Origin of the sequence: Bacillus sp. JFL15 (genome assembly GCF_001184225.1) — a bacterium.
Classification (GTDB): domain Bacteria; phylum Bacillota; class Bacilli; order Bacillales; family Bacillaceae; genus Bacillus; species Bacillus siamensis.
Genome location: NZ_KQ236689.1, coordinates 1,832,960 through 1,890,630 on the forward strand (window position 1 = coordinate 1,832,960; position 57,671 = coordinate 1,890,630).

57 protein-coding genes and 1 pseudogene (2 of these 58 running past the window's edge) are annotated in these 57,671 nt (G+C 47.9%); 46 read left to right on the forward strand and 12 right to left on the reverse strand.

The features are described from left to right. From AD710_RS09280 to AD710_RS09295, 4 genes are all read left to right on the forward strand, one after another. A protein-coding gene (locus tag AD710_RS09280; protein WP_016936864.1) for a nitroreductase family protein crosses the window boundary here: on the forward strand, positions 1–601 show its 3' portion. It extends 20 nt beyond the left edge of the window; 601 of the gene's 621 nt are visible here — the last part of the coding sequence; the start codon falls outside the window, past its left edge; its stop codon occupies positions 599–601. A gap of 24 nt (positions 602–625) precedes the next feature. Next, positions 626–1,564 (forward strand): ring-cleaving dioxygenase, encoded by a 939-nt coding sequence (locus AD710_RS09285; protein WP_016936863.1) that lies wholly within the window; start codon positions 626–628, stop codon positions 1,562–1,564. Positions 1,565–1,694: 130 nt separating this feature from the next. After that, positions 1,695–2,084 (forward strand): DoxX family protein, encoded by a 390-nt coding sequence (locus AD710_RS09290; protein WP_007609195.1) that lies wholly within the window; start codon positions 1,695–1,697, stop codon positions 2,082–2,084. Between the two features lie 179 nt (positions 2,085–2,263). After that, positions 2,264–2,602 carry a thioredoxin family protein gene (locus AD710_RS09295; protein WP_045926308.1) on the forward strand — a complete coding sequence of 113 codons (339 nt, stop codon included), beginning with the start codon at positions 2,264–2,266 and terminating at the stop codon, positions 2,600–2,602. 64 nt (positions 2,603–2,666) lie between these two features. Here the strand turns inward: AD710_RS09295 and AD710_RS09300 are convergent, their stop codons facing one another. Further along, complete coding sequence (locus tag AD710_RS09300; RefSeq protein ID WP_045926307.1) at positions 2,667–3,050, reverse strand: YndM family protein; 384 nt, start codon at positions 3,048–3,050, stop codon at positions 2,667–2,669. Positions 3,051–3,201: 151 nt separating this feature from the next. On the opposite strand from AD710_RS09300, the gene AD710_RS09305 reads away from it, so the two are divergent. The 4 genes from AD710_RS09305 to tatC all read left to right on the forward strand — a co-directional run bounded on the left by AD710_RS09305 (position 3,202) and on the right by tatC (position 6,643). After that, on the forward strand, positions 3,202–3,630 hold the full coding sequence (locus AD710_RS09305; RefSeq protein ID WP_029575244.1) for a cell wall hydrolase: 429 nt from the start codon (positions 3,202–3,204) through the stop codon (positions 3,628–3,630). Positions 3,631–3,891: 261 nt separating this feature from the next. Further along, positions 3,892–5,643, forward strand: coding sequence for an alkaline phosphatase D family protein (locus AD710_RS09310; protein WP_049627832.1), 1,752 nt, complete (start codon positions 3,892–3,894; stop codon positions 5,641–5,643). Positions 5,644–5,655: 12 nt separating this feature from the next. Then, a complete protein-coding gene (locus AD710_RS09315; RefSeq protein WP_003156681.1) occupies positions 5,656–5,853 on the forward strand; it encodes a twin-arginine translocase TatA/TatE family subunit in 198 nt (65 codons plus the stop codon). 61 nt (positions 5,854–5,914) lie between these two features. Continuing rightward, the gene (tatC, locus tag AD710_RS09320) at positions 5,915–6,643 is read left to right on the forward strand and encodes a twin-arginine translocase subunit TatC (RefSeq protein ID WP_049627833.1); all 729 of its coding nucleotides are present in this window, start codon (positions 5,915–5,917) and stop codon (positions 6,641–6,643) included. Here the strand turns inward: tatC and pcp are convergent. Continuing rightward, on the reverse strand, positions 6,640–7,287 hold the full coding sequence (pcp, locus tag AD710_RS09325; RefSeq protein WP_049627834.1) for a pyroglutamyl-peptidase I: 648 nt from the start codon (positions 7,285–7,287) through the stop codon (positions 6,640–6,642). The genes tatC and pcp overlap by 4 nt on opposite strands. Before the next feature lie 71 nt (positions 7,288–7,358). On the opposite strand from pcp, the pseudogene AD710_RS09330 reads away from it, so the two are divergent. Beyond that, positions 7,359–8,481, forward strand: a pseudogene (locus AD710_RS09330) (aminotransferase class V-fold PLP-dependent enzyme). 34 nt (positions 8,482–8,515) lie between these two features. Here AD710_RS09330 and lmr(B) read toward each other — a convergent pair. Beyond that, complete coding sequence (gene lmr(B) / locus AD710_RS09335; protein ID WP_032864767.1) at positions 8,516–9,955, reverse strand: lincomycin efflux MFS transporter Lmr(B); 1,440 nt, start codon at positions 9,953–9,955, stop codon at positions 8,516–8,518. A 37-nt stretch (positions 9,956–9,992) separates the two neighbouring features. Further along, the gene (locus AD710_RS09340; RefSeq protein WP_016936853.1) at positions 9,993–10,559 is read right to left on the reverse strand and encodes a transcriptional regulator LmrA; all 567 of its coding nucleotides are present in this window, start codon (positions 10,557–10,559) and stop codon (positions 9,993–9,995) included. Positions 10,560–10,735: 176 nt separating this feature from the next. On the opposite strand from AD710_RS09340, the gene AD710_RS09345 reads away from it, so the two are divergent. The 4 genes from AD710_RS09345 (at position 10,736) to AD710_RS09360 (ending at position 14,960) form a co-directional block, all read left to right on the forward strand. After that, complete coding sequence (locus AD710_RS09345; protein ID WP_049627835.1) at positions 10,736–11,851, forward strand: type II asparaginase; 1,116 nt, start codon at positions 10,736–10,738, stop codon at positions 11,849–11,851. 195 nt (positions 11,852–12,046) lie between these two features. Next, complete coding sequence (locus AD710_RS09350; RefSeq protein WP_016936851.1) at positions 12,047–12,691, forward strand: lipase EstA; 645 nt, start codon at positions 12,047–12,049, stop codon at positions 12,689–12,691. A 136-nt stretch (positions 12,692–12,827) separates the two neighbouring features. Further along, positions 12,828–13,898, forward strand: a complete 1,071-nt coding sequence (locus tag AD710_RS09355) for a helix-turn-helix domain-containing protein (RefSeq protein ID WP_016936850.1) — start codon at positions 12,828–12,830, stop codon at positions 13,896–13,898. 129 nt (positions 13,899–14,027) lie between these two features. Beyond that, a complete protein-coding gene (locus AD710_RS09360; RefSeq protein ID WP_049627836.1) occupies positions 14,028–14,960 on the forward strand; it encodes an aldo/keto reductase in 933 nt (310 codons plus the stop codon). 43 nt (positions 14,961–15,003) lie between these two features. On the opposite strand, the gene AD710_RS09365 is transcribed toward AD710_RS09360, so the two are convergent. Continuing rightward, complete coding sequence (locus AD710_RS09365) at positions 15,004–15,999, reverse strand: DUF5105 domain-containing protein (RefSeq protein ID WP_049627837.1); 996 nt, start codon at positions 15,997–15,999, stop codon at positions 15,004–15,006. A gap of 128 nt (positions 16,000–16,127) precedes the next feature. Here AD710_RS09365 and AD710_RS09370 point away from each other — a divergent pair, with 128 nt between their 5' ends. After that, on the forward strand, positions 16,128–17,528 hold the full coding sequence (locus tag AD710_RS09370; RefSeq protein ID WP_049627838.1) for a YcdB/YcdC domain-containing protein: 1,401 nt from the start codon (positions 16,128–16,130) through the stop codon (positions 17,526–17,528). A gap of 200 nt (positions 17,529–17,728) precedes the next feature. Beyond that, complete coding sequence (locus AD710_RS09375) at positions 17,729–19,087, forward strand: YcdB/YcdC domain-containing protein (protein WP_049627839.1); 1,359 nt, start codon at positions 17,729–17,731, stop codon at positions 19,085–19,087. Here the strand turns inward: AD710_RS09375 and AD710_RS09380 are convergent. After that, positions 19,084–19,587: a peptidoglycan L-alanyl-D-glutamate endopeptidase CwlK gene (locus AD710_RS09380; RefSeq protein ID WP_049627840.1), complete on the reverse strand. Its 504-nt coding sequence runs from the start codon at positions 19,585–19,587 to the stop codon at positions 19,084–19,086. The two genes, AD710_RS09375 and AD710_RS09380, sit on opposite strands and share 4 nt — an antisense overlap. Before the next feature lie 110 nt (positions 19,588–19,697). Here AD710_RS09380 and AD710_RS09385 point away from each other — a divergent pair, with 110 nt between their 5' ends. From AD710_RS09385 to AD710_RS09410, 6 genes are all read left to right on the forward strand, one after another. After that, the gene (locus AD710_RS09385) at positions 19,698–20,819 is read left to right on the forward strand and encodes a response regulator aspartate phosphatase (protein ID WP_016936844.1); all 1,122 of its coding nucleotides are present in this window, start codon (positions 19,698–19,700) and stop codon (positions 20,817–20,819) included. A 113-nt stretch (positions 20,820–20,932) separates the two neighbouring features. Beyond that, the gene (locus tag AD710_RS09390) at positions 20,933–21,712 is read left to right on the forward strand and encodes a glucose 1-dehydrogenase (RefSeq protein ID WP_049627841.1); all 780 of its coding nucleotides are present in this window, start codon (positions 20,933–20,935) and stop codon (positions 21,710–21,712) included. Between the two features lie 82 nt (positions 21,713–21,794). Further along, positions 21,795–23,477, forward strand: coding sequence for a glycoside hydrolase family 13 protein (locus AD710_RS09395; RefSeq protein ID WP_049627842.1), 1,683 nt, complete (start codon positions 21,795–21,797; stop codon positions 23,475–23,477). Between the two features lie 180 nt (positions 23,478–23,657). Next, positions 23,658–24,611, forward strand: coding sequence for a metal ABC transporter substrate-binding protein (locus tag AD710_RS09400; RefSeq protein WP_049627843.1), 954 nt, complete (start codon positions 23,658–23,660; stop codon positions 24,609–24,611). Between the two features lie 54 nt (positions 24,612–24,665). Next, entirely contained in the window at positions 24,666–25,361 is a 696-nt protein-coding gene (locus tag AD710_RS09405; protein WP_045926293.1) for a metal ABC transporter ATP-binding protein, read from the forward strand. Continuing rightward, positions 25,319–26,158, forward strand: a complete 840-nt coding sequence (locus AD710_RS09410) for a metal ABC transporter permease (protein ID WP_016936837.1) — start codon at positions 25,319–25,321, stop codon at positions 26,156–26,158. Before AD710_RS09405 ends, AD710_RS09410 begins: the two co-directional genes overlap by 43 nt. A gap of 43 nt (positions 26,159–26,201) precedes the next feature. Here the strand turns inward: AD710_RS09410 and AD710_RS09415 are convergent, their stop codons facing one another. Beyond that, on the reverse strand, positions 26,202–27,197 hold the full coding sequence (locus AD710_RS09415) for an LLM class flavin-dependent oxidoreductase (protein WP_049627844.1): 996 nt from the start codon (positions 27,195–27,197) through the stop codon (positions 26,202–26,204). Between the two features lie 275 nt (positions 27,198–27,472). Between AD710_RS09415 and AD710_RS09420 the strand changes: the two genes are divergently transcribed. The 10 genes from AD710_RS09420 to AD710_RS09465 all read left to right on the forward strand — a co-directional run bounded on the left by AD710_RS09420 (position 27,473) and on the right by AD710_RS09465 (position 37,558). Continuing rightward, positions 27,473–28,069 carry a TerD family protein gene (locus tag AD710_RS09420; RefSeq protein ID WP_003156649.1) on the forward strand — a complete coding sequence of 199 codons (597 nt, stop codon included), beginning with the start codon at positions 27,473–27,475 and terminating at the stop codon, positions 28,067–28,069. 23 nt (positions 28,070–28,092) lie between these two features. After that, positions 28,093–28,674 carry a TerD family protein gene (locus AD710_RS09425; RefSeq protein WP_016936834.1) on the forward strand — a complete coding sequence of 194 codons (582 nt, stop codon included), beginning with the start codon at positions 28,093–28,095 and terminating at the stop codon, positions 28,672–28,674. 32 nt (positions 28,675–28,706) lie between these two features. Continuing rightward, complete coding sequence (locus AD710_RS09430) at positions 28,707–29,285, forward strand: TerD family protein (RefSeq protein ID WP_003156645.1); 579 nt, start codon at positions 28,707–28,709, stop codon at positions 29,283–29,285. Positions 29,286–29,323: 38 nt separating this feature from the next. After that, on the forward strand, positions 29,324–30,097 hold the full coding sequence (locus tag AD710_RS09435; RefSeq protein ID WP_003156644.1) for a TerC family protein: 774 nt from the start codon (positions 29,324–29,326) through the stop codon (positions 30,095–30,097). Between the two features lie 73 nt (positions 30,098–30,170). Further along, positions 30,171–31,793 carry a YceG family protein gene (locus tag AD710_RS09440; protein WP_049627845.1) on the forward strand — a complete coding sequence of 541 codons (1,623 nt, stop codon included), beginning with the start codon at positions 30,171–30,173 and terminating at the stop codon, positions 31,791–31,793. A gap of 6 nt (positions 31,794–31,799) precedes the next feature. Then, on the forward strand, positions 31,800–32,888 hold the full coding sequence (locus AD710_RS09445; protein WP_049627846.1) for a toxic anion resistance protein: 1,089 nt from the start codon (positions 31,800–31,802) through the stop codon (positions 32,886–32,888). A gap of 114 nt (positions 32,889–33,002) precedes the next feature. Then, positions 33,003–34,205 carry an MFS transporter gene (locus AD710_RS09450; RefSeq protein ID WP_049627847.1) on the forward strand — a complete coding sequence of 401 codons (1,203 nt, stop codon included), beginning with the start codon at positions 33,003–33,005 and terminating at the stop codon, positions 34,203–34,205. Positions 34,206–34,571: 366 nt separating this feature from the next. Further along, the gene (gene opuAA, locus AD710_RS09455) at positions 34,572–35,828 is read left to right on the forward strand and encodes a glycine/proline betaine ABC transporter ATP-binding protein OpuAA (protein WP_049627848.1); all 1,257 of its coding nucleotides are present in this window, start codon (positions 34,572–34,574) and stop codon (positions 35,826–35,828) included. Next, positions 35,829–36,677, forward strand: a complete 849-nt coding sequence (gene opuAB, locus AD710_RS09460) for a glycine/proline betaine ABC transporter permease subunit OpuAB (protein ID WP_003156639.1) — start codon at positions 35,829–35,831, stop codon at positions 36,675–36,677. It begins immediately after the preceding gene. Beyond that, on the forward strand, positions 36,677–37,558 hold the full coding sequence (locus AD710_RS09465; protein WP_049627849.1) for a glycine betaine ABC transporter substrate-binding protein: 882 nt from the start codon (positions 36,677–36,679) through the stop codon (positions 37,556–37,558). Before opuAB ends, AD710_RS09465 begins: the two co-directional genes overlap by 1 nt. Positions 37,559–37,592: 34 nt before the next feature. Here the strand turns inward: AD710_RS09465 and AD710_RS09470 are convergent, their stop codons facing one another. Beyond that, complete coding sequence (locus AD710_RS09470) at positions 37,593–38,714, reverse strand: M20 peptidase aminoacylase family protein (protein WP_049627850.1); 1,122 nt, start codon at positions 38,712–38,714, stop codon at positions 37,593–37,595. A gap of 132 nt (positions 38,715–38,846) precedes the next feature. Between AD710_RS09470 and AD710_RS09475 the strand changes: the two genes are divergently transcribed. The 4 genes from AD710_RS09475 to AD710_RS09490 all read left to right on the forward strand — a co-directional run bounded on the left by AD710_RS09475 (position 38,847) and on the right by AD710_RS09490 (position 44,248). Next, a complete protein-coding gene (locus AD710_RS09475; protein WP_049627851.1) occupies positions 38,847–40,280 on the forward strand; it encodes a YfcC family protein in 1,434 nt (477 codons plus the stop codon). 92 nt (positions 40,281–40,372) lie between these two features. After that, positions 40,373–40,861: a DUF6773 family protein gene (locus AD710_RS09480; RefSeq protein ID WP_016936826.1), complete on the forward strand. Its 489-nt coding sequence runs from the start codon at positions 40,373–40,375 to the stop codon at positions 40,859–40,861. A 215-nt stretch (positions 40,862–41,076) separates the two neighbouring features. After that, positions 41,077–43,056, forward strand: a complete 1,980-nt coding sequence (gene amyE, locus AD710_RS09485; protein ID WP_049627852.1) for an alpha-amylase — start codon at positions 41,077–41,079, stop codon at positions 43,054–43,056. Between the two features lie 238 nt (positions 43,057–43,294). Continuing rightward, positions 43,295–44,248, forward strand: coding sequence for an L-lactate dehydrogenase (locus tag AD710_RS09490; protein ID WP_049627853.1), 954 nt, complete (start codon positions 43,295–43,297; stop codon positions 44,246–44,248). 41 nt (positions 44,249–44,289) lie between these two features. Here AD710_RS09490 and AD710_RS09495 read toward each other — a convergent pair whose 3' ends face one another. After that, the gene (locus AD710_RS09495) at positions 44,290–45,822 is read right to left on the reverse strand and encodes an MDR family MFS transporter (RefSeq protein ID WP_049627854.1); all 1,533 of its coding nucleotides are present in this window, start codon (positions 45,820–45,822) and stop codon (positions 44,290–44,292) included. Positions 45,823–45,935: 113 nt separating this feature from the next. Here AD710_RS09495 and AD710_RS09500 point away from each other — a divergent pair, with 113 nt between their 5' ends. The 3 genes from AD710_RS09500 to AD710_RS09510 all read left to right on the forward strand — a co-directional run bounded on the left by AD710_RS09500 (position 45,936) and on the right by AD710_RS09510 (position 47,913). Beyond that, a complete protein-coding gene (locus AD710_RS09500; protein ID WP_016936822.1) occupies positions 45,936–46,397 on the forward strand; it encodes a MarR family transcriptional regulator in 462 nt (153 codons plus the stop codon). A gap of 63 nt (positions 46,398–46,460) precedes the next feature. Then, positions 46,461–47,090 carry a LysE family translocator gene (locus tag AD710_RS09505; RefSeq protein ID WP_014469715.1) on the forward strand — a complete coding sequence of 210 codons (630 nt, stop codon included), beginning with the start codon at positions 46,461–46,463 and terminating at the stop codon, positions 47,088–47,090. Between the two features lie 67 nt (positions 47,091–47,157). Further along, a complete protein-coding gene (locus AD710_RS09510; RefSeq protein WP_049627855.1) occupies positions 47,158–47,913 on the forward strand; it encodes a YqcI/YcgG family protein in 756 nt (251 codons plus the stop codon). Here AD710_RS09510 and AD710_RS09515 read toward each other — a convergent pair. Continuing rightward, complete coding sequence (locus tag AD710_RS09515) at positions 47,908–49,236, reverse strand: amino acid permease (protein ID WP_049627856.1); 1,329 nt, start codon at positions 49,234–49,236, stop codon at positions 47,908–47,910. The genes AD710_RS09510 and AD710_RS09515 overlap by 6 nt on opposite strands. Before the next feature lie 123 nt (positions 49,237–49,359). On the opposite strand from AD710_RS09515, the gene AD710_RS09520 reads away from it, so the two are divergent. Together AD710_RS09520 and nadE are read left to right on the forward strand one after the other, a co-directional pair. Then, entirely contained in the window at positions 49,360–49,956 is a 597-nt protein-coding gene (locus AD710_RS09520) for a DUF1989 domain-containing protein (RefSeq protein ID WP_045926281.1), read from the forward strand. 134 nt (positions 49,957–50,090) lie between these two features. Next, positions 50,091–50,909, forward strand: a complete 819-nt coding sequence (gene nadE, locus AD710_RS09525) for an ammonia-dependent NAD(+) synthetase (RefSeq protein ID WP_016936819.1) — start codon at positions 50,091–50,093, stop codon at positions 50,907–50,909. A 49-nt stretch (positions 50,910–50,958) separates the two neighbouring features. Here the strand turns inward: nadE and AD710_RS09530 are convergent, their stop codons facing one another. After that, positions 50,959–51,243 (reverse strand): antimicrobial peptide LCI, encoded by a 285-nt coding sequence (locus tag AD710_RS09530; RefSeq protein WP_045926280.1) that lies wholly within the window; start codon positions 51,241–51,243, stop codon positions 50,959–50,961. A gap of 131 nt (positions 51,244–51,374) precedes the next feature. Further along, entirely contained in the window at positions 51,375–52,163 is a 789-nt protein-coding gene (locus AD710_RS09535) for a sugar phosphate isomerase/epimerase family protein (protein WP_049627857.1), read from the reverse strand. Positions 52,164–52,377: 214 nt separating this feature from the next. Between AD710_RS09535 and AD710_RS09540 the strand changes: the two genes are divergently transcribed. The 6 genes from AD710_RS09540 to pruA all read left to right on the forward strand — a co-directional run. Further along, positions 52,378–53,688: an MFS transporter gene (locus AD710_RS09540; protein WP_047476170.1), complete on the forward strand. Its 1,311-nt coding sequence runs from the start codon at positions 52,378–52,380 to the stop codon at positions 53,686–53,688. 94 nt (positions 53,689–53,782) lie between these two features. Beyond that, on the forward strand, positions 53,783–54,343 hold the full coding sequence (locus AD710_RS09545) for a shikimate kinase (RefSeq protein ID WP_003156609.1): 561 nt from the start codon (positions 53,783–53,785) through the stop codon (positions 54,341–54,343). Positions 54,344–54,520: 177 nt separating this feature from the next. After that, positions 54,521–55,477: a cephalosporin C deacetylase gene (cah, locus tag AD710_RS09550; protein ID WP_016936815.1), complete on the forward strand. Its 957-nt coding sequence runs from the start codon at positions 54,521–54,523 to the stop codon at positions 55,475–55,477. A 65-nt stretch (positions 55,478–55,542) separates the two neighbouring features. Beyond that, positions 55,543–56,328: a nucleotidyltransferase domain-containing protein gene (locus AD710_RS09555; protein ID WP_049627858.1), complete on the forward strand. Its 786-nt coding sequence runs from the start codon at positions 55,543–55,545 to the stop codon at positions 56,326–56,328. Positions 56,329–56,515: 187 nt separating this feature from the next. Continuing rightward, entirely contained in the window at positions 56,516–57,427 is a 912-nt protein-coding gene (locus AD710_RS09560) for a proline dehydrogenase family protein (protein ID WP_099744976.1), read from the forward strand. Between the two features lie 17 nt (positions 57,428–57,444). After that, positions 57,445–57,671, forward strand: partial view of an L-glutamate gamma-semialdehyde dehydrogenase gene (gene pruA / locus AD710_RS09565; RefSeq protein WP_016936812.1) — the start only. 1,321 nt of this gene lie beyond the right edge of the window; the window shows 227 of its 1,548 coding nt (coding positions 1–227); its start codon is at positions 57,445–57,447; its stop codon lies beyond the right edge, outside the window.

The following is a 57,671-nucleotide window of genomic DNA, read 5'->3' on the forward strand; positions in this document are numbered from 1 at the left end:
AGTGAATGAAAGAAGATCTGCAAGCAACTTTCTTCCAGATCATCCAATCACAAGAGATGAACTCAACGAAATGTTTGAATTGGTTGCGTTGGCTCCATCAGCTTTTAATTTGCAGCATACAAAATATGTGACAGTTCTTAACCCGGATGTAAAAGAAAAGCTGAAGCAGGCCGCAAACGGACAATATAAAGTGTTTAGCTCATCAGCGGTTCTTTTGGTTTTAGGGGATAAGCAGGCATATCAGCAAGCGGCTGACATCTATGAAGGGTTGAAGATGCTGGGGGTATTAAATAAACAAGAGTATGATCACATGGTTCAAGACACCGTATCGTTTTATGAAAACAGGGGAGAACCATTTAAGAGAGATGAGGCGATAAGAAATGCTTCACTTTCTGCGATGATGTTTATGCTGAGTGCTAAGGAAAAAGGCTGGGACACCTGTCCGATGATAGGGTTTGATGCTGAAGCCGTGAAAGAGATTTTGAATATAGATGATCAATTTGAGGTTGTCATGATGATTACAATCGGGAAAGAAAAAACAGAAAGCAGAAGGCCGCGCGGCTACCGAAAGCCTGTGAATGAGTTTGTGGAGTATATTTAACTATTTGTAAAGGGGCGGATAAAAATGGCTAAAAAAACGATGGGAATCCATCATATTACAGCAATTGTCGGTCATCCTCAAGAGAATGCTGATTTCTACGCTGGAGTGCTGGGGCTGCGATTGGTCAAGCAAACGGTCAATTTTGATGATCCGGCAACGTATCACCTTTATTTTGGGGATGAAGGCGGGAAGCCGGGAACAATCATCACCTTCTTTCCGTGGGCGGGCGCCCGCCAAGGCATCATTGGAGACGGACAGGTCGGCGTGACATCTTACGTTGTGCCGAGGGGTGCTATGGCATTTTGGGAAAAGAGACTTGAAAAGTTCAACGTGCCATACACCAAAATCGAGCGTTTTGGAGAACAATATATAGAATTTGATGACCCGCATGGCCTGCATTTAGAAATCGTGGAAAGAGAAGCAGGGGACGCCAATACGTGGACTTTCGGAGATGTAACCCCGGATGTTGCCATTAAAGGCTTTGGCGGTGCAACCCTGTTATCAGCACAGCCTGAAAAAACAGGTGAATTGTTAGAAAACATCATGGGGCTTGAGCGAGTCGGCAAAGAAGGAGACTTCGTTCGTTATCGTTCTGCCGGTGATATCGGAAATGTGATTGATCTGAAATTAACGCCTATCGGCCGCGGACAAATGGGTGTCGGCACGGTCCATCACATCGCTTGGCGGGCTCAGGATGATGAAGATCAATTAGATTGGCAAAGATTCATTGCTGCGCACGGATATGGTGTGACTCCTGTTCAGGATAGAAACTATTTTAATGCGGTTTACTTCAGAGAACATGGGGAAATCTTATTTGAGATCGCCACTGATCCGCCGGGCTTTGCCCATGATGAGTCACAAGAAACAATGGGCGGGAAATTGATGCTCCCTGAGCAGTATGAACCGCACCGGGCACAAATTGAACAAGGGCTGCTGCCGTTTGAAGTGAGAGAACTAGATTGATTTATAGATGAACGTGAAGCATGAAGAAAAATAAAAAGACATACATTTAACAGATGTTTGCTGGAAGCGGCTGTTGGTAAACAGCTGTCTTGCAGACATCATATAATATGAAAAATAAGGAGAGATAAAAATGGAAGATGCAGGACTATTACTTATTCGAATCATGATTGGTGTGGTGTTTCTGTTTTATGGATCACAAAAATTATTCGGCTGGTTTGGCGGATACGGGATTAAAGGAACCGGACAATGGTTCGAGTCAATTGGAGTTAAACCAGGTAATGCCGCGGCCGCTTTATCAGGTCTCGGGGAACTCGCAAGCGGAATTTTATTTATTTTAGGTGTATTCCTCCCGCTTGGAGCTGCTATCATAACGATTATTATGTTAGGTGCCATTGTAAAAGTTCATGGAGCGAAAGGGTTTGCGAACGGTGCCGGCGGCTTTGAATATAACTTGGTGCTGATTGCAGTTTCCATCGGAGTTGCACTCATCGGTTCAGGAGCTTACGCTTTGCATTTTTAATATAAGGATCTAAGAACAGTTACTGAAAAGCGGTAACTGTTCTTTTATTTTTCAAGCACAACGTTAAGGTGCTCTGAATAGCAAAAAAGCGGATATGTTCAATATAAATGTGTATAGTGAATGTACGAGTATTGATGGGCTTGGTCATGAAAGACGAGCCGATTTGAAGGAGGGTTTTGATGAAAGAGCTGACAGACTTACATTCATTAGATTCTATCGAGAATTTTATTAAACAACATCAATTCAGTTTTATCTACATTTCAAGACCCGCCTGTACAGTATGTCACGCTGTTCTGCCGCAGCTCAGAAAGGTATTGGATCAGTTTCCGAATATCAAATTGGGGCATATCAATGCTGACGAGGCAGAAGAGGTTGCCGGCAGATTTTCAGTCTTCACTGTCCCCGTGCTTCTTTTGTTCATTGATGGGACTGAGTTTCTGAGAGAAGCCCGCTTTGTTCATTTTGAACAGCTCGAAGAAAGGCTGAAAAGGGTTTATCAGTTATATCAAGATGTATAAAGCGTTTATACCTTTACAAATAAAAAGCCCCCTTTAAGGGGGCCGTTATCCGGCCTTTTTTGCGTTATTCGGACCGAGGCTCTAAAAATCGGGACCCGCCCAAGTCTTTTCTCATCAGATAAATATGGAAAAAATATTCTCCGACAGCGATGATGACGGCGGAAATAAGAGCGGCAAACGCCAGTCTTCCTCCTGAAATGCCCATGGACAGCGGCATTCCCATCAGCCAGACAACAAGAAACGCAATTCCGAAATCAGCGGACGCCGCCGTGATATTATTCCATCTCGGCAGCACGTACAGATCGCCCGTAAAGTAGGAAACAGCTCCCAACACAATGGTCATCAGCAGCACGTCGCCGAATGTAAAGCGAAAACCTAAGCCGAGTACGAGATACAGAATGATGATGGTCATGATGCCTTTAATGGCAAGCGCTTTAATATGTTCCATGCGAATTCCTCCTTATGGAAATCATGTTAGTATGTTTCCTCATCACGTGAAATATAAACCTTTTTTTGTGAACATTTGTTTTCTGGCTTTTGGCTGTCATCACTGGGCCGCGGCTGAATATGATGAAGGGAGAAAAACGGGAGGTGTCATGATGGCAGTCGTAAAAGCGTCGAGCGCCGATGTCGATCTAATGGCAAGGCTGCTCAGGGCGGAAGCGGAAGGCGAAGGAAAGCAGGGAATGCTTTTGGTCGGCAATGTGGGAATCAATCGGGTGCGGGCGAATTGTTCTGATTTTAAAGGCCTGCGCACCATCAGACAGATGGTGTTTCAGCCGCACGCGTTTGAAGCGGTGACTCACGGATATTTTTACCAAAGGCCGCGCGAATCTGAGCGGAGGCTTGCCCGCCGGAATATTAGCGGAGAACGGTTTTGGCCGGCTAAATTCAGCCTGTGGTATTTTAAGCCGCCGGGAAACTGCCCGCCGACATGGTACAATCAGCCGTTTGTCGCCAGATTCAAATCCCACTGCTTCTATCAGCCGACAGGGGAAACGTGCGAAAACGTGTACAATACATTTTAATCCCGGAGCACCGTTCTTAGAATGAACGGTGTTTTTTAATTTCTTGTGAAGAAAAATAGGAACAAAGTGCGCTTGACGGATGAAAAGCCAAACAGAAACAGAGGGGGTTTTCTCCCGGACGGGAAAGATTTGTCGAAACAATGTGAAAAATGTCTCCCGCCGATCACTTTCCGCCCTTACAAATCCTTCACACTTCTTCATAACGGTTTAACATTTCTTTTCTATAATGGGGGCGATCAATGAGACGAAAGGGGAACTGACATGACACATGACGGCCGTTTAGATGAATGGATCAAGGAATTGGAGAACAAAAGCTTTCAAAACAATACGTTTGACCGCCGCGCATTTATACAGGGCGCCGGGAAAATCGCAGGCCTTTCCCTCGGGCTGGCGATCGCGCAATCCATCGGCGCGTTTGAAGTGAATGCCGCTCCGAAGTTTTCAAACTATCCGTTCACCCTCGGCGTAGCCTCCGGTGATCCGCTGTCTGACAGCGTCATTCTCTGGACACGTCTTGCCCCGGACCCGCTCAATGGGGGAGGAATGCCGAATCAGGCTGTTCCGGTTAAATGGGAAATCGCCACTGATGAACATTTCCGCCATGTCGTCAAACGCGGAACGGAAATGGCTAAACCGAATCTCGGACACTCCGTCCATGTTGAAGCGGACGGGCTTAAGCCCAATAAAGTGTACTATTACCGGTTTAAAAGCGGGCATGAGCTCAGCCCCGTCGGCCGGACGAAAACGCTGCCCGCTCCCGGTGCTGACGTATCCGCCATGACGTTTGCGTTTGCCTCTTGCCAGCAGTATGAACACGGCTATTATACGGCGTATAAACATATGGCGAAGGAAGAGCTTGATCTCGTATTCCATCTCGGAGATTACATTTATGAATACGGGCCGAACGAATATGTGGCAAAGACGGGGAATGTCAGAACGCACAGCAGCGCCGAAGTGTACACGCTTTCAGATTACCGCAACCGTCACGCCCAATACCGCTCAGATGCCAATCTGAAAGCCGCCCACGCCGCATTTCCGTGGGTCGTGACTTGGGACGATCATGAGGTGGAGAACAATTATGCCAATGTCATTCCCGAAAAAGGCCAATCGGTTGAAGCGTTTGTGCTCAGAAGGGCTGCGGCTTATCAGGCTTATTATGAACATATGCCGCTCAGGCGCATGTCGCTCCCGAACGGCCCTGATATGCGGCTGTACAGGCAATTTTCTTATGGCAATTTAGCGTCGTTCAATGTGCTTGATACAAGACAGTACAGAGATGATCAGGCCAACGGCGACGGGAATAAACCGCCTTCTGATGAGTGGAGAGATCCGAAGCGCACATTGATGGGGACAGAGCAGGAGCAATGGCTCTTCGACAACTTAGCCGCTTCAAAAGCGAAGTGGAATGTGCTGGCCCAGCAAATCTTTTTCGCGCAATGGAATTTCGGAACAACTGACAAGCCGATTTTCAGCATGGATTCATGGGACGGCTACCCGGCGCAGCGGGAGCGGGTCATCAATTTTATAAAAAGCAAAAACCTGAACAATGTCATCGTGCTGACGGGTGATGTTCATGCAAGCTGGGCGTCAAACCTGCATACCGATTTTAATCAAACGAATTCAAAGATCTTCGGAGCCGAATTCGTCGGGACTTCCATCACATCGGGAGGAAACGGGGCGGATAAACGGGCCGATACGGATCAAATCTTAAAACAAAACCCGCATATTAAGTTTTTCAACGATTACCGCGGCTATGTCCGCTGTACGGTGACGCCTGCCCAATGGAGGGCGGATTACAGAGTGGTGCCTTATGTGACGGAGCCGGGGGCTGAGGTTTCCACGCGGGCTTCATTCATTTATCAAAAAGACCAGACGGGGATTCGGAAGGTCTCACAGGCAGCGGTTGCAGGCGGCTTAAAGCAGTCAAATGAGGTGGAAGAGGATCGTTTCTTCGCTCATAACAGTGCGCATGAAAAGCAAATGAGAAAGAAACGGGCCAAAATTTCACAATAAGGGGGCATACTTATGTTTTCAAATATCGGCATTCCCGGGTTAATCTTGATTTTTGTCATCGCTCTGATCATTTTCGGGCCTTCAAAGCTTCCGGAAATCGGCCGTGCCGCCGGCCGCACGCTGCTTGAATTTAAAAGCGCCGCAAAAACACTGGTCTCAAATGAAGAGCCGGACAAGCAGACGGCTGAGAAAGACAAAACGGCAGGCTGAATCCTGACACGGGGGCAGAGATCCGTTTCTGCCCCTTCTTTGATATAAGGAGGATGTACGATTGGATAAAAAAGAAACCCACTTGATCGGGCATTTAGAGGAAGTCCGGCAGCGTCTCATTAAAACCGTTATCGCCTTTCTCGTGTTTTTTATCGGCGCATGCTGGTTTGTGCAGGATATTTATGACTGGCTGATCAAGGATTTGCATGGAAGGCTGGCCGTTTTAGGGCCGAGCGAGATTTTATGGGTGTATATGATGATTGCGGGAATATGCGCCATTACGGCAGCGATTCCGGTTGCGGCCTTTCAGCTCTGGCGTTTTACGGCGCCGGCTTTGACCCCGTTTGAACGCCGCGCCGCTTTGCTTTACATTCCGGGGCTTTCGGTTTTGTTTATTATCGGAATTTCCTTCGGGTATTTTGTGCTGTTTCCGATTGTGCTCGGATTTTTAACACAATTATCCGCCGGCCATTTTGACATAGTATTTACGGCGGACAAGTATTTTACTTTTATGCTTAACATGACATTGCCGTTCGGGTTTTTGTTTGAAATGCCTCTGGCCGTCATGTTTCTGACGCGGATCGGGATTGTGAACCCATCCCGGCTGGCAAAGGCGAGGAAGCTTTCGTATTTCGTGCTGATCGTCGTCTCGGTGCTGATTACGCCGCCGGATTTTATGTCTGACTTTCTCGTCATGATTCCGCTGCTCGTCCTCTATGAAATCAGTGTGACGCTGTCCCGTATCGTTTACCGAAAGAAGAAATGGGCCGAGGCGGCGTCTGCCGCTTAGTGAAGCTCGCCTCCGCCGGTTTCAATATCGTCCTCATGCGCCGCGGCGGTCACCGCGGCGATTTTGAGCGCTTTAGTGATGTGATCCAGGCTGAGGCTCGGCGCGGACTTCTGCAAGGTTTGCTCCGGAATGTACGGGATGTGAATAAACCCGCCCCGGATGTGCGGATGATGGCGGCTGATTTCATCCATCAGCCCGTAAAAGAGATGATTGCATACAAACGTCCCCGCCGTGTAGGATACAGCCGCGGGAATGCCTTCCTTTTTTATTTCTTCAACGATCCGTTTGATCGGAAGGCCGGTCCAGTAGGCCGCGGGACCGCTTTGAGAAATGTCTTCCCCGACAGGCTGATTCCCTTCGTTATCCGGTATGTGCGCCTCATTCAGGTTGATCGCGACCCGTTCCGGCGTGATCTGCATTCTGCCGCCTGCCTGTCCGGCACAGATGATAATGTCGGGCTGATGTTTCTTGATTGCCTCCCGAAGCACGGCAAGGGACTTATAAAAAACGGTCGGCACTTGTTCAGATACGATAACAGCGGGGCCTTCAGCGGCACCGTCCAGCCGTTTGACCGCTTCCCATGAAGGATTGACCGTTTCCCCGCCGAAGGGGTCAAAGCCTGTCAGCAATACTTTTTTCTCCATCCAAAACCCTCCTTTTCTTTTTACCATACTCTATAATGGACATATATTCCTGCCGAAGGGGGAAACATGCCTTGAATTCGTCTTTGGTGCCATACCGATCTTTATTTCCGGCGCTCCGCACACATACGATGCTCGCCAGCTGCTCCCAAAGCGCTCTTGCCCGGCCGGTTTCAAAAGCGATCAATGACTACCAGGAAAGCCTGCTTCAGAACGGCGGAAACTGGGATGAAGCCATGGGCGGAGCAGGCAAGGTGTGAATTTGCGAAATTAATCGGCGCTAAGCCTGAAGAAATCGCCATTTTACCTTCAGTAACGGCTGCCGCCTCTGCCGTCGTCTCAGCTTTACCGGATTGCCGAAAGAAGCAGGCGGTGTATACGGAATTGGATTTTCCGGCAATCGCCCACATTCTGAAGGCGCAGACTGGGATGGAGCTTTCAGTCATCCCGTCTGAAGAAGGAATGATCCCGTTAGAACGTTATGAGACATATATCACGGAGCAGACGCGTATCACCTGTGTTCCGCATGTGTCCTATACATCCGGTTTTGTCCAGGATATGAAGCGCATTGCCGAGATATCCGCAAAGAAGGGATCGCTTCTTTTTGTCGATGCTTATCAATCGGCGGGGCACATCCCGATTGATGTAAAAGAATGGGGAGTTGATATGCTCGCTGCGGGCGCGAGAAAGTATATGCTCGGCATACCGGGAACGGCGTTTCTTTATGTCAGAAAGGAACTTGCCGAACGGCTGAAGCCGAAAGTCACCGGGTGGTTCGGACAGCAGCGGGAGTCGATGCTGGATTTGACCCGTTTTTCTTATGCGGACGGAGCCAAACGCTTTGAGACCGGAACCCCGGCATTTATCAGCATATATGTGGCACAGGCGGCTTTATCCCTTTTAAACGATGTCGGCACAGACCGCATTCATCGGGAAGTAAAAAAACTCAGCGCATTTGCGTATGAATACGCTTCTGAAAAAGGACTGACTCTCACAGGCCCCCCGTCTGCCGATGACAGACCCGGCATGATTTCCATACGGGATGAAAAAGCGGCGGAGACCGCTGCGCTTTTGAAGCGGAAAAACATCGTATGCGCACCCAGCGGACAACTCATCCGGCTGGCGCCTCATTTCTATAACACGGCAGATGACCTTATCTTTGCGATTGATGAATTGGCTGAAGCGCTCATGATATAAAAAACAGCAGACCCGCGGGGAGTCTGCTGTTTTCTTATGAGTGATTCACTTTGACCCGTTTCATAAAGAAAGCGCTGATCAGACCGATAACGGCGACAATCATCGCGAAGATAAAGGCGTGCTGGACGCCCGCAATCAGCGCGTGAGAGTATGCGGAAGGATCATTCGGGTTTTTCGCGGTGCTCATATAATTCTTCTGGCCGGCAGCCATGATGCTGACCGCCACCGCAGTGCCGATTGCGCCGGCCATCTGCTGGAGCGTATTCATAATGGCTGTTCCGTCCGGATAAAATTCCGGCGGCAGCTGATTTAAGCCGTTCGTTTGCGCCGGCATCATGATCATGGAAATTCCGATCATCAGGCATGTATGAAGCGCGACAATCAGAAGCGCCGTTGAAGCGCCGTTAATGTTTGAGAAAAACGAAAGCACGGTTGCCGTGATGACAAACCCGGGAATGACAAGCCACTTCGGTCCGTATTTATCAAACAGACGTCCCGTTATCGGAGACATAAATCCGTTTAAAATACCGCCCGGAAGCAGGATGAGCCCGGACGTAAATGCCGTCAGCAGCAATCCGCTTTGTAAATACATAGGCAAGAGAAGCATTGTTGATAAGATAACCATCATACAGATAAATACAATCACGACACCGAGAATAAACATCGGATAGCGGAAAGCGCGCAGATTCATCATCGGCTGCTTCATTTTCAGCTGCCTGATGGAGAATAAAATGAGCGCGATCGCACCGACAGTAAGCGAACCGATAACCGTCGGGCTTGACCAGCCGCCTGATCCTTCGCCCGCATTGCTGAAACCGAAGACGATGCCGCCGAATCCGATCGTAGACAGAATAATGGAAAGCACGTCAATTTTCGGCTTTGTAATGTCGGATACGTTCTGCATGTAGGCGATGCCGAATAAAAGAGCCAAGACAAGAAACGGCAGGGAAATCCAGAAAATCCAATGCCAGTTCAAATGCTCTAACACAAGCCCTGAAAACGTCGGACCGATTGCAGGAGCAAACATGATGACAAGCCCGATCGTCCCCATCGCCGCTCCGCGCTTATGCGGCGGGAAGATGACGAGGATCGTATTAAACATCAGCGGCAGCAGCAGTCCGGTTCCTAAAGCCTGCACGATTCTTGCCGCCAAAAGAAACGGAAAGCTCGGTGCAAGCGCTGCAATCAGCGTGCCGATAATGGAAAAAGCGAGTGAAACGATAAACAGCTGTCTCGTCGTAAACCATTGCAAAAGCAGACCTGAAACCGGGACAAGAATACCGAGAACGAGCAGATAGCCTGTCGTCAGCCACTGGACGGTCGCGGGAGTGATATGCAGCTCCTTCATCAGGTCGGTCAGGGCAATATTCAGCGCCGTTTCACTGAACATGCCGATAAATCCTGCCATCAGCAAAGAAATCATGATCGGCATAACTTTATATTGTTTGGAAGGCTGAGCGTTTTCCAAAAACATTCTCCTCTCTTTCTATACGTAACATGTCTCTTGTATTTTATGTCTTCAGCAGGTTGGGGATTTGTTTGGAAATATGGATGATCGGCATTTTGTCTTTTTTTGCTAAAGACAAAATGATGCCGCCTTCTATCATGGCATTTAAAACAGTGCTGATTTCCGCCGCTTTCTCATCGGAAAACCCGGCTGATCTCAATTTGCCGGCGAACAGATTCTCCCATTCCTGATAAGCGCATTGACAGGCCTGCTGGAGCTTTTCGCTCGTTAAAGCCGTCTCAGCAGCCAGTAAACCGACAGGAAATCCTTCAAAATTCTCCGGACATGTGAATTGGCTTGATAAGTCCTGTAAAAACGCTTGAATGCTTTCCGCAGGGTCGGGATAGGCATCAAGGCTTTCTTTTATTTTCATACGGATATAATGGCTCATTTCTTTGACAGCCTCAATGGCGAGCTGCTCTTTGCCGTCCGGAAAATGATAGTAAAGAGAACCTTTCGGCGCGCCGCTTTCTTTAATAATCTGATTCAGTCCCGTGCCGTAATACCCCTGAAGCTGAAACAGCCTGGTTGCCGCAGCGAGGATTTTTTCACGAGAATCTCCATAACTCATAATGTTCCCACCTTACTGATTGATGACAAATTTAAAATATAGTGACTGGTCTATTATCTTGATTTCCCATGACGGTGTCAAGGGTTTTTACAGTTATTTTCTTCGGAAGATTGCCTGACAAGCGCGTTGACCGATGAGAGGGAAATCTTCATAAATAAAGAAAAGGAGAGAAAAGAATGAAAAAACAATTCATGCCATTCATTACATTTATCACGGCTCTATTCTTCATAGCGGCCGGCTGCTCCCAATCTCCTCAGGCGAAAGAAACACCGCACCAGATGGCAGCCGCAGCCTCAGCAAAAAAAGACGGACTGCCGAATATTAAAATTCTTGCCACCGGCGGCACAATTGCAGGCGCTGCTCCTTCAAAGACGTCCGCCACGGAGTACACCGCAGGGGCAATCGGAGTTGATGCCCTGATTCAGGCAGTCCCGGAGATGAAGGAGATCGCGCATGTCAGCGGAGAACAGATTGTGAATATCGGCAGCCAGAATATGAATAACGAGACCCTGCTGAAACTTTCAAAACGGGTAAACAAGCTGCTCAAGTCTGATGATACAGACGGCATTGTCATTACACATGGAACAGACACACTTGAGGAAACCGCCTATTTTCTCAATCTGACGGTCAAAAGTGACAAACCCGTCGTGGTCGCCGGGTCAATGAGGCCGTCCACGGCGATCGGGGCTGACGGGACGTCCAACTTATATAACGCGGTAAAAACCGCGGCTGCGCCTGATGCGAAAGGCAAGGGGACGCTTGTCGTATTAAATGACAGAATCGCTTCGGCGCGATATGTGACAAAAACCAATACAACCGCGACGGACACATTCAAATCGGAAGAAATGGGTTATATCGGTACGATTGCTGATGACATCTATTTTAATAACATCATGACCCGAAAGCATACGAAAGATACAGATTTCCAGATCGATAAACTTGATAAACTGCCGCAGGTCGATATTATATACGGCTATCAAAATGACGGAAGCTATCTCTTTGAAGCAGCCGCAAAATCAGGAGCGCAAGGCATTATTTTTGCAGGCCCGGGAAACGGCTCAATGTCTGATGCGGCGCAAAAAGGCGCCGTAAAGTCGGTCAAAAGCGGGCTGGCGGTCGTCCGCTCCACAAGGACGGGAAACGGGGCGGTAACACCTAATCGAGAGTATGAAAAAGACCATCTGACAGCTTCAAACTCTCTCAACCCTCAAAAAGCGCGGATTCTGCTGATGCTCGCGCTGACAAAAACGCATGACCCTAAGCGGATTCAAACCTATTTCAATGAGTACTAGGAGAAGAGAACCAGGTGTTCTCTCCTTTTTTTGTTTGCCGTATTAAAGTATAAGTGTGCTTTCGGGAAAGGGGCGTCTTCCTCATTTTTCCGCCTCTTTTTCAATTGTTGAAAACAGGAAAAAATACTCTATTTTTTCCTTTTCTTCTCTAATAGAATGAAAATTGCAAAAAATTACATAACAGGAGGAAAGTTCATGAAACAAATCAAAAGCAAAATCCTAGCGATTCTTACAGTCTGCATGCTGTCCGTCATTTCCGTATTTGCCTTCCAGCCGACCGTATCGAAAGCCTCCTCAGAGCATAACCCGGTTGTCATGGTCCACGGAATCGGCGGGGCGTCCTTTAATTTCGCGGGAATCAAAACGTACTTGGCATCCCAAGGCTGGTCAAGAAATGAGATGTACGCCATTGATTTTCTGGACAAAACCGGAAACAACAGACACAATGCACCGAGACTGTCAAATTACGTGAAAAAAGTGCTCAGCGAAACGGGCGCGAAAAAAGTCGATATCGTCGCGCACAGCATGGGCGGCGCCAACACGCTCTATTACATTAAAAATCTTGACGGCGGAGACAAAATCGCAAACGTCGTCACACTCGGCGGAGCGAACGGTCTTGTGACCAACAGAGCGCTTCCGGGAACTGATCCGAACCAAAAGATTTTGTATACATCGATTTACAGCTCAGCGGACTTAATCGTCATGAACCCGCTGTCACGGCTGATCGGCGGGAAAAACGTGCAGATTCACGGTGTCGGGCACATCGGACTTTTAATGAACAGCCAAGTAAACGGGCTGATTAAAGAAGGTCTGAACGGCGGCGGACAAAATACAAATTAACCGTTTCAAAGCCCCGGAGAAAGAGAATCTCCCGGGGCCTTTTTTTCTTCCAAATTCTTTTTTAGCCGTAAACCAAGCCCTCTGAAGTTATTTTTGTTAAAATAATAAAGTTATATCAGAATTCGGAGGGTTTATTGTGGGAAAAGTGAAAAGAAATGCCCCTTGCCCATGCGGCAGCGGGAAGAAATATAAAAAATGCTGCGGAAGTAAAGCAGCTGCCATTCCGGCAGACATCGCGGCAAAAGAAGCGAAACAGATTCAGGAAAGCCTAATGGAGTACGCCTTTACAGCACATAGAGACGGCATATCATCATTTATTAACCAGCACGAGTTCATTGCGGAGCTGGACAGACAGACAAAAGACATCGGAGTCTTCAACCTCGGCATCTGGGGCATTTTCTTCCGACCGCTGGCAGGCGGCAAGACGATTTTTGAAGAATACCTTCAGAAAAAAGCCGGCGGCATCAACCGTCCGAAAACACGAGAAATCGTTGAATCATGGAAAAGCATGACACCAGCGGTTATGGTGCTTGAAGATGTGAAAGAAGGAATGATTCACTTTGAAGATGTGATGACGAAAAAACAATTCAAAGTGGAAATGGACGTCAGCCAGCAGGATCTTCCGCCGGAGGGAAGCCTGATTCTCGGCTATCCGATCCACGAAGCGGAAAAAGCGGAGTTCTTCATGCAATTTACGATCTTCCCTGTGAAGCGGACCGAAGCTTTGATCAGCAAAGTGAAAAAAGCGGCGGCCCCGGCCCTTGCAGAAGGAAAATCGCCTGAGCGCTTTATGGAGGAAAACTTCGACACTGTGCTGGCCGCTCTTTTAGGAACTGCGGAAGAGCCTGAGCAGGCTGCTGAAGAAAAACAGACAGAGTGGGCCAACGACATGGAGAAGGAAACGGCAGACGCCATTGAAAAAGGCCTGAGCGGGGATGAATACCCGGCTGAGCTGGTTCCGGCCGTTATTGATCTGTGGAAAACGTTCTGTGTCAAAAAAGCACCGACGATCAGAAAGCCGGAAGCTTTCGCGGCTGCGGTCGAATATTATGTGAACAGCATTTCTCTTAACGGCGCGTCCGTTTCTCAAGCGAAGCTGGCGAAGAAGTACGGCGTCAGCGCCTCAACGATTTCCAGCCGCTATAAGGAAATCGAGGGTGCTCTCACGGATGAAGCCGAACGCTTCGCCGCAGCTCTGACATCTTAATACACGGCAAAAAAACCTTGAAGGGCAAACGCTTTTCAAGGTTTTTTCTGTAGATAGGCTCTCAGGCAGGATAATTCTTACCGTCTATCTAATACTAAACAGAGGTATAAAAGGAAGGGGACTTGAGCCATGGAGGACACACGTACGCTGGGCAGGACGGATTTACGGGTAAAGCGTATCGGTTTTGGCGCAAATGCGGTCGGAGGACATAATCTGTTTCCCAATCTCAATGATGAAACGGGAAAAGAACTCATCCGCACAGCATTGGATGGCGGCGTCAATTTTATTGATACGGCGTTTATATACGGTTTGGGGCGTTCAGAAGAGTTAATCGGTGAAGTTGTCGCAGAGCGCGGCGTGCGGGACAGCCTCGTCATTGCTTCAAAGGGTGCGCACAAAGAAGTCAACGGGCAGATCGAACTGGACAACAGCCGTGAATTTCTTCGGAGTGAGGCGGAAAAAAGCCTGAAGCGGCTGAAAACAGATGTGATTGATCTGTACTACGTTCACTTCCCTGACGGAAAAACACCGCTGTCCGAGGTGGCGGGTACGTTAAAAGAACTGAAGGACGAAGGGAAAATCAGAGCAATCGGCGCGTCCAATCTCAGCTTCGGACAACTGCAGGAGTTTAACGCGGACGGCTATTTAGAGGTTTTTCAGTCGGAATATTCACTGATTCAGCGTGAGGCGGAGCGCGATCTGCTGCCTTACTGTGAAAAGAACGGCATTTCCTTTATTCCTTATTTCCCGCTTGCTTCCGGCTTGCTGACGGGAAAGTTTACAAAAGACACAGTCTTTGAGGACAGCCGAAAGAACAGGCCGCCGTTTCAGGGAGAAGCTTTTCACCAAAACCTGGAGAGAGTGGATAAGATGCGGGCCGTTGCTGAAGAAAAAGGCGTGCAGACAGCGCATATCGCACTCGCGTGGCTTCTGTCGCAGCCTGCGGTGGATGCGATCATTCCCGGAGCCAAACGCCCCGACCAGCTGAAACACAATCTGGACGCGCTTGATGTGCAGTTGACCGAGGACGAAGTTCAATATATCAGTGACATCTTTAAGTGAAAATAAAAAAAGGAAATAGCCTGCGCTATTTCCTTTCTTGTTGTCAGGACGTTTTCAAAAACGCTTCCGTCAATCCTTCCAGATCGGCATCTGTATCCAGATACCACTGGCCGCGGGAGTTTTTCTTCATTTCAATTTCTTTTGTCACTGAAGAAGAAGCCGGTTTCAGGCGCATAAACTCTTCTGGGTAGACAGAAAGCAGGTGGCTGACAATTTCGTTTTCATCAGCATCGGGGTGCTTTCCGGCATAGTCTTGCACGCGGTCTTGCAGCCGGCCCGCAAGCGGAGACATATCAAGCGGCGTCACATTGGCTTCAAGGACGGCTTTTTTGCCTGACATGGATTTGGTATGCACCTTGAGCTCTGTGTTATCCCGCAGGGCTGATGACATGGCGTCAATAATAGCGGAAATGGCTTTTGAATCGGCCTGTTCCTGTGAAATGCCTGCTGAAGCGATAAAGCTGGCTTTCGCCGATTCCTGATATGCGGCGGCCGTCATTTTTTCATTTACACCGGTCAGGCGGGTGAAATCTTTATTGTGCTTGCCGTACAGCATCACATCAATGTATGCGGATAATGCGTCCGCCGGTTCAGGTTTTGCTTTTGAGGCTGTGCCTTTGACTTTCAGTTTATAAGATAAAGGCTTCGCGTCTTTTGCCTGCGGCTGATAGACCAATTCATATGACTTGCCTTCGTCAGCCGTGAAGTACAGATTGCCCGTCACTGTCTTGCCCGCATGAAGCGTGCCGCTCTGCATCTGGTCTTCCTTATCGGCCGCCGCTGTTTTCGCGTCATCCTGGTAAAGCGAGAAGTCGCTGCTTTTGACGGTAAGCGGGTCTTTGCCCGTATTTTTGACAGTGACCGTTACTTTAAGCGCGGCCGGATGTTCGGTATCGTCTGAAGCGGCCCACGCCGTATCTTTTATATTCACTTTTGCCGTGCCGCTTTCCTGGCCGCTGCTCGTTTCGCTGCTGCATGCGGCAGTAAATGCCGTGAGAAGCAAAATGAAAAACACGGCGCTCATTTTTTTGATGGACATCTGGTTAACCCCCTGTTGTTGTAATGGTTGATTCAATAGTCATGAAGAAAGGCAGGTTAATTATACTAGATTTGTTTAAAAGAGTCTTGGTAATCATTAATCTTTTTGGAAGAAAAGGAAGTGTTATGATGAAAAAAGAAGAATTGAAACAGCTGGCTCTCAGAATCGGAAACGTACCTGCAGGCTACGAGAGTAAGGTGGAAGAATACCAGGAAGATGAGGTTCTGTTTTGGTGGGAAGACAAGAATGATCCGGAAGCCGGCATCATGGTCGAATTGGACGGGGACGGAAAACTGAAATCCTTATCCCGTCCGGCTTTTCGGACTGATCTGCCGCCTCTTTCGGAATCGGACATAGAAGAACGGATGCGGGCGTTTGCAGAAACCCACCGTCCGGGGGCATTGGCTGAGTTCGAATGGGAGAAAAAAAGCTCCGTAAATGATGGTGATGTGAGATATTCCTATGTTCAGATGGCTGACGGTCTGCCGCTTCCGATGACCGGGTTTTACGTTGACCTGGCTGTGACAGGGGAAGTAACCTGCTTTTCTTATCATGGGAGGGCGGATGAGATGTTAAGACCCGGGACAATTGCGGACAAGCGGGATGCATTGGCTCACTTTGTCAAACAAATAGAAGCAGAGCTATTGTTCACCGTACTGCATCAGTCCGTCTATGTGCAGGGGGATGACAAGCCCCATCTCGTCTATGCAATCGTGTCTCCGACGCGGCCGATATCGGCTGACCTGAAGGAAGAGAATAAAGAAATAGAAGAGTATGAAGAGCTGGAGGAGGACACGCGGCCGTATGTCCCGATTTCACGCCCTGCACCTGAAGCGGAAAAGATGAGCATCAATGACATGATCGGGCTGCATGACGGTTTTTATAAAGAGAGGGAAACGGATCTTGGAGACGGCCGCATCGGCATAGCGTGGCGCCCTGAAAAAACAAAATCCGTACGGGAAGATAAAAGCTTTGAAAGTCTGTTAAAAGAGCGGAATGAACATGTATTGAAAACAAGGTATGATAAAGAATCGGGCCGGCTCACCGGGGTAATGTCATTTATACAAAGTGAAGGCGAACCGGAGTTTTCCGAGGAAGAATGCCATCACATGGCCATCCGCTTTTTATTCGCCATGTTTCCGGAAGCGGATCAGTATTTCCGGGTTCAATATGATGAACCGGATGATGAAGGAGAAAACGTGGGACTTACATATAAGGCTTGTTCGGGCGGCGTTGATTTGCGATTCGGAGAAGGGAGAATCTGCGTCAGCAAAAAGACCGGTCTTGTCACTGTATATATGCCGCCGGAAATTGATCCGAAAGAGCTTGATCATATCGATCCCGTTCCTTCATTGACAATGGAAGAGGCGAAGGACGCGATCCGCCGGAATATCAAAGCCGAGCTCGCTTGGGATCGCTGTTACGATGACGACAGCGGCAGAAATGTGTACCGGCTCGTATACAAGCCGGTTTTCCCGCGGTTTATTGAGGCTCATACGGGAGAAGCGATTATGAGTTTAATAGGCTGAAGGTCATAGGCGTTCGTCCCGGTGCTTTCGCGGGAAGCGTGACATTTGTATGAAAAACAGCCGCTTTGAATACGGCTGTTTTCCCTCTTTGCTAAAAATAGACACATAAAAGGCACTTTCTTCCCTTTAAAAGGATAAGGACGTTTTTATATAATAAAAAACAGTTCTTTTTTATACACTCTTCTGAAAGGATGACCCCATTGCTGAAAGAACATCTGAGAAAAAAAGCGCTGGAGATCGGGAACATACCGCCGCACTATGAGCTTGAAATAGAAGATTTTGATGAAAAACAAAAAACGAGAGCCTATTATATATGGAAAGATCGCAACCATCCGGACAAAACGGTAACGATTGAGCTGGGCGGCGACGGATCTTTGCTTGCATATTCGCGCAATGACCGTCCGGATTCAGACATTCAGCTGTCAGATGCCGAATTAAAGCTGACGGCTCTTCGGTTTGCGGCCAGACACCGCCCGCTAACTTTTATGAACTTCACTTTTCAGGCGAGGGAAGAACGCAATGGGTGCATCCGTTTTAACTATACAAAAAAAGTGTTCGGCAGGCCGCTTCCCGCTTCGGGTTTTTTCGTTGATGTAACCGAGAGCGGCTTCGTCGTGCAGTTTATCTATTATGGGGATAAGGGTGAAGCGCCCGTCCCGGAAACATTCGTCGATCAGGAGAAAGTGATCTCGCATTATATGAGCGGGCTGTCCTTCAGTCTCGTCTATGACGTTGTCAATTTTGAGAAAACGCCGCGTCTCGTCTATGAACCGATCCTGCCGGCCTACAGCTATCCTGCCGGAGAAGATGAAATCGTTCCGGATCAGCCGCTTTGCGAAGACAGAAACGAACCGGCAAAAACGCTTCCCGCGCTTAAACATAAAGGGGAAGCCAGCATCTATGAATTGATGGGGTTTACCGCGGATATGATTCAGACGCGCCGCCGCGGCCTCGGTGATGAGATCGGAACGACATGGCGGAAAGGGTCAGTTCCGGAACGGAAAGATTTGAGTATAGAAAGCTATTTTGAAAGCAGCAACAAAAATACAATGAAGATGAAAACAGACAAAAAGACAGGGAAAATGACGGCCTTTAAATCTTTTATTGAGCATGCGGGCCCGGCCGTTTATTCAGCAGAAGAGTGTGAGGAGGTCGCACTTCAGTTTTTATACAAGCTTTATCCGAGAGCGGACGAGTTTTTTAAAATGAACCCGCTGAAGACGGACGGCAGGGGCCGGTTCCGCTTCCATTTTTCCGTATGGTATCGGGATATTCCGCTCCGTTTCGGCGCTGCGAGGATCATTGTCAGTCCCGTAACCGGGCTTGTGGAAGCTTACATGGCGCCTGATATTGATCCGGAGCAGCTGGAGCGGATCAATCCGGTGCCGGCCGTTTCCCTTGAAGAAGCAAAGGCCGCTTTTTTATCTGATTTCCATCTGCAGCTGGAATGGCAGCGCGATTTTACGCCGTCCGGCAGTGAAGGGTATAAGCTTGTGTACAGGCCTGTATATCCTCCGTATATTGATGCGCAAAAGCGAAAAAAGAAAAGGTTTTATTAGCCAGGGATCATTTGTAAATGAGGATAATCTTTAAAGCCTCTCCAATCGCCTCCCCAATCAAAACCGATCGTTTTGGCAATCGATACGACCTCAAGCCAATCGGGCGTGCCGTTTCGGTTTCCGTCGTACGTCATATCCCAAATCAGGCTGCCATCCTTTTTCTGCAGGGCGAAGTCGATGGCAAGGCCGTAATTGTGGTATGATTCTCCGCCTTTTGCGTAGGTGACGATGTTTCCTTTTTTTGAACGTCCTTGACGGTACAATTCGTTTTGTTCCTCAATTGATCTGAAACCCTCTGTGATAACGACGGTGATGCCTTTTTTCAGTGCGGCCGTCTGCAATAACTGCGCATTCTGTTTAACGAGCGGATGAAGATCGCTTGGTATATCTCTTTCCTGTAATGCCGTTTGCGGCCTCAGTTCTTTCTGCACATAGGAAAAACATAGGTCTGCGGAAAAGAAGAGGATGAAAATCAGCGCTATTCTGGCTGGTAATCTCATGGCGGAATACTCTCTTTCTTTAATTGGTTAAAATCTTTGTTTGCTCACTGTTATAAATTTGCTATGATAAAATATAACATAATTAGTAGCCGGAGGAAGGAGGCAAATCTATGAAATCCAAGATTCCATCTGAAGAAGTAGCCGTAAAGATGAATGAATGGTATAAGCTGATCCGCGCGTTTGAAGCCGATAAAGCTGAAGCGCTGAAGCGGGAGATTCAATATGAACTCGAAGATATGGAAGAGAACCAGGACTTATTATTGTATTTTTCATTGATGGAATTTCGGCACCGCATCATGCTGGATAAATTAAAACCCATGAAAGACTGCGACGGCCGGCCTCCGTTCTCTGAAATGCTCACTGAGATTGAGATGAACCAGCAAAAGCTGACCGGTTTACTGGAATACTATTTTTACTATTTCAGAGGAATGTATGAATTTAAGCAGAAAAACTTCATCTCAGCGATTTCTCATTACAAACGGGCTGAGGAAAAGCTTGAATATGTGGAAGATGACATAGAGAAAGCCGAGTTTTTGTATAAAATTTCTGAAGTGTACTATCATATCAAGCAGACTTTCTTTTCGATGAATTACGCGGGACAGGCGCTTGATATTTACAAGAAATATGAATTATACGGAATGAGAAGGGTGCAGTGCAAGTTTATCATTGCCGGAAATTTGATGGACGCCCAGCAGCATAAAAAAGCGCTGGAATACCTTGAATGCGCCTTGGAGCACGCGGAGCGGCTTGATGATCAGTATATGATTGCTGCGGCCTATTATAATATCGGGCACTGTATGTACAGTCTGGGTGACTTTTGCAAGGCGGCGGATGACTTTGAACGTGCGGCTGCCGGCTTTGAAGCGCACAGCTTCCAACAGGTCATTCAGGCTGTTTTTTCACTCACACATATATACTTTAAAATGGAAAAATACAGTGAAGCCGCCGCCAGCTGCGCACGGGGCATGAAAAGCGCGGCGGAGTGGGAAGATGAGATCTATATGACAAAATTCCGTCTGATTAAAGAGCTTTATCAGGGGGAAGGCGGGCAGGACTCGCTCAAAGAGTATTTTGATATTCTGGAATCTAAGGAACTGTTGGCTGACACGGAGGAGCTGCTTCAGGATGCGGCCCATTTCTTCCATAAACGGGGGAACTACAAAGCGGCATCTTATTTTTTCAGCCGGCTTGTCGGCGTGCAAAAAAGGCTGCAGATGAACAACTACGCATAATGAAAATGAACGGTGGAGCTTCGGTCTCATCGTTCTTTTTATGATTCCTTCTGTTTTCAGCCGATCAAAACCGGGTACATGCCCTGTATCAACATCAGGGAGGAAAAGAGACAATGTATCAGGATTTACAGGAAAAAACGGCGATTGTAACAGGTTCTTCGAAAGGAATCGGAAAAGCCATTGCCGAACGCTTCGGCAAGGAGCGGATGAATGTGGTTGTAAACTACCTCGGTGATGCTGCCGGAGCAGATGAAACGGCGGCCCTGATTGAGAAAGCGGGAGGCAGAGCCGTCACCGTAAAAGCCGATGTATCCTCAGAGAAAGAGATTCAGGCGCTGTTTGATGCCGCACAGGAGCATTTCGGCGGAGTGGACGTGATGGTCAACAATTCCGGCTTTAACGGTGCCGAAGCGATGCCCCATGAAATGAGCCTGGAGGATTGGCAAAAGGTCATCGACGTCAACGTGACCGGCACCTTTTTGGGGGCGAAAGCGGCCCTTAAACATATGCTCGATCGCGGGAAAAAAGGAACGGTCTTAAACATATCGAGCGTCCATCAGCAAATATCCCGCCCTGAAAACGTGCAGTACTCAGCATCCAAAGGCGGGATCAAAATGATGACGGAAACGATGGCGCTCAATTACGCAGACAAAGGCATCCGGGTCAATGCCATCGCTCCCGGAACGATCGCCACGGAGTCTAATAAGGATCTGGAAGATGAAACACATAAACAGGCCCAGCTGAAAAAAATTCCGATGAACGCCTTCGGAAAACCGGAAGAAGTCGCAGCCGCCGCCGCTTGGATGGTGTCTGAGGAAGCAAGTTACGTGACCGGAACGACACTTTTCGTCGACGGAGGCATGACGCTTTATCCGTCTCAGCTGGAAAGATAAAAGAGGAGGGGAAACCTTCTCTTTTTTGTTTAGGTAAGGATCATAAAGGAAATGGTTCTCTAAAAAACAGGAGGACTCCAAGATGCCGAATGACTGGTGGAAAGACGCCGTTGTCTACCAAATCTACCCGCGGAGCTTTCAAGACACGAACGGTGACGGCATAGGCGACTTGCGGGGAATTATCGCGCGTCTCGATTATATAAAAGAGCTTGGCGCCGATGTGATATGGATCTGCCCGATTTACCCGTCGCCAAACGTTGACAACGGCTACGATGTGACAGATCACCAAGCGATTATGGAATCATACGGAACGATGGAGGATTTTCACGATCTATTGAGGGAATGCCGCAGCCGAGGATTAAAGCTTGTGATGGACTTCGTCTTAAATCATACATCCACAGAGCATCCTTGGTTCAAAGAGGCGGAAATGAATCCCGACAGCAAATACCGCGATTATTATATTTGGCGGCCGGGCACCGCGGACGGCCCGCCGACCGATTGGGTGTCGGCTTACGGACAATCCGTCTGGCAGTACGAAGAACATACGGGCGAATATTATCTGCATATGAACGCCGTCAAACAAGCCGATCTGAATTGGGAAAATCCCGAAATGCGGCAATCCGTGTACGAGATGATGAGATTCTGGCTCGATAAAGGCGTGGACGGCTTGCGTATAGACCAGCTCCATTTTCTGTCCAAAAAAGAATACTTGCCGCCGTATGAAGATTATATCGCTCGCCGGGCCGATCCGAAGCCTTTCCGGCCAAACGGAGCACGGATACATGATTATTTAAAAGAAATGACGAAAGAGGTATTTTCCAAATATGACGTGATGTCGGTCGGCGAGGCCGGATCAGTGACGCCTGAGGAGGGGCTCGTTTATACGGGAACCGATGAGCATGAGCTGAATATGATTTTTCATTTTCAGCATATGGAGCTTGATCAGAAGCCGGGCCAAGAGCATTGGGATGTAAAGCCGCTTGAGCTGACCGATTTGAAGAAAGTGCTCACAGACTGGCAGAAAACACTTGAACATCAGGGCTGGAATACGCTGTATTGGTGCAATCATGACCAGCCCCGGATCGTATCCCGCTTCGGAGACGAAGGCAAATACCGAAAGGCATCAGCCAAAATGCTTGCCGCCCTTCTTTATTTCATGAAAGGCACGCCATACATTTATCAGGGAGAAGAACTCGGCATGACAAACGCCCCGTTTGACAGAATTGAGGATTATCAGGATATTCAGACCGTCAATATGTATCACAAAAGGGTATTTGAAATGGGCTGTGACAGAGAAGAAGTCATGGCGTCCATTATGGCGAAAAGCCGTGACCATGCCCGTACACCGATGCAGTGGGACGGCAGCAAGAATGCCGGGTTTACAAAGGGAGAACCGTGGCTGAAGGTCAATCCCAATTACAAAACCGTCAATGCAGCCGAGGCTCAGGATGATCCCGATTCTGTATTGAACTTTTACAAAAAACTGATCCGCCTGCGAAAACAGTATGCTGATGTCATAAAAGGCAGCTACACGCTGCTGCTTCCTGATGACCCGCAGCTGTTTGTGTATGAAAGACAGGCAAACGGACAAAAACTCATCTCCATCAGCAACGTATCGAAAGAAGAAGCCGTTTTTTATTGGCCGGATGGCTCCAAACCTGAAAGCGCCGAGCTTCTTCTCAGCAACTATGAAAATGGCGGCGGCGCGGAATCCCGCATCACATTCCGCCCTTATGAAACAAGAGTCTATCTGCTGGCCTGCTAAGAGTTAGACCCCCCTGTCCTTACCTGACGGGGGCTTTATAGGTAAATCGGATATCAATTTAGAAAAAATATCTTGCAAAACGTAATTACTTCGTTTTATTATGGTAAAGGTAACAAATGAGCGAGAAAGTACGATTCGGAAATCGTCATCATTCTGATTTGCAGAACAGGGGGAAACGGCTTGTTTAAAAAATGGAGCGGAATCATCGTCATTGCGGCATGTTTTTTAATTGCGGCGGGCTGCGGCAATTCATCTTCAAAAGGTTCGTCAGGTTCTTCGAAAAACGGCAAACTGCACGTCGTGACGACCTTTTATCCTATGTACGAATTCACAAAACAAATTGTAAAAGACAAAGGCGATGTAGACATTCTCATCCCGTCTTCGGTCGAACCCCATGATTGGGAGCCGACGCCGAAGGATATCGCCGGCATTCAAAACGCCGATCTTTTCGTATACAACAGCGAATATATGGAGACATGGGTTCCGTCAGCGGAAAAAAGCATGAGTTCTGATCATGCGAAGTTTGTAAAGGCGTCAAAAGGAATTGACCTGCTCAAAGGCTCGGATGAAGAGGAAGAAGAGCATGAACACGGCGGTCATGACCGCAGCATGGACCCTCACGTCTGGCTGAGCCCGGTTCTTGCGCAAAAAGAGGTCAAAACCATTACGGAGCAGATCGTAAAACAGGACCCGAAGAATAAGGCATACTATGAGAAAAATAGTAAAGAATATATTGCAAAACTGAAGGATCTTGATAAACTATACCGTACAACATTAAATAAAGCGGCGAAAAAAGAATTGATCACACAGCATGCGGCGTTCAGCTATCTCGCTAAAGAGTACGGCTTGAAACAGGTCGCGATTGCAGGCCTTTCTCCTGAAGAAGAGCCGAGTGCGGCCAAACTGGCAGATCTCAAAACGTTTGCCAAACAGCATGATGTGAAGATCATCTACTTTGAAGAAGTCGCATCGCCTAAAGTTGCAGATACACTTGCCGGTGAAATCGGCGCGAAAACGGAAGTGCTCAATACACTGGAAGGTTTAAGCCAAAAAGAACGGGATAAAGGCATCGGATATATCGACATTATGGAGAAAAACCTCGATGCACTGAAAGATTCACTATTGGTTAAATAACATAGTGTGCGCCGCAGGGTGCACACTATTTCTATGCGGGAAAGGAAGGTCAGCATGAATCTCGTTACATTAAAAGATATCGTTTTTGGTTATTCGCATACACCGGTGCTTGACGGCGTGTCGCTGGAAATCAAAAGCGGCGAATTCGTCGGCATTACAGGGCCGAACGGCGCGTCAAAATCGACGCTCATGAAAGTCATGCTCGGCATGCTCAGACCTTGGGAAGGAACGGCCGAGATCAGTAAAAAAAACGCAGCCGGAAACCGCCTGACAATCGGCTATGTTCCGCAGCAGATTTCTTCATTTAACGCGGGGTTCCCGAGCACGGTTCTTGAGCTTGTGCAATCCGGCCGTTATACGAAGGGAAAATGGTTTAAACGATTGAACGAAACGGATCATCACGAAGTAGAAAACGCGCTGAAGATGGTGGAGATGTGGGATTTCCGCAATCGGAAAATCGGCGACTTATCCGGCGGACAGAAGCAGAAAATCTGCATTGCGAGAATGCTTGCGAGCAATCCGGATCTGCTGATGCTTGATGAGCCGACAACAGCGGTTGACTATGAAAGCAGACAGGGCTTCTACGAATTTATGCACCATCAGGTGAAAAATCACAACCGCACCGTCGTCATGGTGACACACGAACAAAACGAAGTACAGCAGTATTTGGATAAAGTCATACGGCTTGAGAGGGGGGAAAAAGGCGGATGGAAATGTTTGACTTGGAATTCATGCGACGAGCTTTTCTAGCGGGAAGCATGATCGGAATTATGGCGCCGATATTAGGCGTATATCTCGTGCTGAGAAGACAGGCGCTGATGGCGGATACGCTGTCTCATATTTCATTGTCGGGCGTCGCCATCGGTTTTTTTCTCAGTACCAATATTACGGCGGCGAGCATCGTTGTCGTCACGATCGGGGCCATCGGCATCGAATATATGCGGCGGGCATACCGTACATATTCTGAGGTATCCATCGCAATCTTAATGGCGGCCGGGCTGTCGTTTGCGATGTTTCTGATCAGCCTGTCAAAAGGCGGCGCGTCGATGAGCATCGATCAATATTTATTTGGATCGCTTGTGACGGTCAGCCAGCAGCAAGTCTATATTATCGGCGGAATTACCCTGCTGATCCTGCTTTATTTCATTATTTTAAACAGACCGCTCTATCTGCTTACCTTTGATGAAGCGACGGCGAAGACATCCGGCATTAATACCAATCTTCTGTCAATGTCTTTCAGCATCGTGACGGGGCTTGCGATTTCGGTCATTATTCCGATTATCGGCGTGCTGCTTGTTTCCGCGCTCCTCGTATTGCCCGCGGCTTTTGCGATCCGTATCGCCAAAGGATTTAAATGGGTGTTTACGGCCGCCATTGCCATATCTCTGTTCAGTGTGTTCACGGGGCTGACGTCTTCATACCAGCTCGGAACGCCTCCGGGGCCTTCAATCACTTTACTGTTAATCATTCTGCTTCTGCTTGGCTTTACGCTGCAGGGGATTTGGAATGCGTTTAAAAAAGGAAAAGAACGAAAAAACCGCCGTTAAGCGGGGCAGCAGGTTCATCTGCTGCTCCGTTTGACGGCTTTTTTTACAGAAATAAATCAGCGAGACGTTCATATGACTCTTTTTTTGCTTCGAAATCAAAGACGTTGCACAGCACCATCATCTCTTTTGTCTGATAACGTTCGGAAAGTTCAAGCAGACGGCGTTTGACTGCGGCAGGAGAGCCGATCACCATCCGCTTCCTGTTTTCTTCAATCTGCTTACGGTCCTCCGGCGAATACGGGTAAGCCTTTGCTTCTTCCACACTCGGCACGCGGCTGTCGGCACCTTTCCCGACACGAAGCAGCCATAAATCCTGGCTTAACGCGAGTTCTTCCGCTTTCTCATCCGTAGCCGCGCATATGACGAAAATGGCACAGAGCGAGGCGGGAGCGGAGAAATGGGCGGAGGCCCGGAAATGGTCCCGATAGATCTGAAAAGCTTTTTCCCCGCGTTCCGGATTAATGAAATGGCCGAAGACATAACCCGCACCCTGAAGAGCGGCGCGCCTGGCGCTGTTTTCCCCGAGGCCGAGCACCCAAAGCTGCGGGGCTGTTTCAATCAAAGGCGCTGTTTTTATTCCGGCATAAGCATGGTCCGAGGGAACGGAATCTGTCAAAAAGGATGACAAATTCTGAAGCTGCCTGTTGAACTCGGTCATGCTTTTCTTTACCCCGTCTGTGAGGGCGAGCCGGATTTTCGTCGTGCCGCCCGGTGAGCGTCCGACCCCAAGATCAATCCGGTTCGGATGGAGCGCCTCAAGCTGGCGGAATGTTTCCGCGACTTTATAGGGGCTGTACTGCGGCAGCAGAACGCCGCCTGAGCCGACCCGGATAGTCGTTGTGGCTGCGGCGGTATGAGCGATCATAATTTCCGGCGAAACGCTTGCGAGCCCTCTTGTGCCGTGATGCTCGGCAAACCAGTACCGCTTATAGCCCCATCCTTCGCTGAGGCGGGCGAGCTCTGCGGAATGGCGGAGCGTCTCGTGCGGCCCTTTTCCTTTGGATACTGGCGCCTGATCAAGTATGCTTAAATCAATCACTCGTCTGCCCCTTTCCTGACATGTTTTGATACAAGGATAGGAAAAATGTTCAGTCCCCGTCAATTTCTTTGTTTTTTCTATTCTCTCCGGAACGAAGGAGAATATAGGAAGTGATTTTTCGCCGATTTTCGTCAAAAATTCTTATGTTTTATGAAACTTTGATATAATAAAAGACGTATATCTTAATAAATACCGGGATTCATGTCCCGACATTTTGTGAAAATGCGCACTTGCGGCGTGCTTAGCGGCACCCTTACAGAATAGGAGTGAATCATATGGCGATCTCTTTACAAAAAGGCCAGCGGATTGATTTAACAAAAGGAAAAGCCGGCCTGTCAAAACTGCTGGTCGGACTCGGCTGGGACCCTGTATCATCCGGAGGCTTTTTCGGAAAACTGTTCGGCGGAGGCGGTGCCAATATCGACTGTGACGCTTCCGTACTGATGCTTGAAAATGATAAAATGACAGACAGTAAAAACGTCATCTATTTCGGCAATCTGAAAAGCCGATGCGGCGGTGTCGTACACACGGGTGACAACCTGACGGGAGAAGGCGACGGCGATGATGAACAAATTCTCATCGATTTGGCGAAAGTGCCCGCTCAGATTAATAAACTTGTGTTTGTCGTCAATATTTACGACTGCGTCAGACGAAAACAGGACTTCGGCATGATTCAAAACGCGTTCATCCGCGTCGTTGATCAGGCTAACCGCGAAGAACTGGTGACTTACAATTTAAGAGATAACTATTCAGGCAGAACGAGCCTGATCGCGGCTGAAATCTACCGCGAGGACGGCGAGTGGAAATTCGCTGCGGTAGGTGAAGGCACAAACGATACGAAAATCGGCGATATCGTTAACCGATACGCCTAAACGAAAAAAAGGAGAGTGCACACATGGCAATTTCATTGGCAAAAGGACAAAAAGTAGATTTGACTAAAACAAATCCGGGGCTTACTAAAGTCGTTGTCGGCCTTGGCTGGGATACAAACAAATACGACGGCGGACATGATTTTGATTTAGATTCCAGCGTCTTTCTATTAAATGAAGCAGGAAGATGCGCGTCGCCCGATGATTTCATTTTCTACAATCAGCTTGAAGGCGGAAACGGCTCTGTCGCACATTCAGGCGACAACCTGACAGGCCAGGGCGAGGGCGATGATGAAAGCGTAAGAGTCAACCTGAGCGCAGTGCCTGCCGCTATTGATAAAATTTCATTTGTCATCACGATTCATGAAGCGGAAGCGCGCGGCCAAAACTTCGGACAAGTTTCCAACGCGTTTGTACGCATTGTCAATGAAGAAACAAATGAAGAGCTGATCCGCTACGATCTGGCTGAAGATTTCTCAATTGAAACAGCCATTATCGCAGGGGAGCTTTACAGACATAACGGCGAATGGAAATTTTCCGCGATCGGATCAGGCTATCAAGGCGGACTGGCCCGTATTGCGACAGATTACGGTCTGCAAATCGGCTGAACCATATCAAACACAGAAGGGAGAGACGGCACATGGCTATTCAATTGGCGAAAGGACAGCGTGTTGATCTGACAAAAACGAACCCCGGCCTTACAAAAGCGGTGATCGGCTTAGGCTGGGATACGAACAAGTACTCCGGAGGGCATGACTTTGACCTTGACGCGTCGGCTTTTCTGGTCGATGCCCATGACAACTGTGTAAATGATCTTGATTTTGTTTTCTACAATAACCTGGAACACCCGAGCGGCGGCGTCATCCATACGGGAGACAACCGGACGGGCGAGGGCGAGGGAGACGATGAACAAATTATCGTCGACTTCTCAAAAATACCCGCAAATATTGAAAAGATCGGTATTACCGTCACGATTCATGATGCGGAAGCGCGCGGCCAAAATTTCGGACAAGTTTCCAACGCGTTCGTGCGCGTCGTCGATGAAAACAGCCAAAATGAACTGCTTCGTTTCGATTTAGGGGAAGACTTCTCGATTGAAACGGCGGTTGTCGTTTGTGAGCTTTACCGCCATGGGGCTGAGTGGAAATTTAACGCCATCGGCAGCGGGTTTTCCGGCGGTCTGGCATCACTTTGCCGGAATTACGGCTTGCAGGTGTAAGCAGGAAATTACCGTTTTACTAAATAGGAGGAAAAAACTTGGATTTTCTACATCATATTATGTCGACCTACGCTTCCTTTTTTGATTGGAAAATGTGGGGTGAGGTGCTGACTGACCCTGTATCATGGGGGCTGATCGGTTCTCTGGTTCTGCTGGAAGGGCTGCTGTCGGCCGACAATGCGTTAGTGCTTGCGGTTATGGTAAGGCATCTGCCGGAAAAACAGCGGAAGAAAGCATTAACATACGGATTGTTCGGAGCATATATTTTCCGTTTTATCTTTATCGGAATCGGAATGCTGCTCATTAAGTTCTGGTGGATCAAAGTGCTTGGCGCGCTGTACCTGGCTTGGCTCGTCATTAAGCATTTCTGGATCGGAGAAGGTGATGACGATACGGAAGGCATGAAGAAAAATTCATGGATGGTCCGTACGTTCGGGATTTTCTGGGCCACTGTCGTTTCAGTGGAACTGATGGACCTTGCTTTCTCTGTGGACAGCATTTTGGCCGCGTTTGCGGTATCGGAAAAAGTGTGGGTGCTTTTGATCGGCGGTATGCTCGGTATTCTCATGATGCGTACAGTCGCAAAAGTATTCCTTGTTTTAATTGATAAAATCCCTGAGCTTGAAAACACAGCTTTCGTGCTGATCGGGATTATCGCCGTGAAAATGGCGGCGAGCGCTTTTGATTATGAAATGCCGCACGTGGTGTTCTTCGGAATCATCATCGCTGCGTTTGTGGTGACGTTTATCATCCACTATTTCAACAAACAAAAGCAGGTTCAGGAGCAGACGGCTGCATCTAAAGAAGAATAAAACCAAAAAAGGAGGGAGAGTTGATTTCCTTCCTTTTTTGTACCGATTATCATGAAGAGAAAGGAGGAAGATCATGAGGCAGGAAGAATTGGTGATCCGAAAAGCCGAGCCGGAAAACGATGACTGGGAAACGTTTCTGATGCAGCCGCTTCCGGAACGCCCCGGTTACGAGCGGGAAAACGGGCTGGCGTTTACCCGTCTAGCCGTCCGGATTCTAGGCACTCCTTATGATGAGACGGAGTACTACAATAAGCTTTTCGAGCTGTCTTCTCATGAAAACATTCATGTGTTGAGCGAGACACTGGATAAGACCATCGCGCCGGAAACGTTTCAGGCGCTGCAGCACATTCATTCGGTCAATCAAAAGGAAAAAGGCCTTTCTGTTTCCAGATTTGTCGCGTTTCTCGACGGGGGCAGGCTGCTTGCCAAACATGCTGATCCGCTTATGCACCGCCGGCTGAGAACCGCATTTATGACGCTTTTGGAAACCTTTGCGGACCGGCATGAAAACGGGCTGAAGCATCCCGATTTCAGGCGGGTGCTTTTAGATGTGTCAAAGTTTTCGCTGAACCACCTGAATCCATGGCTCGAACAAGCCGATATAGAGCGTGAGATGCCGAAGGTGGTGTGGTATGGAGACGCGACCAAAAGCCAGCTCTATTTTCTCTATTATCTTATGCTGATCGGCTGTGATGTCCTATTGTTTCATCCGTCAGCGGAAGATCCGTTCAGCATGATTGATCCGGATGAGGAGCTCAGTCTTGTGATAAAGCTCCCCGCAACAGGCGGCCTTGAGCCTTTTCCGAAAGAAAAGCCGGACAGAACGTCCACGACGGCCTACCGGTCAACGAAAGAAATTGAGCATGTGCTGAACCATGAGGAATCCATGATGTATAAGCCTTGGCAGTTCAGGGAGCACACCCCGCAGTCCGTAACCTTAAAAACGACGTATGATGAGTTATTTCTCATTGCGAAGGAGCGGGCGTTTATCCGGCCGCAATTTAAAGCGGACAGGGAGCGGGTGGCCGTTCCGAACCTTTTTGCGAAGGTGATGGGGGTTTCCAAAGATACGAAGGAATATTGGAACAGACTCCATACCGCCGCGGACTATCAGGAGACACATATGATCCGCAGTTTTCCGTTTACGGAAGAGCTGAAAGCCAACTACCAGTATCACTACAGTCAGGTTTTGAACGAAGAAGGAGCGATTGACGCGGACAGGCTGAAAAGGAGCAACATCTGGCAGTACAAGCATCTGCCTTCAGGTGTGCAGAGCGCGATCGCCAATGTGATTTCTGACATGTGCAGAAACCCCGGACTGAAGGCTTTGCCCGGGGAGCAGGCAAGGGATGCCGCTATCTATTTGTTCCGCCAGGCGACGAACCTGCCCGCCTCGCTGCTGCAATTGATTCAGACATTTGATTACGCCCAAACCGTTCCGAAACTCGTTTTATATCATACCGAACAAAATGGCGAACTCACACGTTCGGACGCAGCCGCTCTTTTGTTTTTAAATAAATTCGGCGTTGATATCATCTTGTATAATCCGCCGGGGCATCAAGACATTGAGCATTATATAGAAGAAAGCCAATTCGATGTCCATTGGCTGGAGGACATGGTGTTTCGGCAGGAATATAAAGAGCCGTCACTCGTAAGAAAGCTGTTTAGAACCATTACGCAAAAGCAGGGAGAGTAAATAAACATGACAGAAAATCAAAATCCGCTTGTTCTTGATAAAAATGAAGAGATTTCTGAACAAAAAGCAGATGACATCAGAGTGCAGCTGCGCCAAGACCCTGAGGTGCAGCGCATTGCGCAGCAGATTGACGTGAAAAACCAAATGGAGCTGCTGGAGTACGGAAAAGAACCGGCAGTTGAGATCTCGAAGTTTTCCGACCGCATCTTAAATATGATGAAAACAACAAGTGTCACAGATTCAGGCACAATGCTGACGCAGCTCGGAAAAATCATGGACCGTTTCGACAAAAATGATTTCGATGAACCAAAAGGATTCCTCGCTAAAATGTTCAAACGCGGCAACAGCATGATTGAAAAGATTTTTCAGAAGTACCGCACCCTGGGCGGAGAAATTGAAAAAATCCATGTTGAAATTTCGAAATACAAAGATGAAATGGCAAAGACGAACCATACACTTGAAGAGATGTACGAAAACAACATTAACTACTACATGGAGCTTGAAAAATATGTCGTTGCCGGGCAGATGAAGCTTGAGGAAATGCAGGCGCTCATTCCTTCTTATGAAGAAAAAGCGGGCGGCGGGAACCAGCTTGCGCAAATGCAGCTCGATACGCTGCGCGACGGGCTTCAAGCGCTTGAGGAACGTGTGTATGATTTAGATATGGCGCGGATGGTGGCGCTGCAAACGGCACCGCAGATCCGCCTCCTTCAGCGCGGGAACACGAAGCTCATCGGGAAAATCAATTCCGCATTCGTCATTACGATTCCGATTTTCAAAAACGGCATCATTCAGGCTGTCACCGTCAAACGCCAAAAGCTTGTGGCTGATTCAATGAGCGAACTGGACCGACGCACGAATGAAATGCTGAAGCGCAACGCTGAAAATATTTCAAACCAAAGCGTGGAGATCGCCCGTATGGCAGGCCGTCCGAGCATTGACATTGAGACGATCGAAACGTCTTGGAATACGATTGTCAGCGGTATGCAGGAAACAAAACAGATCGAGGAAGAGAACAGACGTATCAGAGAAGACGGAGCGAAACGGATTCAACAGCTCCAGGATAATATTAAAAACGCAGTCTTAAAGAATTAATCTGCACCCCGCTTGCTTACGGCAAGCGGGATTTTTTTGTGAAAAAGATAATGACAATGTGTAAAGACAGATGTAAACTTATACGGTAATCATTTTCGATTTGAGGTGCTGCTTATGAACAAACAACCTGCTGTTACTCCGCGCAAACTTCTGGCCATCGCCGGAATGGGCTGGCTGTTTGATGCAATGGATGTCGGAATTTTATCGTTTATTATCGCCGCGCTTCACGCTGATTGGAATTTAACGCCTGATCAAATGAAATGGATCGGAAGCGTCAATTCAATCGGTATGGCAGCGGGCGCCTTTGTATTCGGAATGCTGGCTGACAGGATCGGCCGGAAAAAAGTGTTTATGATCACGCTGTTGCTCTTTTCTGTCGGAAGCGGCATATCCGCTTTCGCAACGGGATTGACGGTTTTTCTCATATTGCGTTTTCTGATCGGAATGGGGCTTGGCGGGGAGCTGCCTGTCGCCTCGACGCTCGTGTCAGAAGCGTCCGCCCCTGAAAAGCGGGGGAGGATCATCGTGCTGCTTGAGAGCTTTTGGGCGGCGGGCTGGCTTCTTGCGGCGGTTATTTCTTACTTTGTCATACCGGCATTCGGGTGGCAGGCCGCGCTGCTCTTAACGGCGCTGGCGGCGTTTTATGCGCTGTATTTGCGGAGAAGCCTTCCGGAATCACCCGCGCATCAGGCTTTATCGCAGAAAAAAAGTATACGCGGCCAGGCGGGAAGTGTCTGGGTGAAACCGTATATCCGGCCGACGGTGCTCCTGTCTGTCGTTTGGTTCTGCGTCGTCTTTTCCTATTACGGCATGTTTTTGTGGCTGCCGAGCGTGATGCTGATGAAAGGCTTCAGCATGATTGAGAGCTTTGAATACGTGCTGCTGATGACACTTGCTCAGCTTCCGGGCTATTTTTCCGCTGCATGGCTGATCGAAAAAGCGGGGCGGAAGACCATCTTAGTCATCTATTTGCTCGGAACGGCGGGCAGCGCTTATTTCTTCGGTGCCGCAGATTCATTGGGTATGTTATTGGCGGCCGGCATGCTGCTGTCCTTCTTCAATCTCGGCGCGTGGGGCGTGCTTTACGCCTATACACCGGAGCAGTATCCTGCGGCGATCCGTGCGACCGGCTCCGGGACAACGGCGGCCGTCGGCAGAATCGGCGGTATTTTCGGCCCGCTTCTCGTCGGATCGCTTGCAGCCCGGAACGTTTCGTTCACAGCTATTTTTGCCGTCTTTTGTGCGGCCATTCTGATTGCCGTCATCACCATTCTTATTCGCGGTAAAGAAACGAAACAGACAGAGCTTGCGCAATGAGCACCCTTTTGGGGTGCTTTTTTTTGGAGACCTATATTTTTCCTTGATATTCCTTATTTTTAGGAGGAGGAAACTCCTTTAACTAGGACAATGTCGCAAAGAATTTCTTGTAATTGTAAAAAAAGGATAGGAAATCAGTTTGCAGCAGATTCGATGGAAACGTTCTCAAGCCTGATAAAAGCCCGGTTTCCTTTGTAATTTATCCTCATTAAGGAGGATTAGAGAGTATTTAGAAGCATACCAGAGGAAAATCAGACACATGGATGTTTTTAAAGTAATGATACAAAATAACAGGGATTATGATGTTTGTTTGACTTATTACAAACGTGTTACGGTATTAAGGATTGCTTATTATGGAGGGAAAATATGAGTGTAGATGAGAAACCAATTAAGATAAAAGTCGAAAACGTATCTAAAGTTTTCGGAAAACAGACAAAAAAAGCCATTCAGATGCTGTCCAGCGGAAAAAACAAAAAAGAGATCCTGAAAGCTACCGGATCAACCGTTGGTGTCAATCAAGCAAACTTTGATGTTTATGATGGGGAGATATTTGTCATCATGGGTCTATCGGGGAGCGGTAAATCAACTTTAGTTCGGCTGTTAAACCGGCTTATTGAACCGACTGCCGGGAATATCTATATTGATGGTGACATGATAACAAATATGTCAAAAGACCAACTCCGGGAAGTGCGCCGGAAAAAAATCAGCATGGTCTTTCAAAAATTTGCGCTGTTTCCGCACAGAACGATTCTTGAAAATACGGAATACGGTTTGGAGCTTCAAGGCGTTGACAAAAAAGAGCGTGAGCAAAAAGCGCTTGATTCGCTTAAGCTTGTCGGTCTTGAAGGCTTTGAACACCAATTCCCCGATCAGCTCAGCGGAGGAATGCAGCAGCGTGTCGGCCTTGCCCGCGCATTAACGAATGATCCTGACATTCTTCTGATGGATGAAGCTTTCAGTGCGCTTGATCCGCTGATCCGTAAAGATATGCAGGATGAGCTTTTAGACCTTCATGACTCTGTCGGCAAAACGATCATCTTCATCACGCATGACCTTGATGAAGCATTGCGCATCGGCGACAGAATCGTGCTGATGAAAGACGGTAATATCGTTCAGATCGGGACACCTGAAGAAATTCTGATGAGCCCGTCCAATGAATACGTTGAAAAATTCGTTGAAGATGTTGATTTATCAAAAGTTCTGACAGCGGGCCATATCATGAAGCGCGCTGAAACTGTGCGGATTGACAAAGGGCCTCGTGTAGCGCTGCAGCTGATGAAGAACTTAGGTATTTCTTCTATTTACGCCGTTGATAAACAAAAACAGCTTCTCGGCGTCATTCATGCGGCGGATGCGAAAAAAGCGGTGGAATCCGACTTATCGCTTCAGGATATTTTAAATACTGAATTTACGACTGTGCACGAAAGCACCTACTTGACGGAAATTTTCGATGTCGTGTCTGATGCGAATATTCCGATCGCCGTCACGGATGATAAGGACCGTATGAAAGGCATTGTCGTAAAAGGCGCATTAATCGGCGCGCTTTCAGGCAATAACGAATATATAAATGTTGAAGATTCTGCTGAACAAGCTCAGGATTCTTCTGTTCAGGGGGTGAAGTAAATGGACAGATTGCCTAGAATTCCGTTAGCAGATATCGTTGACCGGTTTGTTGACTGGCTTACCATGACGTTCGGAGGTTTCTTTGACGGAATCTCAAACGGTTTGGCCGCTTTCGTAAACGCGATTGTGAGCGGTTTGGGTTTCATCCCGTCTATTTTACTGACTGTTATTTTTGCAGCTCTCGCTTGGTGGATCAGTACGAGAGGAATTGCACTCTTTACGTTAATCGGATTCCTTGTTATTGATTATTTGGGTTATTGGTCGCCGATGCTGCAAACGCTGGCGCTTGTCGTCACATCTGTTTTGATTTCCATTATTATCGGGGTTCCGATCGGCATATGGGCGTCTCAGAAAGAAACGGTCCGCCGCATTGTCACACCGATTTTGGATTTAATGCAGACCATGCCGGCTTTCGTATACCTGCTGCCTGCCATTTTCTTCTTTAATATCGGGGTTGTGCCAGGCGTTGTGGCATCTGTTATTTTCGCGATGCCTCCGACGATCCGCATGACAGTTCTCGGTATTAAACAAGTTCCGGCTGATCTGATTGAAGCGACGGAAGCATTCGGTTCAACGACGTCTCAGCGTCTGTTCAAGGTTCAGCTTCCGCTTGCCACAAAAACCATTCTTGCCGGTATTAACCAAAGCATCATGCTTGCTTTGTCAATGGTCGTTATCGCGGCCATGGTCGGAGCGCCGGGTCTCGGTTCTGAAGTATACAGCGCCGTGACACAATTGAAAACCGGTGTCGGAGTGGAAGCGGGTATCGCGATCGTCATCGTAGCGATTACACTCGACCGTATCACGCAAAACATTAAAGTGAAGAAAAAGAGCAGGGGGAATGCCTGATGCTTAAGAAAATCATCGGTGTCGGCGTTACCGCTGCGCTGGCTCTTTCTTTGGCTGCCTGCGGTTCGCAGACTGATGGTCAGGCAACGGCTGCGGATCAGGTGAACAAAACCATTATCGGCATTGATCCGGGCTCGGGAATCATGGCCCTGACGGATGAGGCCGTGAAGGATTACGGATTGAAAGACTGGAATGTCGTCACGGCATCAAGCGCCGCTATGACGGCGACATTGAAAAAATCATATGACCGGAAAAAGCCGATCATCGTAACGGGCTGGACGCCGCACTGGATGTTCTCCAGATATAAGCTGAAGTTCCTCGATGATCCGAAAAAAACGTACGGAACTGCCGAGCAGATTCATACGATTACAAGAACCGGCTTCAGTAAGGAACAGCCTAACGCGGCCAAGGTTCTCAGCCAGTTTAACTGGACGCAGGACGATATGGGAGAAGTCATGATTGCCGTTGAAGAAGGCGAAAAGCCGGCCAAAGCCGCTGCTGAATATGTGAAAAAACATAAAGATCAAGTAGCTCAATGGACAAAAGGCGCTCATAAAGTAAAAGGTGATAAAATCAACCTGGCTTATGTGGCGTGGGACAGTGAAATCGCAAGTACGAACGTGGTCGGAAAAGTATTTCAAGACCTCGGCTATGACGTGAAGCTGACGCAGGTGGAGGCAGGCCCGATGTGGACTGCGATTGCGACAGGCAGCGCGGATGCGTCACTGTCTGCTTGGCTTCCGAACACTCATAAAGCATATGCGTCTAAATATAAAGGCAAATATGAAGATGTGGGAACGAGTCTGACAGGCGTCAAGATGGGTCTGGTCGTTCCTCAGTATATGAAAAACGTCAATTCAATTGAAGACTTGAAGAAATAACGAAGAAAAGCAGCCCTGTGACGGGCTGCTTTTTTTATGCTTCAAACGATGCGAGGACGGCGGCTGTTAATATCTCAACACCTGTAAAGATGGCGCTTCGGTCAAAAGTCATATGAGGATGGTGAAGCCCCGGCTGAAGTCCGCACCCGAGGCCGAGCATCGTCGTTTTCAAGTTCGGCACCTTCAGTCCGTAGAAATGAAAATCCTCTCCTCCGGTTGTCACGAGAGGCTCATCCACATGTTCTTCTCCGAGAATGCCGCTTATCGCAGACGCCATGATGGCTTCTGCTTCTTTGTTTCGCTCAGCTGCCGGGAGGCTGTGTTCTTTTTGCAGTTCGATTTTTGCGCCGAATGCAGCAGCTGCCGCCTCGCAGGCTCTTTCGGTTTCGGCGGTTAATTTCTCCATGGCGGCATTGGTTTGCGCGCGGAGATCAAGGCTGAAGGAGGCTTTTCCCGGAATGATATTGGAACTCTCTCCGCCTGCCTGAAGCTTTGTCATCTTCACCGAATGCGGAATGCCGGGATCGAGATGAATGAAGCTGAGTTTCTGCACGAGAAGGGCGGCGATTTCAATACTGTTAAGCCCGAGATGAGGCCTCGCGCCGTGGGCTTCTTCTCCGATAATCAGGCCTTCAATATGCTGGCTTGAGCCATGCAGAATGGAGGGGGCGCATCGGCCGTTTGCCGTTTCCTGTACGGGGCGTACGTGCACGCCGTATAAGTAGTCAACATCATCAAGCACGCCTTTTTCAATCATTTTCAGCGCCCCGCCGCCTTTTTCTTCTGCCGGCTGAAAAATAAAGCGGATGGTTCCCTTCGGAAGCTTCGGCTGACTCTTTAAAAGCATCATCGTGCCGAGCGCCATCGTCATATGTGAATCATGTCCGCATGAATGGTTCGCCTGAAAAACACCGTCCACTTCCTGCCACAGCGCGTCAATATCCGCCCGGACAGCCACAACGGGGGAGCCTTCTCCGATTTCGCCGACAACTCCGGTACAATCATCAAACGTGCGGGTCCGGCAGCCGGCCGCTTTCAGTTTTTCGGCCAGATATTCAGTCGTTTGATATTCTTTCCAGCTTACTTCGGGATGGGCGTGCAGGTGGTTAAAAATATCCATAATGACTTGTTTGTCATGCTCTGTGAGTCTGTTCATGCCGTAAGTCCTCCTTCAAAAGCTGTCTGTTTTTTATTTTGATATTGAAAACAGGCAATCGGTCTGTATATAATATAGCACATATCTGTATTTTCTGAATAGTTTATAAATTTAAAGCGGGATGGTGATGTTATGGCTGTGCCGAAGACCGAACCTATATTGAAAAAGAAAAAAATGTTTGTCATGCCCGATGCTTATGTGCTGCTGTTCATTGTCGCTTTACTTTGCGCGATAGCGTCGTACATCGTTCCCGCTGGAGAATTCGACAGGGTGACAAGGGGCAGTGTGACGTCTGCCGTCCCTGGAAGTTATCATTCTCTGGATCAGTCCCCGGTCAGCCCGATCGCCTTTTTTACCGCGATTCAGGAAGGGATGACAAGTTCCGCACCGATTATCTTTCTGATCCTGTTTACGGGCGGCACCATTGCGATTTTAGAGAAAACGGGCGCCATCAATGGATTGATTAATAACGTGATCAGTACGTTCCGCACAAAACAGCTGGTGTTTATTGCGATTGTCGGATCTCTATTTTCGATTCTCGGCACAACCGGCATCGTCGTCAATTCCGTGATCGGTTTTATTCCGATCGGCCTGATCGTCGCCCGTTCGCTGAAATGGGATGCCGTGGCCGGAGCAGCCGTCATTTATATCGGCTGTTATGCGGGATTTAACGCGACGATTCTATCACCTTCACCGCTTGGGTTATCACAAAGCATCGCGGAGCTGCCGATGTTTTCCGGCATCGGCCTGAGGATTGCCGTCTACATTTGTTTTCTGCTATCATCTATTTTATATATTTATCGGTATACGAGAAGACTCAGAAAAGCAAAGGACGCCAGTCTGCTGGGGAACGATTGGTTTCCGGCGGCAGGCTCAATCCGGCAGGTTTCTGATCAGGAGGACAAGCATGTCCCGTTTACCGTCCGTCATAAATTGATTCTGGCTGTTGCGGCTTTGTCGCTTGCCGGCTTTTTGTACGGTGCGCTAACCCTTGGCTGGTCTGATTCAGAAATGGCCGCCGTGTTCATTTTCATCTCGATCGTCTCCGGACTGATTGCGGGGATGGCGGCAAATGATATCGCAAAAACGTTTATCACAGGCTGCCAAGGTCTCGTTTACGGCGCGCTGATCGTCGGAATGGCGAGAAGCATTTCCGTTATCCTGGAACACGGAAAGCTGCTTGATACGGTAGTCAATGGACTTGCGTCACTGCTCCACGGTTTCAGCCCGATGGCAGGCGTAATCGGAATGTATATTTCCAGTGCTCTGCTTCATTTTCTGATTTCATCAGGATCGGGGGAGGCGGTTGTATTTATACCGATTTTGGCTCCGCTTGCCGATCTGATGGGCATCACGAGACAGGTGGCGGTTGAAGCGGTCATGCTCGGAGAAGGCGTTGTAAACTGTGTCAATCCGACATCGGGCGTATTGATGGCCGTACTGGCCGCAAGCGGTATTCCGTACGTAAAGTGGCTGCGCTTTATGGTTCCGCTGGCGCTGATCTGGTTTGTGATCGGCCTGGTGTTTATCTGCATAGGCGTTTTGATCAAATGGGGTCCTTATTAAACGTTTTTGTCAATGATATTTCGGTTTATCATTATGAATCGGCAAGATATAATGGGAGTTGTAAGCCATTCTTAAAAGTACGGGAGGAAGTCATGAATCAGCATCGGAACCGACTTTCAAACGTGAATGGAAAGAGTGAGAGTGTGAAAGAGAAAGAACGAATGATTTGGTCAGAAGTCGGAATGCTTGTGGGCACATTGTCTTTGCTTGATATCATTGTACGCGGGCTTGTCCTGAACTGTCCGTTTAGGGAATGGGCCGGAAGCTTGGCGGTTTTCTTCATTATAATTGTTTATTATTGTATCAGAGCAGGAGCGGCGGGAATGCTCATGCCGAGAATAGACACCAAGGAAGAACTGCGAAAACGAGTGAAGCAGCAGCGGATCGATTCAATTGCGGTTGCTTTTGCGGCAGCTGCGCTTACGATGTACGACAGGGGGCTGCCCCATACATTCTTTGCTTGGCTGAAAATGATCTTTCTTTTTATCGTCTGCGGAGGCGTTCTGTTTTTGCTTCGGTATGTCATTGTGAAGCTGTCTTACAGAAGAGCGATAAAAGAAGTGAAAAAGAAATCATCTTGATAGGTGGTTTCTTTTTTTGTTGATCTGATAGGAATATAGATTTGATTTCACTCTGATACGTTGCTTTGATAGAGAGTGTGTGATAAGTTGAAATGAAAGCGTTAACAAAATTCTCCAGTCTTCACAACATTCGAAAGGAGGAAGCTGAAGAAAGGGTAAGAGGAATTTTTGACTCCGCAGTCAGTCTTCAAAAAATCAAATAAGGAGTGTCAAAAATGTTTGAAAAACGATTCAAAACCTCTTTACTGCCGTTATTCGCCGGATTTTTATTGCTGTTTCACTTGGTGTTGTCAGGGCCTGCGGCTGCAAACGCTGAAACCGCAGACAAATCAAATGAGGTGACCGCATCTTCAGTCAAAAGCGGAACCATCCTTCATGCCTGGAATTGGTCGTTCAATACGTTAACACAAAATATGAAAGATATTCGTGATGCAGGCTATGCAGCCATTCAGACGTCTCCGATTAACCAAGTAAAGGAAGGGAACCAAGGAGATAAGAGCATGAGGAATTGGTACTGGCTGTATCAGCCGACATCGTACCAAATCGGCAACCGTTACTTAGGAACTGAACAAGAGTTTAAGGACATGTGCGCAGCCGCAGAAAAATATGGCGTAAAAGTCATTGTCGATGCGGTCATCAATCATACGACCAGTGATTATGGCGCGATTTCTGACGAGATTAAGCGTATTCCAAATTGGACCCATGGAAACACACAAATTAAAAACTGGTCTGATCGATGGGATGTCACGCAGAATTCGTTGCTCGGGCTGTATGATTGGAATACTCAAAATACTGAGGTGCAAACCTATCTGAAACGCTTCTTGGAAAGAGCATTGAATGACGGAGCGGACGGATTCCGCTATGATGCCGCCAAGCATATAGAGCTTCCGGATGACGGGAATTACGGCAGCCGATTTTGGCCGAATATCACAAATACAGCGGCGGAATTCCAATACGGAGAAATCCTGCAAGACAGCGCGTCCAGAGATACTGCTTATGCGAATTATATGAATGTGACCGCTTCAAACTATGGACATTCCATCAGGTCCGCCTTGAAGAACCGCAATCTGAGTGTGTCGAATATTTCCCATTATGCATCTGATGTGTCTGCGGACAAATTGGTCACATGGGTGGAATCACATGATACGTATGCCAATGATGAGGAAGAGTCTACATGGATGAGCGATGACGATATCCGTTTAGGCTGGGCAGTGATCGGTTCCCGCTCAGGAAGTACACCTCTTTTCTTTTCCAGACCTGAGGGCGGAGGAAATGGTGTAAGATTTCCCGGAAAAAGTCAAATAGGCGATCGCGGGAGTGCCTTATTTAAAGATCAAGCGATCACTGCGGTCAATATCTTTCACAATGTAATGGCCGGGCAGCCTGAGGAACTCTCGAATCCGAATGGAAACAATCAAATCTTTATGAATCAGCGCGGCTCAAAAGGCGTTGTGCTGGCAAATGCAGGATCGTCTGCCGTTGCCGTCAATACTTCAACGAAATTACCTGACGGCAGGTATGATAATAGAGCCGGCACCGGTTCATTTCAAGTGACGAACGGTAAACTGACAGGCACGATCAATGCCAGATCCGTTGCTGTTCTTTATCCTGACGATATCGGAAATGCGCCTCATGTCTTCCTTGAGAATTATCAAACGGGGACAGTCCATTCTTTCAACGATCAGCTGACGGTCACCCTGCGTGCAAATGCGAAAACAACAAAAGCCGTTTATCAGATCAATAATGGGCAGCAGACGGTGTTTAAGGACGGGGACCGATTGACGATCGGAAAAGGAGATCCAATCGGCACGGCATACGACATCAAGTTAACCGGAACGAACAGCGAGGGTGCAGCAAGAACCCAAGAATACACGTTTGTCAAAAAAGACCCGTCTCAAGCCAACATCATTGGCTATCAGAATCCGGACCATTGGGGCCAGGTAAATGCTTATATCTATAAACATGATGGAGGCAGGGCCATAGAATTAACCGGATCGTGGCCGGGGAAAGCCATGACTAAGAATGCAGATGGAATTTACACGCTGACGCTGCCTGAGAATGCGGATACGGCCAACGCCAAAGTGATTTTTAACAATGGCAGCGCCCAAGTGCCCGGACAGAACCAGCCCGGCTTTGATTATGTGAAGAATGGTTTGTATAACAATTCTGGTTTGAATGGCTATCTTCGGCATTAATGAATAGAGAAATCAGGATTTCTCAGAATGCCTACTAAGCGCCGCCTTCAATGATTTAATCAAGCTGAAAAGATGACAGAATCCTAAAACCCAACCGTTTTAGGATTCTGTCAAAAATCTGGGGGGTTTTCAAGACAAAACTTTTCTCTTGCAAAAGTTTGTGAAATAGTGCACAATATAAATGTGAAATACTTCACAATAAAAACAGACACCACGAAACACTGGAGGATAAGCATACATGATGAACGAACGAGTGAACAAAGTAGCATTAATCGGAGCAGGTTTTGTTGGAAGCAGTTATGCATTTGCGTTAATTAACCAAGGGATCACAGATGAGCTTGTGATCATTGATCTAAATAAAGAAAAAGCCATGGGAGATGTCATGGATTTAAATCACGGAAAGGCATTTGCGCCTCATCCGGTGAAAACGTCTTACGGAACGTATGAAGATTGCAAGGATGCCGATATCGTGTGCATCTGTGCCGGAGCCAACCAAAAGCCGGGCGAAACGAGACTTGAGCTGGTCGAAAAAAATCTCGCCATTTTCAAAGGCATTGTCGGTGAAGTCATGGCAAGCGGATTTGACGGCATCTTCCTCGTTGCCACAAACCCGGTCGACATTCTCACTTATGCGACATGGAAATTCAGCGGTCTGCCGAAAGAACGCGTCATCGGCAGCGGCACGACACTGGATTCTGCGAGATTCCGTTATATGCTGAGTGAATATTTCGGAGCCGCTCCGCAAAACGTACATGCCCACATTATCGGCGAGCACGGCGATACCGAGCTTCCTGTATGGAGTCACGCCAATATTGGCGGAGTGCCGGTGCAGCAATTGCTGGAGAAAAATGCAGCTTACAAACAGGACGAGCTGGATCAGATCGTGGACGATGTGAAAAACGCCGCCTATCATATTATTGAGAAAAAAGGCGCGACATATTACGGAGTGGCGATGAGCCTCGCCCGCATCACAAAAGCGATATTGCGTAATGAAAACAGTATTTTAACCGTCAGCACATATCTGGACGGGCAATACGGTGTAAACGACGTCTTTATCGGCATTCCGGCCGTCGTCAATCGGAACGGCATCGCCGGTGTGACGGAACTCGAACTGAACGAAACAGAACAGCGTCAATTCAGCCATAGCGCAAACGTGCTGAAAGACATTCTCGCTCCGCATTTCGCGGAGTAAACAAAAAAGCAGTACATGGCAAATGCCATGTACTGCTTTTTTTAATTCGCTTTTTTCGCCATTTCCTGAGAGGTTTTTACTCTCGCTTTTCCCATAAACAAAATGGTGATGGCTGCGATGACGATCGGCGCCAGAGCAAGCGTGAATACATACGTGATGCTCTGCGACATTGCGTCAATAATTTGGTCCAGAATGTGCGGCGGAATATGAGCGCGCGTGCCGGCCTGGAAAATGTCCTGAGGATTTCCGATATTCTGCATCGCGCCGCCCGCTCCTTTCATGCCGCTGAATGAATCGGTCAGCTTGTTGGTAAACACATTCGTCTGGATGGTTCCGAAAATCGTCACACCGAGCGTCATGCCGAATGATCTCAAAAACGAGTTTGTTGAGTTGGCGCTCCCGCGGTAGCGCGGCTCGAGATCGTTCATGGACGCGGCCGGCAGCAGTGAGAAGTTGAAGCCGACGCCGAACCCTGAGATCAGCATGAATACCGTCAGCATCGTGCGCGCCGTATCCGGAGTCATATTGGAAAGCAGCAGCATTCCGATAAAGAAAGCGATCACGGAGATCAGCATCAAATTACGGAACCGTACTTTCGTCTGGAAAATTCCGCCGATCATACTTCCGATAACAGAACCGATCATCATCGGCGTCAAAATAAAGCCCGCGCTCGTCGCGGTGCTGCCGTATACAGCTTGAACGAAAATCGGGATAAATACCGCTAAAATCACAAATGTGGCTCCGTAAAGGAAAGCAAGAATCTGTGCCGTGGCAAATAAACGGTTTTTAAACATCCAAAAAGAAATAATCGGTTCTTCCGCTTTTCTTTCTACAATGAAAAAGGCGATAAAGAACACGGCGAACACAGCGAACAGACCGATGATCTGAACGGAGTCCCAATCATACGTTTTTCCGCCGAGCTCAAGAGCGAACATCAGACCGACAATGGAAACCACCAGCGTAATCGCGCCGGCCCAGTCGATTTTCTGTTTCTTGTGCTCAAGTGATTCTTTATAATAACGAAGAATGAAAAATAACGATAGAATGCCGATGGGCACGTTGATGTAAAATACCCAGTGCCAGCTGATGGAGTCGGTAATAAGCGCGCCTAAAAGCGGCCCGAGAACGCTGGACAGGCCGAAAACGGCGCCGAACATCCCCGACATTTTTCCGCGTTTTTCAGGCGGAAATAAATCAAAAATGATGGTGAAAGCGATCGGCATCAGCGCGCCTCCGCCGATTCCCTGAATAACGCGGTAAATAATGAGCTGGTCCATTGTTTGGGCGATTCCGCATAATGCCGATCCGATTAAGAAAAGAATGAGACCGAATAAAAAGAAACGTTTCCGCCCGTACATATCGGACAGTTTGCCGTAAATCGGCATACCGGCCATTACGGCTACCATGTATGATGCCGTCACCCATGCGAACTTATCGAAACTTCCGAGGTCCGCCACGATATTTCCCATCGCGGTGGCAACGATTGTATTATCCATAGCCGACATTAAAATGCCCAGCAAAAGGCCGATGACGACAAACTTCGTCGAGGCGTCCTTCGCGGCTGTTTGTTCCATGCTTTTTCCTCCTATACTTACTTTTGATCATCAAATTTGCTATGATCATAATAGATTTGCCGAAAATTATCTTGATCGTCAAGATAAATTGATTTTATAGGGAGGCCTGTCAGTTGTCAACAAGAAATACCAGAAGCGAGACGGAGGAAACCGCGATACAGTTATTCCGGAAGATGGCCACAAGGACGATCCTGTTTCATCAGGCGGCCGCTCAATCTCTCGGTCTGTTTCCGACCGATTTGAAATCAGCTGATATTTTAAATGAAGCAGGCCCGATGACCGCGGGCGAGCTTGGGAAAAAAACCGGCCTCAGCACAGGTTCGGTAACGGCGCTCATTGACCGGCTCGAAAAAGCGGGATATGTCATGAGGAAAAAAGATCCTGAAGATAAACGGCGGGTGATCATTGTGCCGCTGACAGCGGGAAAAGCGAACGTGAAACAATTGTTCAGCTCCTTATCCCAGTCCACGATCAGCCTTTGCCGGCAATATAAAGAAGAAGAACTGCACCTGATATTCGATTTTCTCAAAAAAGTGACGGACATAATGGAAGATGAGCTTGAGAAATTAAAATAATATATCATAGCCCGGCCCATTCATGAATAATTTGTACAAGTTGCATGAATGAGGGGGAAGCCAATGAACATCTTTTTAAGCTACATCGTTCTCGGGCTGTCATTGTCAGCACCTGTCGGCCCGGTCAATGCGGCGCAGATTGACAAAGGCATCAAGAACGGCTTTTGGCATGCATGGATTTTCGGTCTTGGCGCCATGGCGGCAGACGGGCTGTATATGATTCTGATCTATTTCGGGCTGTCTCAATTTTTGACGGCGCCTTTCGTGAAGACGTTTTTGTGGCTTTTCGGTTTTTTCGTGCTGACCTACACGGGCGTCGAAACGTTAAAAAATATAAGGGAAGCCATGAACGTCAGAAGCGGAAAAGGAAAACCGGCTTTTTACAAAACATTCGGCGCGGGGTTTTTTATTTCTCTTTCCAATCCGCTGAGCATTTTATTCTGGCTCGGCATATACGGCAGCATTCTCGCCAAAACCGCTGAATCCTTCGATGCGAACCAGCTTTTGATTTACAGCTCCGGCATTCTTCTCGGCATTTTGATCTGGGATTTCTGCATGGCGATTGCCGCAAGCACTTTCAGAAATCTTCTCCACGAAAAAGCGCTTCGCTGGCTGACGGGAGCGGCAGGTGTGTCTTTGATCGTTTTTGGTTTTTATTTCGGATGGCAGGGGATTCAAATGCTCATCTCATAAATAGAAGGACTGTCACCCATCGCCTATCCCCATCATAACGTATCATGACGATACTGGAGGTGGGGCGATGGCCAGCGGGCTGTACACAAAAAGTTGCCTTGAGGAAAAGTTATTGGATCTGCCAAATTGGCAGAGAATCGCTTTTGAGCTTCTATCAGAAAAAGTAGGCGATGAAGCGGACACCTTTCCGTGCATACCCGGACGTCAGGGATTTCTGACAGATCAGCTTCGGATATCCTTTGCGGGTGATCCCCGCGAGCAGGGAACCCCGGAGGAAGTGGGGCCGCTGCTGTCCGAATACGGAAAAATCTCAAGGAAAACCGGAAGATACGCGTCGCTGCTTGTGATTTTTGATACGCCTGAGGATTTAGCTGAGCATTATTCCATTGAGGCGTATGAAGAGATGTTCTGGTCTTTTTTAAACCGGCTGAGCGGCTGCGACCCGAAAGACTGGCCGGAAGATATGCCGGAAGATCCTGAACATTATAAATGGGAGTTCTGCTTTGACGGCGAGCCGTATTTTATTCTGTGCGCAACGCCTGCGCATGAAGCGAGACAAAGCAGAAGCTTCCCGTTTTTTATGCTGGCGTTTCAGCCGAGATGGGTTTTCGAAGGGTTAAATGATTCAACCGCATTCGGACGCAATATGAGCCGGCTGATCAGAAAACGTTTAGAGGCATACGACGAAGCCCCTCTTCATCCCCGATTGGGGTGGTACGGAGGAAAAGACAATTTAGAATGGAAGCAATATTTCCTCCGTGATGATGAGACGCAAGTGTCAAAATGTCCTTTTTCCTATTTGAAAAGATTGTTTAAGCTATGATCCGGCAGGGCTGTGTCCCTGCTTTTTTTGTACGATCCATGTCACGATCGCAATGACGGCGAGAAAACAAAGGCTGACCAGAAAACCGGGCCGGCTCGATTTCTCAAACAGCGTCCCGGAGACGGCGGCCGCAATCAGCACCAGGGCGATAAAAATCTGTGCCGTTCCCACTTTTGTCGGTTCGATCAGTTTCTTGCCTGAGAACAAAATGAACACCCATGTATACAGAAGCATCAGGCCTGCCGCGGTGGTCATGTGTTCATATATATTTTTCGGCAGCACCAAAGACAGGATGATGGAGACGATGAGTCCGGCGAATGTCAATCCGAGCGCAGGCCAGCAGATTTTTTTATTTTCCTTCAATCTGAAGCATTTCGGCGCATCTCCGTCATCAGCCATCGTACAAAGCAATGTCGTCACGGCAAACAGCGAGGCGACGAGCGTAGAAAACCCCGCAATAATAAAAATCCCGTTAAAAATATCAAGAATGATATCTAAATGAAAGCCTTTCAGAGATGTAATAAACGGGCTGTCCTGTTCGGTGAATTTACCCAGCGGCACTAACAATAACGCCAGGCCGAGAGAAATGACGTAAATCACCGCAAGAACGATAAGCATCAGTCTGCCTGATTTTGAGGCTTCCTCCGGCTTTTTCAAATGTACGGTCATCAGCCCCAAGACTTCAATTCCCCCGAAAGCGTAAAACGCATAAATCAGCCCCGTCCACAAACCCATCGCTCCGTGCGGGAACAAATCCTTTGATTCATTCGGCACTTGGACATCCGGTTTATGAGAAAATATACCGCACAGCGCCAAAATGGCGATGACGATAAACATAAAAATGGCCGCCGTCTTGACAACAGCGAGCACATTCTCCGTTTTTTGAAAAACGGACAGCCCCGTAAAAATAATTAAAAGACCGAGCACCGCATAGATGGAGGCGAGGATCCACAGCGGCATATTCGGAAACCAATGCTTCGTAAACAGCGAGATGGCTGTCAGCTGGCTTCCCGTAATCAGCATTTCAGACGACCAGTACACCCAGCCGTTGCTGAAACCGGCCCAAGAGCCGAAAGCCTTTCTCGCATAAGCGCAAAAAGACCCCTTTTCGGGCTGCTTAGCCGAAAGCTTCGCGAGCTGCTCAAAGACAAAATAGGTGCCGAGCCCGGCAATAAGAAATGAGATCAGCGCGGAATATCCGCTTTTAACAATAGCAATACTGGACCCGAGAAAAAAGCCCGTCCCGATCGTGCAGCCGACGCCGATTAAAGAGAGCTGCCACCAAGCGAGATTTCCTTTAGGCTGGTCCTGTGATTTACCCATGTAATTCAACCCCTTTATTAAAGCTTAGATTGCGGCCGGCAGAACGGGAATATACATCCAATAAATTGCTTTACATGAAACAAACGGCCGGGGTTCATAATAGAAGAAAAAAGGAGCAGTCTGATGACACAGCAATTTATCGTACCGCCGAAAAAAGGGCTCGGCCTGAAGGTTCACAAAGGGCAGATTATAAAAGTAGTCGATGTGGAAGGGCAGCAGGTGGCTGATTTTACGGCGTATCATGCCAAAGACTTTTATGAGCATCTTGATCAGGGCGCGACGATTGATGCCAATCAGTCCATTCATGTGAAAACGGGCGAACATATTTATTCAAATTTATATAAGCCGATGCTGACGCTGATTGAAGATACTGTCGGCAAGCATGACCTGCTGCTTCCCGCCTGCCGCCCGGATATGAACAGGCTTTTATACGGAAAGCATAAAGACGAGCTCCAGGATACGTGCTATGACAATATGAGCGGGGCGCTTGAACCATTCGGAGTGCCGCGGCCGCATATGCATTATCCGTTTGCCATCTTTATGAATACGGTGCTTGATGAGAAGGGGAACTTGTCAGTCGAAACGCCTCTGTCTGACGCGGGTGATTACGTACGGCTTCGTGCGGAAATGGATCTCGTCGTCGCGTTTTCATCCTGTCCGATCGAAAAAGGAAAATGCAACGGCGACAGCATTACGGCGCTGCGAGTGGAAATCAGCTGATCCCGGTGTATTTGATTCACTTAAAAACTGCACCTGTGCTATATTTAACAGAGAGTCGTACATAGTGGCATGATTCATTTTCAGCATGAACGGGAAATGAATCATAAAGAAACAATGCAGGAGGAGTGATTGGGATGAGCATCCAGAAACAAATTATGAATGATCTCCATGTAAAACCCTCAATTGATCCGAAACAAGAAATTGAGGACAGAGTGAACTTTCTGAAACAATATTTGAAAAAAACAGGTGCCAAAGGCTTTGTGCTCGGCATCAGCGGGGGGCAGGATTCCACGCTTGCGGGACGCCTCGCCCAATTGGCGGCTGAACGCATCAGAGAGGAAGGCGGAGACGCGGAGTTTATCGCCGTCCGTCTTCCGCACGGCGCACAGCAGGATGAGGATGACGCCCAATTGGCACTTAAATTCATTAAGCCTGATAAATCATGGACGTTTGATATTAAGTCCGCTGTCAGCGCGTTCGCCGATCAGTACAAAAAAGAAACGGGCGATCAGCTGACTGATTTTAACAAAGGAAATGTAAAAGCCAGAATGAGAATGATCGCGCAATATGCCATCGGCGGACAAGAGGGGCTGCTTGTCATCGGTACCGACCATGCGGCTGAAGCGGTGACCGGTTTCTTCACGAAATACGGTGACGGCGGAGCTGACCTGCTGCCGCTGACCGGATTAACGAAACGACAGGGCAGACGTTTATTAGAAGAGCTCGGCGCACCGGAACGCCTGTATTTGAAATTACCGACGGCCGATCTGCTCGATGAAAAACCGCAGCAGACGGACGAGACAGAGCTCGGCATCACATACAATGACATTGATGATTATTTAGAAGGCAAGGACGTTTCTTCCGAAGTGATTGAGGCGCTGGAAAAACGCTATCTCAGTACGGAACATAAGCGTCAGGTGCCGGCATCAATGTTTGATGATTGGTGGAAATAGAAATAAAAAACCTCCCTTTTGAAAGGGAGGTTTTTTGTTTATCTCATTTTTATTTATCTACACTTTCATAAATTCCTACCCAATATCCCTTACTGCTGTCATAGTATTTGCTTTTGAAAATCCACTTTGTTCCGTTTAAAACGAAAGAAGCAGCGAAATTGCCGTCAGGGCTTTGAACGAGTTTGATAGCATTAATGCCGGCATCTGCTTTTGTTGAGATTGGGCTATTTTCCACGGATGACGATGCTGTTGGTGATGAGGCAAAGGCAGGAGCGGCAGACATCAGTAAGGCAAGAGACAGCGCAGAACCGGTTAACACTTTTTTGAATTTCATTTCGAACACTCCCTTTTCAAAAGAAATGTATTACAGTGTTAATAATTAGACTATTATCCATAAAATTCCTTCTCTGTTTCTAAAATTTTTTTCTTAATTTGAAAAAAACATCCCTTCAAAGGGGATGTTTTTTATTTCTTAAAGCAGTGTCTGATCTCATTCAGAGATTCTTTCATATGCGCTTCAGCATGACGACCGAAGTATTCGAGTGACACGAATCCGCCGTACTGCCTGTTCAACAGTTCTTTCAGAAAGGGTTCCTGCCGTAAGTCGCCCTGCAGAACAGACACCGGCCTGCTGAGATACCAGTTGTCAAAATTCCAGTGATAGTTTTTCAGGTGGATATGGCTGACGGTATGATACAGTTTTTCTAAAGCGGGCATTTGGTCCACATGATTGACGTGAAGGTTGGAGCCGTCAAAAATAATGCGGACCCGCGGATGTCCGACATCCTCTAAAAATGCCAGCGCCGCTTCCGGTGTATCCGCGTACGTATCGTAATGAATCTCAAGCCCGATATTGACGTCATAGCCGTCTGCGAGTCGTGCCGCCTGCTGAAATTGATCAACGGCGCTCTGCCACTTTTCCGGTGACGTCCGGTGCGAAGCCAGGTTGCCCGCAAAGACTCTGATCAAGGGGCTGTGCAGCTGCCGCGCCGCGCTTAATGCCCTTTGAACATCCTTTAACGCCTGCCTTTCATCCTGAGTGGCGAAGTCAGTGTACAAGCTGACAGCGGGCACCTCGAAGCCTTCCTCCTGAAGCTGCTGATCAAGCCTGTCGAGCGGGCCGATTTCTTTTATATATTGTTGGGCGTGCCCGTACCACAGTTCGATTCCGTCAAAGGAGTGCTCTTTTGCGAAAGAAATGACATCGAGAATATGCTTTTTTTTAAACCCTGTCGTGCAAAAGCTCAGTTTCATCGGTAATCCTCCCGTTAACTGTCTATCCTATATGTGTTTTTTCCCCGGATAAGCTGCGGATAAACAGACGAAAAGGGTAAACACTTTTTTTATGGAAGCGGTGCATCCGGTCAGTATTGAACACAAATTGTTTAGCGCTTTTTTGCGTCAAAGTATTAAATAATTGCTCGAAGTGTTGTACAATTAATTTCATTCGAGTAAGGGGGAGAAGCCATTGAAAAATGAAACGGAGCTGACGGACTTCAGGCCCGTCCGCAATAAACCGACTCGCGCTCGTTATGTGATACTGATTCTTTTGTTTTTTATCACTGCGATTAATTATATAGACCGTGCAAGTGTATCCATCGCCGCCCCGTCCATTCAGACTTCGCTGAACATAAGCCCCGCTCTTTTGGGCGTCGTATTTTCCGCATTCAGCTGGACCTATACGGGTATGCAGATTCCCGGCGGGCTCATTTTGGACAAATTCGGGTCAAAACGGACGTACGGAGTTTCTTTATTTGTCTGGTCGGTTTTCACCGGAGTGCAAGCTTTTGCGGCCAGTTTCGGATTTTTATTCGGCTGCCGCCTGATTATCGGGCTGGCTGAATCGCCTGCGTTTCCCGCAAACAACCGGATTGTCACGACATGGTTTCCGAGGAGGGAACGCGCCTTTGCGACTGGGGTTTACACAGCGGGGGAATATGTCGGACTGGCGTTCGCCACACCGGTTTTATTCTGGGTGTTAACGGCATTTGACTGGCGAGCCGTCTTTATTTCCTCAGGGCTGCTCGGGCTTGTTTTCTCCGTTTTCTGGTTTAAGATGTATCAGGAGCCGAATCGGTATCGGAAAGTGAATCGGGAAGAGCTTGAATATATTAAAGAAGGCGGCGGGCTGACAGAGGTGTCTGAATCAGCCGGCAGGATCACGTGGCGGGATTTCGTCCAGCTTCTTAAATACCGCAAGCTTGTCGGCTTGTATATCGGCCAATTCGCCGTAGCGTCCACGCTGTTCTTCTTTTTGACATGGTTTCCGACTTATCTGGCGGAAGCAAAGCACATGGCTTTCTTAAAAGTCGGCTTCGCCGCATCAATCCCGTATATCGCCGCCTTTTTCGGCGTATTGTTCGGCGGATTTTGGTCTGACGGTATGATGAAGCGGGGCGTATCAGTGAACGTTGCCCGAAAGACGCCCGTTATCCTCGGTCTTCTGCTGACGGGCTCCATCGTGCTCGCGAATGTTACGGACTCTTCCCCGGCGGTTTTGGTGATCTTATCCATTGCTTCTTTTGCGCAGGGCATGTCTAATATTTCCTGGACGATGCTGAGTGAAGTGGCGCCGAGCGAGACAATCGGATTGGCAGGGGGCGTGTTTAACTTTTTCGCCAATATGGCCGGTATTATTACGCCGCTTATCATCGGGTTTATCGTCTCTGCGACCGGTTCATACAACGGAGCGATTCTGTTTGTCGGCGCTGTCGCCTTTATCGGGGCGTTTTCTTATATTTTCATTGTCGGAAAGGTGGAACGCATTACGCTCCGGTAGATCGAAAAACTCATCGCATTATCTCTATATTTCAATATGGAGTTATCATATAATAAACATAACTTTTTCATTCCTTAGGAGGATTTCGCCGAAGATGAACGCAAAACGTGCCATTCCCGTAAGAGAAAGAAATATCGTACTGATCGGATTCATGGGTGTCGGTAAGACAACAATCGGCCAGCTGGTCGCTAAAAAATTATACAGAGACTTCATTGATATTGATTTGCAAATTGAGAAAGATTTCAACATGTCCATCCCGGAAATGTTTGAGAAAAAGGGTGAAGCCTTTTTCCGTCAGACTGAAAAGGACTATATATTAGATATTTGCCGCAATACGAAATTCAAGATCGTGTCTCTTGGGGGCGGTTCGTTTAAACAAGAGGAAATCAGACAGTGCTGCCTGGAAAACTGTCTCGTGCTTCATCTTGATTTATCATGGGAGAATTGGAAGCAGCGGGCTGACCTGCTGATTGAAAGCCGTCCCGTTCTGCATAACCGTTCAATGGATGAAATGCAGCAGCTCTTTAACGAGCGCCAAAGCATCTATGATAAACATAATTCAAAAGTGGCAACGGATAATCTGGAACCTGAAGAAATTGCCGATTATATCGTTGAAACGTTAAAAATCGGTTGGGACCTGTATCAGCCGATGTAAAAAGAGCTGTGCCGCTGTGAGTGCACAGCTCTTTTTTGTTTTCTGTTAAACAAACGTTTGATAAAAAGTGAAAGCGTCCGCCGATCATTTATAAAAATTTTTAGAAAATAAGTGTAAAATCGTGTTAAGATAGAGTCAGAAAATTAAATCTTATAAAACAAAGGAGAATAATCGGATATGCAATTATACGACTTGCCGCTTGACCAACTGCAAACCTATAAACCAAATAAAACTGCTCCTCATGACTTTGCGGATTTTTGGGCATCATCATTACATGAGCTTGCAAAGGAAGAGGCAAAGCCTGATTTGACGCCTGAAAGCTACCCGGCTGACGGCGTGAAAGTATTCCGGCTGAAATACCGAAGCTTCGGCAAGGCGGAAATTGAGGGATGGTACGCCGTTCCCGACCGAAAAGGCCCGCATCCGGCCATCGTGAAATACCACGGCTACAACGCAAGCTATGACGGGGACATACATGACATCGTAAATTGGGCGCTTCACGGATATGCCGCGTTCGGGATGCTTGTCCGCGGCCAGCACAGCAGCACAGATACAAGTGTCTCACCGCACGGACACGTTCCCGGCTGGATGACGAAAGGGATTTTAGACAAAGATACATATTATTACCGCGGTGTGTACTTAGACGCAGTAAGGGCTCTTGAAGTCATCAGCAGCTTTGATGAAGTGGATGAAACGAGAATCGCTGTCATCGGGGGGAGCCAGGGAGGCGGGCTTTCCATCGCCGCGGCGGCGCTTTCCGACATTCCGAGAGCGGTTGCGGCTGATTATCCGTACTTAAGCAATTTTGAGCGGGCGATTGACGTCGCACTTGATGAGCCGTATCTTGAGATTAACTCCTTTTTCAGAAAAAACGGCAGCCCTGAAACGGAGAAAGCCGCGATGAATACACTGGCCTATTTTGATATCATGAATCTGGCGGACCGCGTAAAGGTGCCGGTTCTCATGTCCATCGGGCTGATTGACCGGGTGACTCCGCCGTCGACGGTATTTGCCGCTTACAATCATCTGGAAACGGAAAAAGAATTGAAGGTTTACCGGTATTTCGGCCATGAATATATACCTTCTTTCCATACGGAGAAGCTGGCCTTTCTGAAAGCGCATCTGAAAGGCTGACAGCAGTGAAAAGCCCAAGTACTTGGGCTTTTTTCATGAATGATGACGGAAAAGGACGGATACAAATGAAACAAAGGATCATCGAAGAATTAAAACGAATTGAGGCAAAGCACGACGTTAAGGTGCTCTACGCCGTAGAATCGGGAAGCCGCGCATGGGGATTTCCGTCAAGCGAAAGCGACTACGATGTACGGTTTCTCTATGCGCCGAAAAAAGAATGGTACTTTTCCATTGAACCGCATAGGGATGTCATAGAAGAGCCGATCCATGACATGCTTGACGTCAGCGGCTGGGAACTGAGAAAAGCCCTGAGGCTCTTTAAAAAATCAAATCCGCCTCTTTTGGAATGGCTTTCTTCCGAGATGATCTATTATGAAGCTTTCACAGCGGCTGAAAAGCTCCGAGAACTGAAAACCCGCGCCTTTTCGCCCGAAGCATGCCTCTATCATTATCTCAATATGGCAAAGCGGAATGAAAAAACGGAATTGCGGGGCAGTGCAGTGAAGATTAAAAAGTATTTTTATGTCCTGCGGCCTCTCCTTGCCTGCAAGTGGATTGAAACGTTCGGCACCGTACCGCCGATGTCATTTCCAGTAATGGCAGATGCCCTATTGACGGATGAAGCGCTCATTTCTGAAATCAGCACACTGCTTACAAGGAAAAAAAGCGGACAGGAACTGGCTCCGGAACCCGGAAATACGATTATTCATGCCTTTATAGAAGAGGAAATAGAACGCATCGGGCAGTATGCCAAAACGGTCAAAACACCGAAACCGGATATAACGGACGAACTGAATCAGCTTTTGATTCAGACTCTCGAAGAGGCTTGGGAAGAAAAAGGCGGGAATTGACGATTTCTGTCATTTCCGTCCGCCTTTTTTCGGCATGATCCGCCTGCTCTCTAAGAAGCTGATTGTGGAAAAACCACAAAAATTTATCAGAATCTTTGTATTTTTAGAATATTGTGAGAGGATGTTTTGTCCATTTACAATAGACTCATACAAATACTTCTTAGATTGCGGGGTGTTAAGGTTGGAAGTGATTACAAGAGATTTTTTCTTATTTTTATCCAAGAGCAGCTTTCTCAATAAGATGGCGCGAGGCTGGGGAAGCCGTGTGGCAGCCGGCAAAATCATCGGAGGAATGGATATCCGCAGTTCTATCCCGACAATCCGACATTTGAACAGCCAAGGGCTGTCAGTTACTGTCGATCATTTGGGTGAATTCGTCAACAGCGGTGATGTCGCGAAAGAACGCACCGAGGAGTGCATGCAGACCATTGCTTTAATCGCTGATGAACAGCTGAATTCCCAAGTGTCATTAAAAATGACGTCTTTAGGTCTTGATATAGATCTCGATCTCGTCTATGAAAATATGACGAAAATCCTCCAGACGGCGGAAAAACATAAAGTCATGGTGACGATTGACATGGAGGATGAGACGAGATGCCAGAAAACGCTGGATATCTTTAAAGACTTCCGAAGCAGGTATGAATACGTAAGCACCGTGGTGCAGGCTTATCTGTACAGAACGGAGAAGGACCTTGATGATCTTGACCCGCTGAATCCGTTTCTGCGCCTTGTCAAAGGAGCCTATAAAGAATCGGAAAAGGTGGCCTATCCTGAAAAAAGCGATGTAGATGAAAATTATAAAAAACTCATCCGCAAACAGCTTTTAAAAGGACATTATACGGCAATTGCCACGCATGACGACAAGATGATCGAGTTTACAAAGCAGCTTGTCAAAGAGCACGGCATTCCAAACGACCGCTTTGAGTTTCAGATGCTGTACGGTATGCGCTCGCAAACCCAGCTCAGCCTAGTGGAAGAAGGATACAACATGAGAGTCTACCTGCCTTACGGCGATGATTGGTACGGCTATTTCATGAGACGGCTCGCTGAACGCCCCTCAAATATCGCATTCGCCTTTAAAGGGATGACTAAGAAGTAAAAAAGGGAGAGATGACAATGACTACACCTTATAAACACGAACCATTCACGAATTTCCAAGATCAATCGAACGTTGAAGAATTCAAGAAAGCGCTTGCGAAAGTAAGCGAGTATCTGGGAAAAGATTATCCTCTTGTCATTAACGGTGAAAGAGTGGAAACAGAAGCGAAAATCGTTTCAATCAACCCGGCTGATAAAGAAGAAGTTGTCGGCAGAGTGTCAAAAGCTTCTCAAGAGCATGCTGA

What these genes read in the sequence shown, in the direction of transcription:
- AD710_RS09285 (WP_016936863.1), top strand. Translation starts at nt 626, where the DNA reads ATGGCTAAAAAAACGATGGGAATCCATCATATTACAGCAATTGTCGGT.
- AD710_RS09290 (WP_007609195.1), top strand. Translation starts at nt 1,695, where the DNA reads ATGGAAGATGCAGGACTATTACTTATTCGAATCATGATTGGTGTGGTG.
- AD710_RS09295 (WP_045926308.1), top strand. Translation starts at nt 2,264, where the DNA reads ATGAAAGAGCTGACAGACTTACATTCATTAGATTCTATCGAGAATTTT.
- AD710_RS09300 (WP_045926307.1), bottom strand. Translation starts at nt 3,050, where the DNA reads ATGGAACATATTAAAGCGCTTGCCATTAAAGGCATCATGACCATCATC.
- AD710_RS09305 (WP_029575244.1), top strand. Translation starts at nt 3,202, where the DNA reads ATGGCAGTCGTAAAAGCGTCGAGCGCCGATGTCGATCTAATGGCAAGG.
- AD710_RS09310 (WP_049627832.1), top strand. Translation starts at nt 3,892, where the DNA reads ATGACACATGACGGCCGTTTAGATGAATGGATCAAGGAATTGGAGAAC.
- AD710_RS09315 (WP_003156681.1), top strand. Translation starts at nt 5,656, where the DNA reads ATGTTTTCAAATATCGGCATTCCCGGGTTAATCTTGATTTTTGTCATC.
- pcp (WP_049627834.1), bottom strand. Translation starts at nt 7,287, where the DNA reads ATGGAGAAAAAAGTATTGCTGACAGGCTTTGACCCCTTCGGCGGGGAA.
- AD710_RS09340 (WP_016936853.1), bottom strand. Translation starts at nt 10,559, where the DNA reads ATGAGTTATGGAGATTCTCGTGAAAAAATCCTCGCTGCGGCAACCAGG.
- AD710_RS09345 (WP_049627835.1), top strand. Translation starts at nt 10,736, where the DNA reads ATGAAAAAACAATTCATGCCATTCATTACATTTATCACGGCTCTATTC.
- AD710_RS09350 (WP_016936851.1), top strand. Translation starts at nt 12,047, where the DNA reads ATGAAACAAATCAAAAGCAAAATCCTAGCGATTCTTACAGTCTGCATG.
- AD710_RS09360 (WP_049627836.1), top strand. Translation starts at nt 14,028, where the DNA reads ATGGAGGACACACGTACGCTGGGCAGGACGGATTTACGGGTAAAGCGT.
- AD710_RS09365 (WP_049627837.1), bottom strand. Translation starts at nt 15,999, where the DNA reads ATGTCCATCAAAAAAATGAGCGCCGTGTTTTTCATTTTGCTTCTCACG.
- AD710_RS09370 (WP_049627838.1), top strand. Translation starts at nt 16,128, where the DNA reads ATGAAAAAAGAAGAATTGAAACAGCTGGCTCTCAGAATCGGAAACGTA.
- AD710_RS09380 (WP_049627840.1), bottom strand. Translation starts at nt 19,587, where the DNA reads ATGAGATTACCAGCCAGAATAGCGCTGATTTTCATCCTCTTCTTTTCC.
- AD710_RS09385 (WP_016936844.1), top strand. Translation starts at nt 19,698, where the DNA reads ATGAAATCCAAGATTCCATCTGAAGAAGTAGCCGTAAAGATGAATGAA.
- AD710_RS09390 (WP_049627841.1), top strand. Translation starts at nt 20,933, where the DNA reads ATGTATCAGGATTTACAGGAAAAAACGGCGATTGTAACAGGTTCTTCG.
- AD710_RS09395 (WP_049627842.1), top strand. Translation starts at nt 21,795, where the DNA reads ATGCCGAATGACTGGTGGAAAGACGCCGTTGTCTACCAAATCTACCCG.
- AD710_RS09405 (WP_045926293.1), top strand. Translation starts at nt 24,666, where the DNA reads ATGAATCTCGTTACATTAAAAGATATCGTTTTTGGTTATTCGCATACA.
- AD710_RS09410 (WP_016936837.1), top strand. Translation starts at nt 25,319, where the DNA reads ATGGAAATGTTTGACTTGGAATTCATGCGACGAGCTTTTCTAGCGGGA.
- AD710_RS09420 (WP_003156649.1), top strand. Translation starts at nt 27,473, where the DNA reads ATGGCGATCTCTTTACAAAAAGGCCAGCGGATTGATTTAACAAAAGGA.
- AD710_RS09425 (WP_016936834.1), top strand. Translation starts at nt 28,093, where the DNA reads ATGGCAATTTCATTGGCAAAAGGACAAAAAGTAGATTTGACTAAAACA.
- AD710_RS09430 (WP_003156645.1), top strand. Translation starts at nt 28,707, where the DNA reads ATGGCTATTCAATTGGCGAAAGGACAGCGTGTTGATCTGACAAAAACG.
- AD710_RS09440 (WP_049627845.1), top strand. Translation starts at nt 30,171, where the DNA reads ATGAGGCAGGAAGAATTGGTGATCCGAAAAGCCGAGCCGGAAAACGAT.
- AD710_RS09445 (WP_049627846.1), top strand. Translation starts at nt 31,800, where the DNA reads ATGACAGAAAATCAAAATCCGCTTGTTCTTGATAAAAATGAAGAGATT.
- AD710_RS09450 (WP_049627847.1), top strand. Translation starts at nt 33,003, where the DNA reads ATGAACAAACAACCTGCTGTTACTCCGCGCAAACTTCTGGCCATCGCC.
- opuAA (WP_049627848.1), top strand. Translation starts at nt 34,572, where the DNA reads ATGAGTGTAGATGAGAAACCAATTAAGATAAAAGTCGAAAACGTATCT.
- opuAB (WP_003156639.1), top strand. Translation starts at nt 35,829, where the DNA reads ATGGACAGATTGCCTAGAATTCCGTTAGCAGATATCGTTGACCGGTTT.
- AD710_RS09465 (WP_049627849.1), top strand. Translation starts at nt 36,677, where the DNA reads ATGCTTAAGAAAATCATCGGTGTCGGCGTTACCGCTGCGCTGGCTCTT.
- AD710_RS09470 (WP_049627850.1), bottom strand. Translation starts at nt 38,714, where the DNA reads ATGAACAGACTCACAGAGCATGACAAACAAGTCATTATGGATATTTTT.
- AD710_RS09475 (WP_049627851.1), top strand. Translation starts at nt 38,847, where the DNA reads ATGGCTGTGCCGAAGACCGAACCTATATTGAAAAAGAAAAAAATGTTT.
- AD710_RS09480 (WP_016936826.1), top strand. Translation starts at nt 40,373, where the DNA reads ATGAATCAGCATCGGAACCGACTTTCAAACGTGAATGGAAAGAGTGAG.
- amyE (WP_049627852.1), top strand. Translation starts at nt 41,077, where the DNA reads ATGTTTGAAAAACGATTCAAAACCTCTTTACTGCCGTTATTCGCCGGA.
- AD710_RS09490 (WP_049627853.1), top strand. Translation starts at nt 43,295, where the DNA reads ATGATGAACGAACGAGTGAACAAAGTAGCATTAATCGGAGCAGGTTTT.
- AD710_RS09495 (WP_049627854.1), bottom strand. Translation starts at nt 45,822, where the DNA reads ATGGAACAAACAGCCGCGAAGGACGCCTCGACGAAGTTTGTCGTCATC.
- AD710_RS09505 (WP_014469715.1), top strand. Translation starts at nt 46,461, where the DNA reads ATGAACATCTTTTTAAGCTACATCGTTCTCGGGCTGTCATTGTCAGCA.
- AD710_RS09510 (WP_049627855.1), top strand. Translation starts at nt 47,158, where the DNA reads ATGGCCAGCGGGCTGTACACAAAAAGTTGCCTTGAGGAAAAGTTATTG.
- AD710_RS09515 (WP_049627856.1), bottom strand. Translation starts at nt 49,236, where the DNA reads ATGGGTAAATCACAGGACCAGCCTAAAGGAAATCTCGCTTGGTGGCAG.
- AD710_RS09520 (WP_045926281.1), top strand. Translation starts at nt 49,360, where the DNA reads ATGACACAGCAATTTATCGTACCGCCGAAAAAAGGGCTCGGCCTGAAG.
- nadE (WP_016936819.1), top strand. Translation starts at nt 50,091, where the DNA reads ATGAGCATCCAGAAACAAATTATGAATGATCTCCATGTAAAACCCTCA.
- AD710_RS09530 (WP_045926280.1), bottom strand. Translation starts at nt 51,243, where the DNA reads ATGAAATTCAAAAAAGTGTTAACCGGTTCTGCGCTGTCTCTTGCCTTA.
- AD710_RS09535 (WP_049627857.1), bottom strand. Translation starts at nt 52,163, where the DNA reads ATGAAACTGAGCTTTTGCACGACAGGGTTTAAAAAAAAGCATATTCTC.
- AD710_RS09545 (WP_003156609.1), top strand. Translation starts at nt 53,783, where the DNA reads ATGAACGCAAAACGTGCCATTCCCGTAAGAGAAAGAAATATCGTACTG.
- cah (WP_016936815.1), top strand. Translation starts at nt 54,521, where the DNA reads ATGCAATTATACGACTTGCCGCTTGACCAACTGCAAACCTATAAACCA.
- AD710_RS09555 (WP_049627858.1), top strand. Translation starts at nt 55,543, where the DNA reads ATGAAACAAAGGATCATCGAAGAATTAAAACGAATTGAGGCAAAGCAC.